The sequence below is a fragment of the Alteromonas sp. G4i35 genome (genome assembly GCF_054960375.1).
On record NZ_JBHNZD010000011.1, the window covers coordinates 1 to 57,671 of the forward strand.

Sequence of the window (57,671 nt, forward strand, 5' to 3'; positions counted from 1 at the left end):
AGAGAAGTTGGTCGGTGTGAGAGGATTTGAACCTCCGACCCCTGACACCCCATGACAGTGCGCTACCAGGCTGCGCTACACACCGACCGAAAGAGCCGACAAGTCTACTCAATTTCAACGACTTTGCAATGTAAAAAAACCAAATAACCGCCTAAACGATTATTTGGTAAACAAAACCCAACTAAAACGAAGCTTATTACAAGTCGTCTGCACTTACATCTTTGATTTCTGGCCATTCTTCATTCGCCTCATTTATATGAGTAGGAATGTTCCTAGCCCATGCTTTGTATACACTTTCGTCTTTATTCACATAAAGTACGCCATCAACAATTTCAAACGCTTTGCCGTTTATTTCAAATTTCTTACCAAACGTTGCGCCGTAGGCACAAAAGCCGCCGTAAGCTGGTGCGTATTTGTCTGGGTTGCTTACAAACATGTCTCTATTTTTCTGCGATGAAAATCGGTAAATAGCGTCGTTGTGGACAGCCGTTATAGTCGCTTTACCCAGCACTGGCTTACCTTCAGTAAAATAAGCTACAGCGTCGTGCCCGGCTAAAATAATTCCGTTTTCGTCGGTCTCTGTATCAACGCCAGCGAATACCGCGCCACTAGCAATTAGTGAAACTGCAAATAAACTACCTTTTAAGAATACTCTCATGCTATTTCTTCTCCACATTGGTGTTTCGAGTGTTTTCACACTATCTCTGTATAAGTTCGAAGAATATGGTACGTACTTCGGTCTTATACAAACATGCTCCAAACGCTTAAATACTTGTCCAAAACACCATGAAAAATTTAGAAAGCCTTTTTGACCAACTTCAAATAACCACCAATGTATTTCACAACGGACAATATTGCGGTAACTGGCAAATTGACACTTCTGGCACCGGCTTTATTAATTTTCACGCCGTAACTCACGGTCAATGCTACTTACACCGTAACGACGACGGCCCAGTTCTGTTAGAAAAAGGCGACATGGTTTTACTGCCTGTTGATAGCCCACACCTTTTAAGTCCTACAAAAACTCACACTTACAAAAATGTTAGCGCAAGCTCTATTCCTGTTAGCGAGAAACTAGGAGCTGAAGGCCCGGTGCTACTTTGCGGTTACTTCGAGTATCAGCACCCTTTAATGAGAGTAATAACAAAAGAACTGCCAGAATTTTGGATAATTAAAAAAACATCAAAAGAAAGTAGAGTGCTACATGAAAGTCTGCAGTTACTTATCAGCGCGTCGTTAGAAGTGTCGGACTCAACCTTCACTTCGTCGGTTCTGCTAAACAAAATCGCTGAGGTTGTATTCCTTTTGATTGTGAAGCATTTAATGAGCAAGTACTCATCAACCTTAGGGGCTCTACTGCATCCGGCCATAGCAAATAGCCTTCAAGCGCTGCATAACGCGCCTGAACAACATTGGAACGTAGAAATGCTGGCGAGTATTGCGAATATGTCTAAATCTAACTACGCAGCAAAGTTCAAAGCCTGTGCAGGCGTAACTCCAATTAAATACCTAACGCAATGGCGCCTGCGTTGTGCCTGCACAGAAATAATCCAAAGCAACAAGCCGTTAATTACCATTGCAAACCAATATGGTTACGAAACGGAAGCTTCTTTTTCAAAGGCTTTTAAAAGAGAGATTGGCGTATCTCCTTCACAAAAGCGCGTTCAAACTAGGCCAGCGTAACGTAACACACCCCAGTGACTACCAGTGCAACTAACACGTTTAGCACCACACCCTCTCTGGCCATAGTTTTAATGTCGAACTTTTCCGTTGAGTATGCAATGGCGTTAGGCGCTGTAGCTACTGGCAGCATAAAAGCGCAACTTGCGCTAATTGCCGCGGGGATCATCAACAACTTAGGATCTACGCCCACAGCCATACCTGCGGCCGCTAGAATTGGCATTAGTAGTGTAGATGTTGCCGTGTTAGAGGTAATTTCCGTCAAGAAGGTAACGAACAAGCAAATTCCAAGTACCAATAGAAGAACAGGAAGCGTAGAAAGTCCCGTTAGCCATGTTCCCATAAGAACACTTAAGCCTGATGACATAAATGCTTTGGCTATACAAATACCGCCGGCAAACAATAACAACATGCCCCACGGAATATCGTTTGCGGTTCTCCAATCAAGCAGTTTGTCGTTGGTTCCTTTTTCGTCTACTTCACCGTTATCGTTTCCGCTGTTTGTAAAGAACATAGCAGCAACACCCGCTACGGCAATAGTACTGTCACTTATTGTGCTTATGCCTATCCAAGCAGTCCAAAAAGGTCTGAAAATCCAAGCTAAAGCGACAGTGCCAAAAATAGCAAGAACACGCTTCTCGGCTTTTGTCCATGTGCCTGGGACAGGTAAATCGATGTTCCCCACTTGTTTAATACCGCGCGCTAACCATAAGGCCATAATAGGTACGCCTAGTATTACGATTGGTACGCCTGTTTTCATCCAGTCGATAAAGCTGTATTCAATACCTTGGGTTTCTTCATACACGCTCATAAAGATAATATTAGGTGGCGTCCCAATCGGTGTCCCTACCCCACCTAAGCTTGCCGAATAAGCGATACCAAGTATAAGCGCCACGCCAAATCGCGGATTGTCTACTGCGTTGATAATAGCGATAGCCATTGGCAACATCATTAGGATTGTTGCCGTGTTACTAATCCACATACTGAGTACTGCAGTTGTTAACATGAAGCCCAGTACCAGCTTGAGCGGGCTGCCGCTGCCCGTTATACGCAACATGTAAATGGCGAAACGCTTGTGTAAGTTAGCGCGCTCCAACCCTTTTGAAAGCATGAAAGCAGCCATTAATAGAATGATAACGTGGCTTCCGAGAGCAGAGGCAGCTTCGCTGTGAGACAACACACCAAATAGCGGGAATAGCGCGAAGGGTAAAAGTGAGGTAGCGGGAATGGGGAGCGCTTCAGTCACCCAGAGCACAGCGACAAATAGCGTAATTGCTGCGGTAAAAATGATCTCGCTGGGCTGAGCAATAGCCCACAATCCCAAGCCACATAGTACTGAAGCGATAAAGGCAAATAGAATTATACTGTTTTTACGTGTTGGCTTTCGTTGTAGAGTTTCTGAAGAAGGTTCAGAGTTTGTGTGCATTGCGCTTCCCGTTACTAATAGCTTTATTATAAGTGCTAGTTATTGCTCTTATATTTTCTATCAGTAATTAGCGGGAAACGCACTACGCTTTTGCGAAAAAAACGTGTTTTTAAGACGGTTTCTTTTATTTACTCTCGTCGTCTGACGAGATTCGGCTTGCAACTGCGCCTGCTTGGCCTTTGTATTTAGCGTCCACTCTTGCGTTGTACGGTTTTTCAGCTGGCGCTGACAACACTTCGAAGCTAAGCGCCCCTATTTTCATTTTAGGGCGAAGCGCCAGCGGTAACTTACCACTGTTGTAAAACTCAAGAACGATGTTGCCCGACCAGCCTGGATCTATTCGATGCGCGGTCACGTGAACCATTAAGCCCAAACGCGCAAGCGAAGAACGCCCGTCTAACCAACCTACGATGTTGTCAGGCAAGGTTACTGACTCGTGGGTAATGGCAAGCGCTAGCTCCCCAGGGTGTAGAAAGAAGGCTTTACCCTCTTCTAGTTCAATTTCATCGCTCATAACATGGTCAAGCGCTTCTTGAACCTGTGCTTTCGGCCCACTTAAATCGATAAACGGCGCTTGGTGATCTTCAAACACGCGAAATTTATTACCTAGGCGGATATCTACCGTTACACCACTTATTTGATCATAGCTGGGTGTAGGGTCAATTTTAATTTTTCCATCTTGCAGATGTTGGTAGATATCGCGGTCGCACAAGCGCATGGTGTATTCCTCATTTCGTTAGGCCGCTATTATGCGTATGTCGCCGCATGCATTCAACTGCTCAAAGGCTTGTTTTATCTGCTTTTGCGCAATTTTCGTATAGTTTTATCAAATTTTAAATTTAAGTAATCGAACCTGACTATAATTCACCTTTACTACACCTGTCTGAATTTACCTATCCGATGTGCATTCCTGATATTTGTTACCTAGATATTTCAAGCTAGTTACTCTTTACCAACAATGCCAATAGGGTTGCCCTTAATGTGTTTAACTACCCCTTTTCGTGGCGCAACAGTAAAAGCCAATTGCATAGACAGGGCGCGAGCAGCCTCGCGATAACTTTCACTCAATGCACTTTCAGGCGAGGTAATTAACAAAGGCGTGCCGGCATCGCCATGCTCGCGAATATGGATATCAAGCGGCAGCTGACCTAAAAGCGGCAAACCGTGACGTTCGGCCAGCGCCTCGCCACCGTCTTTTGAAAACACATAATCTTTGGTACCACAGGCTCTACACTGGTAGTAACTCATGTTTTCAATAAGCCCTAATACAGGTACGTTCACTTTTTCAAACATGCTTATGCCTTTTTGGGCGTCGGCTAGCGCTAAGTCTTGCGGCGTTGTAACTACTACAGAAGCAGTCAGCGGTACTTGTTGCGCCATTGTCAGTTGGATATCGCCTGTACCTGGTGGCATGTCTACAATCAAGTAGTCCAGCACAGGCCATAGGGTTTCATCTAATAATTGCTTTAACGCTCTGCTAGCCATGGGCCCTCGCCATACGGCCGCGTCTTCTTGAGGCACTAAGTAACCAATTGAGTTCGCCACTAGCCCATGTGCCATAAGGGGCTGCATGTGCTTATTATCTTCGCTTTCAGGGTGCGCATCGGGGTTGCCCAACATAATGGGAATAGACGGCCCATAAATATCGGCATCTAAAATCCCAACTTTCGCCCCTTCTTGCATAAGCGCAAACGCTAAATTAATACTGGTTGTCGACTTACCTACGCCGCCCTTGCCAGAGGCCACCGCTATGATGTTTTTAATGTTGGTGACCGGTGCTACTTCAGTTTCTCCACTCGCTACGTTTTGTTTAAACGTAAGCAGCTCATCGCCAAGCTTCCCTTTTAGCTGGTTAAGCACTTCTTGTTTGAGCGCGTCTAGCTGTGTAGCAATACAAAACGGCAAAGTAACTGTCACACCGGCATCTTCATTTTCTGGCTGGCTAAAAGCACACCATGGCAAGGTATCTTCAACATCTAACGAAAAATACTTGGCCAAAATTACAGCAACTTTTTGAGTTGCCGGCTCTGCTTTGCGAGAAAAGAACATAAAATGCCTTACTAGTAGTAGAATTGTGTGAATTACGTAATGCAAAAAACGCGGTTTTCCGCTAGTATTTGCAGCCATTTTGAAACGCAAAGAATCAATAACGTCATTATGTCAGAAAAACGCCGAATTCTGGTAACCAGTGCGTTGCCATACGCAAATGGCTCTATTCACTTAGGTCATTTGCTAGAACACATTCAAACCGACATCTGGACTCGTTTTCAGCGCCTTCGCGGAAACGAATGTTACAGTGTTTGCGCCGACGATGCACACGGTACTCCGGTTATGCTTAAAGCCCAAGAGCTTGGCATTACACCAGAAGAAATGGTGGCAAGAACGCGTGCTGAACATCACCAAGACCTTGTTGATTTTCACGTAGATTACGACAACTACTATGTAACCCATTCGCCAGAAAACAAGGCGCTGTGTGAAGAAATTTACACCCGTTTAGATAATGCGGGCTACATCAGCAAACGCACCATTAATCAGCTGTTCGACCCTGAAAAAGAAATGTTCTTGCCAGACCGTTTCGTTAAGGGTACCTGCCCTAGCTGTGGCGCAGAAGATCAAAACGGCGACAGCTGTGACGTATGTGGCGCAACGTATAGCCCAACAGAAGTGAAAAACCCTCGCAGCGTAGTATCGGGTGCTACACCAGTACTACGTGAGTCTGAGCACTTCTTCTTTGACCTGCCAAAATTTGAAGGCATGTTAAAAGAGTGGATCCGCTCAGGTGCCCTGCAGGAAGAAATGGCTAACAAGCTGCAAGAATGGTTTACTGAAGGTCTTCAACAGTGGGACATCAGCCGTGATGCGCCTTACTTTGGCTTTGAAATTCCAGGTGCGCCGAACAAGTTCTTCTACGTGTGGGTAGATGCGCCTGTTGGCTACATGGCAAGTTTCAAAAACTTCTGCGACCAAAACAATCTAGAGTTTGATGACTTCTGGAAAGCAGACTCAGAGGCTGAGCTTTATCACTTTATTGGTAAAGATATTACCTACTTCCACTGCCTGTTCTGGCCTGCGATGCTAGAAGGTGCGGGATACCGTAAGCCCACTGGTGTAAATATTCACGGTTTCGTCACCGTAAACGGCGCGAAAATGTCAAAGTCGCGCGGTACGTTTATTAAAGGCCGTACTTACCTTGACCATCTGAACCCAGAATATCTGCGTTACTACTTTGCGTCTAAGTTGGGCGACGGTGTTACCGACATCGACCTTAACTTTACTGACTTCGCACAAAAAGTGAATTCAGACTTGGTAGGTAAAGTGGTTAACATTGCAAGCCGCTGTGCAAGCTTTATCACTAAGCGTTTCGACGGCAAATTGTCTGACAATGTGATTGAGCCAGAGCTTATTGCAGAGTTCCAAAACGCGTCAGAGAGCATTGCTGCACTTTTCGAGAAGCGTAAGTACCACCAAGCCGTGCGCGAAATCATGGCCCTTGCTGACAAAGCGAACCAGTTCATTGATAACAATGCACCTTGGGTAACCATTAAAGACGAGACTAAGCAGCAGTTCACACACGATGTATGCTCGCTAGGTATTAACATGTTCCGTCTGTTGGTGATTTACTTAAAGCCTGTACTGCCAGTACTTGCAGAAAAAGCAGAAGAATTCTTAAACGATAAGTTCGACTGGAATTCACTGCAAACCCTATTGAAAGGCCACGCCATCAACAAATTTAAGCCGATGATGCAGCGTGTAGAAATGGAGAAAATCGACGCCATGGTTGAAGATTCAAAAGAAAGCCTAGCGCCAGCAGCACCGGCTATCGACCCAGACAGCCCGCTTGCTAAAGACCCTATTAGCGACACTATCTCGTTTGATGAGTTCGCCAAGGTAGATTTACGTATTGCACGTATTGCTAAAGCTGAACACGTAGAGAAAGCTGACAAACTTTTACGTTTAGAGCTAGATTTAGGTGGCGAAACTAAACAAGTTTTTGCAGGTATTAAGTCGGCCTACTCGCCTGAAGCCCTAATCGGTAAACATACGGTAATGGTAGCGAACCTCGCCCCTCGTAAAATGCGTTTTGGCATGAGTGAAGGCATGGTATTAGCCGCGGGCCCTGGTGGCGACGAGCTATACATTCTTGAGCCGCACGAAGGTGCAAAGCCGGGTATGCGTGTTAAGTAAGCTGTAAAGCGCCCCCTTAAAAGTAAGGTGACATTCAGCGCTATAACGCGACGGGATGTCACCTTTTTATTGGGCGGTCAAAGCGGCGCTTAGATTTATAAAGCAAAAATCATATAACCAGAATCAAGGTGCAAGCACGTAACTTGGTATGCTAATAAGCCTTATCATCCTACACTCCTCACTCACTAATTACTTACCCACTCACTAACCTTATCTGCATAAGGCAAATCGGCTAGAAAATTCTTGTCAAAAAACAGCGCAGTTCCGTTCGGTTTGAATCAAGGCGATCTAACCCTCTTTTTTTAACGTAATCAACGTGGTTAATTAATAAAAGAGGTATTTATGGAAGATTTCTTCGGGACTAATATCGATTTATCGGAATTAACCGAAAAAGCTATATCACTGGTGATGACTTACACCCCCAAATTGTTGTTGGCTATTCTTACTTTGGTGGTGGGTCTCTGGTTAGTGAATCGTTTTGTAAACCTATTAGATCATCGGCTAGGTAAAAAGGATCCCACGTTAAATAAGTTTCTGTGCGGACTTATCAGTGCGGTGCTAAAAGTAATGCTGTTGATTTCAGTTGCCTCAATGATAGGCATTGAAACCACCTCATTTATTGCCGTCGTAGGTGCAGCAGGTTTAGCTATTGGTCTGGCATTACAAGGCAGCCTGGCGAACTTTGCTGGCGGTGTGCTAATACTGATTTTTAAACCCTTTAAAGTGGGTGACACCATTGAAGCAGAGGGTCATTTAGGCTCAGTGTCAGAGATACAAATTCTTTATACTGTACTTAACACTTTTGACAATAAGCGCATAGTTATTCCCAATGGCAGCCTATCTAATGCCACGTTAATTAACGTTAGCGTATATGATAAACGCCGTTGCGACATGACATTTGGTATAGGCTACGATGACGATATCGATAAAGCAAAGAAGGTGTTGCAGCGTCTGTTTGAAGAAGATGAGCGCTCGTTAACCGACCCTGCACCAAGAATTTGTGTAGGCGGATTAGGCGATAACTCAGTCGATCTGATGTTTAGACCGTGGGTCGCCACAGATGACTTGTGGCCTTACTACTGGGATATGCAGGAAAAAGTTAAAAAAGCTTTTGACGAAGAAGGTATTAGCATCCCATATCCACAACGAGATGTGCACCTCTATAAAACGAGTAACGACTAACGTCTCAGTTAGGAGATAGCAGTCTATGCTATCTCCTATTCCCCTTTCAAACTTGCTAAAAAACGCGAAAGCCATCCGTTTTAATTACAACATCTTGGTAAATATAGAAGATGGTTAGCGTCTGTCGCTGCTTTCAAGTTAAGAGCTTGGCGTGCTCTCTCTGCACATGGCATACTCATTAACAATACTAGCGCAGCGTGCGATTCATCGTAGAGGTCCTTACACTGGCGCCCACCGCGGAAAAACGCGGCTTCAAATTGCGTTTGGGTTTTATTGCGGTCATGGGTATAACCCGCTTTTTCGCGAGTATTACGTACACCGCACTGCACCATGGCAAGTAAGATGCTAAATAGTCTTGAAGCTTAACCGCCCCTTTCCATTTTTGTTGAAAAAAGAGCGTTGAAAACATCACTTGACGTTGTTCAACAATTTCAAATCCCAGCAGCTGAAGCCAATCTTTAATGCGATAGGACGTAAAAAAGCGTGCATCGTGTAGGATATTTCCGCGCTTAACAGGTAGAAATTTGGCAATTCCGGCGAGGCTTAAGGGGTTAAAGCCACTTATGATCACATAACCGTTTTGTGTAATAACGCGGTCTACTTCTCTTAATATTTCGTGAGGGTCTTGCGCAAAATCTAATTCATTAGCAAGTAGAAAGCCATCAATGCTGTTTTCGGCGAAAGGTAAGCAGTGCGACTGCCCCACTACCGTGTTTTCTCTACTTATTTTCGGTTCGCGTTTATCACCGCCTAACGATATACCCGATGCATTGTGATTGGGAAAGCCCTCTTTCGCTTCATTGTGGTGTGGCTGCTCGCTAGCTAGGTCATTAAACGGAACGTGATTGATGTGGTGTCGAATTGGGCTGGTATCGAGATTTATATCGGCACTTAGCGAGCCTAGTTTGGCAAAGTGATACCCAAAAATTCGCTCAGCATAATCGCTACAAACTGCATTGACCGCATGTCGAATGTGCTCTCCGGCGGGGAAATCATTCCAACTTGTAGGGTAGCGTGGCGGTTTGGCTTTAAACGCCGATCTCATTAACACTGCGCGCTCTTAGGTTGCTCTGCTCTTCACAAGTCCCTATAGTAACGCATAATTCTACCTACACAAGCAGGTACTCTTATGACGGCAGAAACACTTCCTTCAGGCGTAGCCATTCATCCTATTCCCGCTTTTACCGACAATTACATTTGGTGTATTTATAACGAGAGTAGCGCTATTGTTGTCGACCCAGGTGATGCTGAGCCAGTGTTGGCCTTTATTAAAGCCAAAGGCTTAACGCTGAGCGCAGTTCTCATCACTCATCACCACAGAGACCACACAGGTGGTATTGCTAAATTAGTATCTGCAGTACCAGATTTGCCAGTTATTGGCCCAAGAGGCAATCACATAAGAGGAATAACTAAATCTGTTTCTCAAGGCGATACTGTCTCGCTACCTGTTTTTAAAATGGCGCTGCAAGTAATGGAAGTGCCAGGTCATACCCTTGATCACATTGCTTTCTTCGGGCATGGCGCATTGTTTTGCGGCGACACGTTATTTTCAGCAGGTTGCGGACGATTGTTTGAAGGTTCGCCAGAGCAAATGCATCATTCACTGAATAAGTTAAAGCGACTGCCCGACACCACGAAAGTGTTCTGTACACATGAGTACACTCAGGCTAATGTCCAGTTTGCTTTAGCCGTAGAGCCAGACAATAAAGCGCTGTGTGACTACGCACAGTGGGTGGCAGAAAAACGCGCTCAAGGTCAGCCTACACTACCAAGTAATCTCAAAGAGCAAAAAAACATAAACCCATTTTTACGGGCTCATGAACTTTCTGTGAAAACTGCTGCCGAAGCCTATTGCGAAAATAACCTGGCTGACGATGTAGCGGTATTTGCTGCAGTTCGCCGCTGGAAAGATGAGTTTTGATGCAAAAGTAAGCCGATTATCGTAAAATGGTCGGTTTGCAGTGCTCCACGAGGTTTCTTCATATATGCAGTTGAAGTTTTTCCCACTGTCGCCACTGATATTGGCGCTAGGTTTAACGGGTTGTCAGTTAACCGATAATAATAACGACAATGCACAATTAGAAAGTAACGAAACCGCTTCACTAGAAGCGTGCAGTGAAATTCATAACAACGAAGAAGCCATTTCTGATTGTGAAATTGCAAGAGACGGCGTTATTGATGTTGTTCACCCCAATGATGATACGCTAGAAGAAGGCGCTGAGCTTACCGATACACCGGATATGCATACGCAGGCGGTGGTTACTGACGTATGGGAACGTGCAAGTGCGAATTTCGCCTTACCTATCCCTGACGACAAACGCATTAGCGCACAGCGTAAATGGTACCTGAAGCACCCAGAGTATATGGCTCGCGTTGTAAAACGTGCCAAGCCTTTTCTTTATTACATTACCGAAGAAATTGAAAAGCGCGACATGCCGATGGAGCTTGTGCTTTTACCAATAGTAGAAAGTGCTTTCGATCCCTTTGCTTATTCCCATGGCCGAGCGGCTGGAATGTGGCAGTTTATTCCTGGCACAGGCAAGCGCTTTGGTATGCAACAGAATTGGTGGTATGACGGACGTCGAGACGTTGTTGCGTCTACTCAAGGTGCACTTGACTATCTAACCTATCTAAACGAAATGTTTGATGGTAATTGGCTGCACGCACTTGCCGCCTATAATAGTGGCGAAGGCCGCGTTCAAAGGGCTATTAAAGCTAACAAACGCGCGGGTAAACCTACCGACTTTTGGAACTTAAATTTACCCAAAGAGACACGTGCTTACGTGCCTAAATTGCTTGCGCTGGCTGATATTCTAAAAAATAAAGATGAATATGCGTATGCGTGGCCTGAAGTTGAGAATGTAGCGGTTATCGAAGTTGTTGATATCGGCTCACAGGTCGATTTAGCGTTTGCCGCCGAACTTGCTGGTATGTCTTTAAAAGAACTACACGGGTTAAACCCAGGGTTCAATCGTTGGGCAACGTCACCAGAAGGACCACATAGATTAATACTTCCCCTTGATAAGGCTGCTGCGTTCTCTCAAGCACTGGCTAAAATTGATCAAAAAGAGCGATTGAACTGGGTGCGCCACTCGGTGAAGCCCGGCGACAGTTTAGGTAAAATCGCAAAGCAGTATCACACCACCGTGAAAGTTCTTAAAAAAGTGAATGAGCTAGACTCGTCCATGATCCGCGTGGGTCAAGCGATAATGGTACCAGTAGCACTTCAAGAACTGGACAGCTACACATTATCTCAGGAACAGCGTCTAGCCAGCTTGCAGAACGGCAACACGTCTAAGCAAAAAGTACGTCATACCGTACAATCTGGTGATACGCTTTGGGATATTGCCCGTAAGTACAATATAGGCACTAAACAGTTAGCTAAATGGAACGGTATGGCCCCTGGCGATATGCTTCACCCTGGCAAAACCTTAGTTATCTGGCAGGAAGGTAAAGCGCAAGACGGTGTTACCAAAAAAGTGACCTACACAGTAAGAAATGGCGATTCGTTGTCTCGTATAGCCAGCAAGTTCAATGTTAGAGTAAGCGACATAGGCAAGTGGAATTCACTTAATACCAAGCGCTATTTACAACCTGGTCAGAAGCTAAAACTTTATGTAGACGTAACAAGGTTGAACGCATCAAGCTAACCTTTAATACTTAAAGTTCAATACTGTTCATGCCTAACTGCATTTACGTTACGCTTTAAGTCAGAATACAGGATAAGGAAATGCTAAGAATTAACCGAGAAAATTTGCGAAACAGTCATGAAACGCCTTGGTTAATCTTAGATTTAGTCATGTTAGGTATACTTTTTGTGAACCTAACATGGCTCATTTTCGACGCCTTATACGCCACCGACTTTGTCTATGGTCTATTGGGCACGTATTTTCCCGCTTTTCTTAGTGCTTACGATCCCGTTCACAACAACTTTTTGTTGGTCGATTTGGTGTTTATCGCCATTTTCTTCAGCGAATTTTGCTTCCGGTGGGTTGTAGCTATTGTGCGTAAAGAACACTTACGCTGGTACTTTTTTCCGTTTTTGCATTGGTACGACATCATAGGTCTAATCCCTACTGGACCTACCCGCCTATTTCGTTTCTTGCGCATATTTTCTATTTTGCACCGCCTGCACAAATTCGAAATCATCGACTTAAATCAAACCGCGGTCTTTCGCTTTTTTGCGTTTTACTACGATGTATTTGTTGAAGAGTTAAGCGACCGAATTGTTGTAAAAGTGCTCAGCGATGCGCAAAAAGACATCTCAGCAGGTTCGCCTTTATTAGACGATATCAACGCACAGGTACTGGCCCCCCGCCGTCCTGTCATTACCCAATGGATGGCTGGCGTTATAAACCATTTAGGTCAGTCAATTCAAAGCGAAGAGCACGGCGAGGTGATACGGGAGCACGTGCGCAAGAGCGTGGGTAAAGCGGTGAGAAGTAATGCACAAGTTTCTTCCCTGCATTACCTACCTGTTATCGGCAAAACCATTGAAAATACGTTGGAAGAGTCAGTCACCGATATCGTGACCACATCGCTAGTTAACCTGTTAAGCGACTTAGACGCAGAGCGCATCGACCATTTCATTTCAGTCGGCATGCACGACTATACCCCTACCGCCGATGCACTTGATAAAGAAGTACTTAACGTTGTAAACGAATGCTTAGAACTGGTGAAAGCGCACGTTGCACAGCAGCGTTGGAAGTCACATCTCACCGAAAAAGAATCGGCAATCCCCACTGGCAAGCCCGAAATTTAATTAATTTGCAAAGCGATAGAGTCAAGGTGAACGCTAGCAGTATTCTGTTCAGCCACTGTTTATACAAATAAGCTAATATAAAGTCCTTACGAATATAATTATAACGATTAGAGGGACTTATGATGAAAATTAAACGCTGCAGAATGTTCAGCCGCTCATTTAACCACGCAATACTTGCAAGTTGTATAACGGCGTTTGCTTCAGGCTGCATGGTGATCTTGCCGACCTCTTCTATTTCCACCAACCAAGAACCTGAAAAAATAGTTGAGCGCATTGAATACAATGCAAACCGATGCTGGTCCACACTGCATCAGCCAATCCATAGCGATATAGTCGTAAACACGTATACAATACAAAACGGCTACAAACTCACGGCCAGTCGTAAAGAAGGGAGCACCCCGCAATATCCTTTTTTACACGTCACCGTTACCCACTCAACCTACGGCAGCGAGGTATCTGTTCGAGAAGGTGAGTTTAACTTGGGCACAGACTTAAATTTAAGTGATGATGTAAATCGATGGATAAATGGCGACAATAGCTGCTAAGACTGATAAGGCGTACACACTATTTTTCAGTAGTAGACAGAATAATACTCGTCTCACTATTAAGCACGCCTTTAACGCCGCGCACTTCTTTTAAAATGCCATCTAAGTGCGCGAGACTTTCGGCGGTTATAACAATAAGTAAATCCCAATTTCCGTTTGTAGTATGAAACCGCTCAACACCATTCACCTGCCTAAGCTTACTAATAAGCTGTGTTGTACTAAGCCCTTCAAGCTCGACTGACATAAGAGCTTTTATTTTGTCTGGTTGCAGCTGCTCGTTAACACGAATAGTAAAACCGTCGATCACCCCCGAATTTACTAACCTGTCGATTCGTTTTTGCACCGTATTTCGCGATAACGAGAGGACTTCAGCTAGCACGGTTACAGGTGTTCGCGCATCGCGCTTCAATATATCGAGAAGCTCGCGATCTTTCGCATCTAAATCTACATACATGGTCGTTTCCCCAATAGATAAACAAATCGTCGAGTCATTAACGCATTATCCAAGACTAATTAGCGAAAAGCATAATGATAAAACAATTGAGCATTATGCTTAAACTAAATAACAACTTGCAACACCTTGAGCATGGTTAAGTGAATTCGCCAGAGAATAAAATACACGCTCTTTTCAGTGGAAATATTTCAGCTAAGGGCTGTAGGACGTTATATGCAAGCCAGTCACATCAAAAACTCACGATTAACTACACCAAATTCCGTTTTAATGGTACGCCCCTGTGCCTTTCGCCCCAACGAACAAACAGCCAAAGACAATAGTTTTCAGAAGCCCCTTGTATCGACGGGAAGAAATAGAGCGGAAATATCAAAAAATGCGTGTGCGGAATTTGATGAGATGGTTCGCACTTTACGTATGAACCACATAACGGTAGAGGTGTTTGAAACAGAAGGGGAAAACACGCCCGATGCCGTATTTCCAAATAATTGGTTAAGTACACATCCCAACGGTTTGCTTGTCACCTACCCTATGTACTGTGAAAACCGCCGAGCGGAGCGTCGTGACGATATTGTCAGTTATCTGCAGCAACACTATATCGTACAGCAAGCTAAAGATTTATCTTTCCTTGAAGAAGACGGAGATATTGTTGAAGGTACAGGGGCTATGGTGATCGACCATGTAAACGCGCTAGCCTATGTTTGCCTATCCCAACGAGCCAATAAGAGAGCTGTAATATCGGCGTGTAAAGCTATTGGTTTAACGCCTATATGTTTTAGCGCCTTTGATACTGCTGGTACGGCGATTTACCACACCAACGTAATGATGTGTGTGGGCAGTGATTTTGCCATTGTTGCTACTAGCATGATAGAAGAAAGCGACAAAAATGTGGTGCTTTCAACACTTAAGGAGACGGGTAAAAACGTCATCGAAATTAGCGAAGAACAAGTGAATAGTTTTGCCGGAAACTGCCTAGAGCTTTTGAATAGCAATGGAAAACGTTTATTACTTATATCAGACACTGCTTTTAGTTCAATGAACGAAGAGCAACTAGCTTTACTACCCAGCGATCTTACTTTACTTCCCATCGCAGTGCCTACTATTGAAATGGGAGGAGGCTCCGTTCGCTGCATGGTCGCGGGTATTCACCTTGAGTGTAAAACGATTGGCGCTGAACAAACTACGACTAATAACATCAGCTTTGACACCCGCGTGAGACTAGCAAAAGGTGATGACTTGGAAGGCTTGCTTGCGTTAGCTGAAGCTGCATCGCCAGGTATGACAACCTTCCCACCGGATAGAGCAACGCTTGATAACAAATTAAAGCGTTCAATTAGAGAAGAACAAAAACTTATGCGTCAAGAGCGTCCAGACTACCTTTTGTTTGTATTGGAGGACCTTCGAACTGGCAAGCTTATTGGTACATCTGCAATTTTTGGTGAATTAGGAAAAGAGGACAGTTTTTATAGTTACAAACGAGAAAAAGTCGCACAGCGAAATAAATCACTAGGCGCACACTACACCCATGACATACTGCACCTAAGTCACCATTTTGAGGGCTACGCGGAAGTGGCATCGCTCTACTTACTGCCTGAATACAGAAAACACTTCAACGGAAAACTACTTTCAAAAGTACGCTACCTTTTTATGGGTTTACATCAGCATGTATTTCCAAAGCAGGTCATGGCCGATCTACGAGGCTATGTAAATACGCATGGGGACTCGCCTTTCTGGAATGCCGTCGGACGTCACTTTTTTCCTATGACATACGCTGAAGCGGATTTATATGGCGCCGTAAATGGAAATCAATTTATTGCTGATTTAATGCCTAAACTTCCGCTGTATGTAAATATGTTACCCAAAGAGGCTCAGTTGGCTATTGGTAAACCACATAACGACGGCCAACCCGCTATGGCAATGCTTGAAAAAGAAGGGTTTAAATTCACGAACTACATCGATATTTTTGATGGTGCGCCAAGTATGGAAGCTGAAGTTTTAAGCCTAAAAACTGTCAAATCAACAAAGCAAGTAAGAATAAAAGTTTGCGAAGGTACAAGGCGCGGCACCGAGAGTAAAATGACGCTTGTCGCCACGTTAAGCCAGCCTTTTTATGCAATGATGGCAGAAACCGAAGAACAAGACGAAATAGCTGTTATTTCTCGCAAAACAGCACAAGCATTAAACGTTAGCTCGGGATATACCATTTTACTTTCAGATGTTTAGCCTCGTACGTATATCCAAAAACCGCCGTTCAATGACGAAAACTCGGTGTGCGCTTTGAGCTTAACTAAAAAGAAAGCCCGCAAATGCGGGCCTTCATTCTATTAAAAAGTATGGGCTGCTAATTACGCTTTACGCCACGTAGTACCGCTTGGGCCGTCTTCTAACACTACGCCTTTTGCGTTTAACGCATCGCGTGCGGCATCTGCCGCTGCCCAGTCTTTGGAAGCACGGGCATCGTTACGCTGTTTAATTAACGCTTCAATTTCAGCCGCTTCGTCGTCATTGCCTTCACCGCCTTTCAAGAAGGTGTCTGGATCACTTTGAAGCATACCCAAAATTGCGCCTAGGCCTTTAAGAACAGCAGCCAGTTTACCTGCTTCTTCTACGTTATCTTTTTGGCGGTTAAGCTCACGTGCCACATCGAACAACACCGAAAAGGCTTCAGGTACGTTTAAGTCGTCGTTCATTGCTGCTTCGAAACGCTTCAGATAGCCACCGTAGCTCAGATCAGTGCTTTCATCTACTTCAACACCACGAAGGGCTGTATACAAACGCTCTAGGGCGGCCTTCGCTTGAGTAATATTGTCTTGAGAGTAACTTAACTGGCTACGGTAATGCGCCGACATCAGGAAGAAACGCAATGTTTCTGAGTCGTGCTCTTTAAGCACATCGCGCAAGGTAAAAAAGTTACCCAATGACTTAGACATTTTTTCGTCATTAACCTGTACCATACCCGCGTGCATCCACACGTTTACGTAAGGTGTGTCATACGCACAGCACGACTGAGCCACTTCGTTTTCGTGATGTGGGAACGTTAAATCTGAGCCACCGCCGTGAATATCAAAGTGCGCACCAAGATGCTTATGATTCATTGCAGAACATTCAATGTGCCATCCCGGACGTCCCTCGCCCCATGGCGATTGCCATGCCGGCTCACCAGGCTTGGTGGTTTTCCACAGTACGAAGTCTAGCGGGTCGTCTTTTCCTGCCGCCACTTCAACACGAGCACCCGCTTTAAGCTGATCTAAGTCTTGTTTGCTTAACTTGCCATAATCTTCGTACTTGCTTACGTCGAATAGTACATCGCCGCTTTTGGCTTGATAGGCGTAGCCTTTGTCCATTAGTCGCTGGATAATTTCAATGATCTCATCCATATGTCCACTTACTGTCGGCTCGACGTCTGGCTCTAGTAAGTTAATCGCCGCAAAGTCTTCGTGCATCATGGCAATAGTGCGTGCAGTTAGCGCCTCAAAGCTTTCGCCATTTTCATTGGCGCGAGCAATAATCTTATCGTCGATATCGGTGATATTGCGCACGTACTTCACATCTAAACCAAGGTGGCGCATGTAGCGTACTAAGACATCGAAACTCAGGTAAGTACGGGCATGACCCATATGACTTAGGTCATAAACGGTAATACCACAAACATACAAACCCACTTTCCCTTCTTGAAGCGGTACAAACTTCGCTTTTTCACGGGTTCGGGTGTTGTAAAGATGTAGCATGTCTATATTTCCTATTTGTCATAATTTTTCGGCCGCAAAGTTTAGCACTGTCACGATTTAAATGGTACAGGCCTTTTGCAATGATATGGCTGGGTTTTGCGATAACTGTCTCTTTGCGCTAACGACTCGTTTTACGCTAAAATGCCGCTACTTTATATGTATGCTAACACACAGGACAAACCACAATGGTTACGTTAAAAACAAATTTCGGTGACATCACCCTAGAGCTTTTTGAAGATAAAGCACCTAAAACGGTAGCTAACTTCATTTCTTACGTTGAAAACGGTTTTTTTGATAACACTATTTTTCACCGTGTAATCAACAACTTTATGATCCAAGGTGGTGGTTTTACGCCAGATATGGATCAGAAAGACACAAAAGACCCTATTGAAAACGAAGCGGACAACGGCGTAGCAAACGAAGTGGGTACAATCGCGATGGCACGTACCCAAGATCCACACTCTGCGACGGCTCAGTTTTTTATTAATGTAAATAACAACGACTTCCTTAACCACTCTAGCAAGTCTGTCAATGGTTGGGGCTACTGTGCATTCGGTAAAGTAACTGAGGGTATGGATGTTGTTGAAAAAATTAAAGCGGTTAAAACCGGTAACAGCGGCTATCACCAAGATGTTCCTGTTGAGCCTGTTATCATTGAAAAGGCGATTATTTCTTAAATAGCTGTCTCAATAACGCCTTGGCCAATATGATTTTCAAGACATACTCAAGGCCTTGGGTTAAGAACAAGCCGCGTTACTTTAACGCGGCTTTTTAAACCACAATAAGAAGATTTATGTCGTTCACCTACTTCATTGCCGACTTGCACCTAAGTGCCGACCGCCCTGACATTACAGAATGCTTAATGCGCTTTTTAAAAGAAGACGCGATTAATGCTGATGCACTTTACGTTCTTGGTGACTTGTTTGAAGTTTGGATTGGCGACGACAACGTTACTCCATTTAACACTGCCATAGCATCAGCATTCAAGGCAGTGAGTCAGCATTGCCCTATATACTTCATTCACGGTAATCGCGATTTCGCCATACGTGAAAAGTGGCTATCAAAAGCCGGCATGACGTTATTAAACGAACAAGAAGTTGTAGACTTATACGGCACACCAACCCTGCTTACTCATGGTGACGAACTATGCACTCGCGATGTTGCCTATCAAAAGTTTCGCAAGAAATCCCGCGGTTGGTGGTGGCCACGTTTAATGCTTGCGCTTCCTTTATGGTATCGACAGCGTGTTGCCGATAACGGTCGCAAGGAAAGCAAAGCCAAGCAACAAAACCTTAAGCCAGATATTATGGATGTTACCCCAGAAGAGGTAGTGAAAGTGATGGAAAAGTGGGGTGTGCAGCGCATGATCCATGGTCATACACACAGACCAAACATTCACAGCCTTGAAGCTAATGGCAAACCTGCGACTCGAATCGTGCTCGGCGATTGGTATGATCAAGGTAGCGTTTTAAAGGTAACCCCTTCAGATGTTATGTTACAACATCACAACTTTTAGTAATAAAATCTGACACTTACAAATGGTCCTACCACTTTTTTTATTACCATTAATAATATTTTATATGTGTGCCCTTCTTTACCTCTAACTCACTATAAAACGTAAGCTTTATCAAATTTCAATCGACCGTAAAATTTCCCAGAGATACAGTTTTGTGACATTTATGACAGTTCAGCAATATAAATGTCAAAGAATTGTCACCTTCTCTCCATACACTCTCCGTGATTTAACAATTCACTCTCCATGCAAGGAATGATGATGGGTAGTGATTGGATGTCTAGACAAAACCACAACCAATACAAACAATACGTTTAGGAAAAAATCATGAATCGTAACTGGAAAGTGGCATGTACTGCTGTTGCTCTAGCGGTTTCTGCTAGTCTTCAAGCGGCAGTGTTACCCGAGCACCAAACTAACAGCGCTTGGTTTACCGACGCACAATCAAAACTAAATACAAAGTTACAAACCAATAATCAGTTCAAAGCAAAGAATGTTATTTTGTTTGTAGGTGATGGTATGGGTATTTCAACCCTCACCTCAGCGAGAATTCACAAAGGTCAATTAGCGGGAAACCCTGGTGAAGAAGGTTATTTGAGTTTTGAAAGCTTTCCACATACGGCCTTGGTTAAAACCTACAATGTAGATGCTCAAACCCCAGATTCAGCGGGCACCATGACCGCTATGATGTCGGGCCTAAAGACTGACGTGGGTGTAATTGGCGTTGACGAAGATATTGAACGCGGTGACTGCTCAACCGTTGCAGGCAATGAAGTTATTACTGCGCTAGAGCTTGCTGAAATAAAAGGCCTGTCTACAGGTATCGTTTCGACAGCCCGTATCACTCACGCTACCCCTGCGGCAACTTACGCAAAGTCAGCAGATCGCAACTGGGAAGATATTTCCGACATGCCAGAAGCCGCTGTAACCGATGGCTGCTTAGACATTGCTGACCAGCTAGTGAACTTTGAAAGCAATTTAGAAGCGCGTTACACCGGTGTTGACGTTGACGGTATTGAGGTTGCTATGGGCGGTGGTCGCCGTCATTTCTTGCCAAAAGACGCCGCATTCAATAGCCCTGATGCAGTGAGTGATGTCGAAGGTGATAGAACCGATGATCGCGACCTTACGGCTGAATGGCAGACCATGTACGAAAATGGTGTATATGTTTATGACCAAGCAGGTTTTGACGCGATAGACGCGGAGAGTGTTGAACGTGTATTCGGCCTTTTCAACGAGTCGCATATGCAATACGAAGCAGACCGTCGAAATGACATCGCAGGCGAACCATCAGTTGCAGAGATGACAGAAACGGCAATTAACATTCTTGATAACAACGAGAACGGCTTTTTCTTAATGGTTGAGTCAGGCCGTATTGACCACGCTCACCATGCGGGCAACGCGGCGGGTGCACTTACCGATACCCTAGCATTTGAAGAAGCAGTAATGACAGCGGTTGAAAATACCGATCCTTCTGAAACATTAATCCTCGTAACGGCTGACCACGGACACGTGTTCACTATCGCAGGCTATCCGAAGCGCGGTAATCCCATTCTAGGCAAAGTGGTTAACGTGGGTTCAGACGAACCTGCAACAGCGTCTGATGGCACGCCATACACCACACTCGGTTACACCAACGGTCTAGGTTTCCGCAACCTAGGTGATGAAACAAATTCTGATGCCACGTATGCATTAGAAAACGCAGCAGGTCGCGTTGATATTACCAATATCGACACAACAACGCCTGGATATCACCAAGAAGCACTTATTCCACTTAGTTCAGAAACACACTCTGGAGAAGACATTGCACTGCATGCCAAAGGACCTGGAAGCCAGCTTGCGCAAGGCGTAATAGAGCAAAACGTTGTTTTCCACTTGATTAATCAAGCGCTTGGCCTTGTAAACGAGTAAGTAGAGATAAGAATATGAACCTTTTTAAATTAAGTATAATTGCGGTAGCAGTAGCAGGTCTTTCAGCGTGTAGCTTGGAAGGCGACGATGGTAACGATGGCGCACCAGGTGCTGATGGCGCTGACGGTCAAAACGGTTTAACAAGCCTTACCGTGCAAACGGAATTAGCGGTTGGCGATGCTAACTGCCCTAACTCGGGTGTTCGCATTGACTCAGGCTTAGACGCCGATGCTGACGGCACACTTGGTGATAGTGAAATTACTTCGACAAGCTATGTTTGTGTTCCTGGCGTAAACAGCGTGAGCAATAGCGAACTACTCACTAGCCTCAATAATGAGTGGTTTGTGTCTGCTCAAAACGAAGTGGAAAACAATAAAGCGGTTTGGATGAACGCAACATCGGGTGAAAGTGCAGCGTCATCGAACGCGTCTTTTACTGTCACTGCAAATTCGCAAGAAGAATTAAAAGCCATGGTAGCGAGCCTGCGCGGTAAAGCGAAAAACGTTATCTTGTTTGTCGGTGACGGCATGGGCGTTTCTACCGTTACCGCAGCGCGTATTCTAGATGGTCAGATGAACGGCCTAGCAGGCGAAGAAAACCAGCTTAGCTTTGACAAATTTCCATTCTCCGGGCTTTCAAAAACTTATAACGTTGATGCCCAAACACCGGATTCTGCAGGCACAATGACCGCTATGATGAGCGGCATAAAAACTAACGTAGGTGTTATCGGCGTAGACGAAGATATTGAGCGCGGTGATTGTTCTACCGTTGCAGGTAACGAGTTAGTTACGGCGCTAGAACTCGCTGAAATTGCAGGTAAGTCTACCGGTATTATTTCTACTGCCCGTATTACGCACGCCACGCCAGCAGCAACCTATGCAAAGTCAGCAGATCGCAACTGGGAAGACATTTCAGATATGCCAGAAGATGCGGTTACAGCGGGTTGTTCTGACATTGCCGACCAGTTGGTTAATTTCGAAGCTAACTTAGAAGCGAACTTTGAAGGCCTGGACGTTGATGGTCTTGAAGTTGTAATGGGTGGCGGACGTCGCCACTTCTTGCCGCGTGACGAAGCATTTAACAGCCCCGACGCTGCGAGCAGTGTAGAAGGCGATCGTACAGATGGACGTGATTTAACGGCCGAGTGGCAAGCAATGTACGAAAACGGGGTTTATATCTATGATCAATCTGGTTTCGACGGCTTGGATACTGAAACCACTGAAAGAGTATTCGCGTTATTCAACGAATCACACATGCAATACGAAGCCGACCGCGGCAACGACATTGCTGGTGAACCTTCTATCGCTGAAATGACAAGTGCAGCAATTAAAGTGTTAGATAACAATGAAGAAGGTTTCTTCCTTATGGTTGAATCCGGTCGAATCGACCACGCTCACCACGCAGGTAATGCTTACGGGGCACTTCATGACACTATCGCTTTTGCTGAAGCTGTTGATGCTGCTGACAAGCTTACTGATGATGAAGATACACTTATTATTGTAACCGCTGACCACGGGCACGTCTTTACCATTGCTGGTTATCCAAAGCGCGGCAACCCCATTTTAGGCAAGGTAGTAAACGTAGGTTCAGATGAAGCTGCTACAGCTGCCGACGGTACGCCATACACCACACTTGGCTACACAAATGGCCTAGGTTTTAGAAATCTGGGAGACGTTACTAACTCAGACGCAGCTTATTTAGAAGGCCCTGATACAGGTCGTAAAGACATCACTGATGTCGACACTACAACACCTGGCTATCACCAAGAAGCCTTAATTCCACTGGGTTCGGAAACACACTCGGGTGAAGATGTAGGCATTTATGCTAAAGGCCCTGGCGCTTTCCTCGTCAACGGTACTAATGAGCAAAGCGTTATATTCCATGTTATGGATTTTGCAGGGGACTTTGTCTCTCAAGCAGAAAATGCAATGGAATAAGTTATTAAAAAAGTAATGCTAGGGCGGCCTTTGGTCGCCTTTTTCGCTTCGGTTAAGAACTTCATTTTCGGTAGGATAAATGAATGAAATTATTTAATGCATTTGCGCTTATTCTTTTTACAAGTGCGAGTACGTTTAGTTTAGCTCAAGTGGCTGAAACTTCGTCTGTAGTAAACGTAACTAATGAGCAGACGTGTAAAGAAGACAGCACCAGTCTGTTCGCTAAATATGAAATAAGCGTGACTAGCCCATCTAAAACTTTACAAACTACATCACTACATTTGTGGCGAAACGGCAATAAAGTCGCACATGAATACCCTGCCACCAATATTACTGAGTCATGGACACTTGTTAGAAACAAATTTATAAAGCCTACTCGCTTTTTCGATGCTCATGAGCGCGCTATCGAATACCAGCCAGGTGAAACCATTCACGGAAAAAAAGAGACGGACTTTTCATACCGCTACCAACTCATTAGTGACAAACTCATTGATGCCATGACCTTGGATAAAAAAGACGGAAAAGGTTGCAATGCCGTTGAACACTATTCACTAGACAACGAACAAGGGCACTTCAAGCTCACATGGATTCCTCACTTAAAATTAGTCAGATCTTTTAGCGTTGATAGAAATGGATATGTAAGAGATTGGGAGCTTACAAACGTAGATTTCGATGTGAACACGAGAGACTTCTTTGCAAAAAGACAAGACTATCAAAGTACAGATTACGCTGATATTGGCGATGATCACACGGATCCTTTTTTAACCAAAATGGTAACTCAAGGCTTTATTGAAGCTGGTGCCAGTGGCTACTACGATGAGCACGGTCACAGTATCGGTGAGGGTCACGCACACTAAACGTATAAAATCGCTCTCTAAATGGCTGTGTCTGCGGCTCAGCCATTTAGGCACTGTGAAAAGGTTTTGTTACAAACTAGCCCAAAGTACATGCGTTACGCGCTGGCTTAATTTTTGTTCTGTGGTATAAAGAATAAAAGCAAGTTAGTCATCATGGATGGTGTAAATGACAGATGTTCTTCTTTCCCCTACAAACTTCTGGTTTAGCATTTCGCTTATAGCCGTTTTCTTTATTTTCATACTAGAACTTGTTAGCACTATTTTTGGTATAAGCCTGTTGGGGTTAGGCGATGATTTTGCAGAGTTTGATGGCAATGGGTTTCTTAATACCTCGTTTGCCAACTGGCTTAATATCAATAAAGTTCCCTTTCTTATTTACCTGGTAGTACTTCTTACTCTATTCGGTTTAGTTGGCTTGATGGTTAACGGCTTAACAGCGAGTGCACTCGGCTATATCTTGCCAGCTTTCCTGTCCGTTCCCCTTGCATTTGTTATTGGCGCGTTCGTAACAGCTAAAACCGTAAAGGTAATTTCAGGCTTACTGCCTAGTGTAGAGTCTAGCGCGGTTAACAGCGATGACTTCATTGGGTCTGTGGCCGAAATCACGATTGGAAAAGCAAGCCGAGGCAACCCAGCTGAAGCAAAGTTCACCGACCATTATTCACAGCCTCATTTTGTGTTAGTAGAACCTTTCGAAGATGAAGAGTTGTTCGCACAGGGAGAGCGCGTCATTTTAGTTCAGAAAAAACAACACAGCTGGTTAGCAACCCGCTACCTATAACTTAAAAGAGATAAAAGTATGGATACAATTCAACCATCTAGCTTGCCGTCAATACTCTTTATTGCCGGTGCTATTGTTGTAGGGCTTATCGTTATTGGCCTTATTTTTGCCAAACTTTACACCCGCGCGACGAAAGAAACTGCGTTCGTAAGAACCGGTTTAGGCGGTGAAAAAGTCATTAAGGACGGTGGCGCTATCGTGCTTCCTGTCGTTCACGAAATAATTCCAGTAAATATGAACACCCTTCGTATAGAAGTGGAAAAAATTCAAAAAGACGCGCTTATTACCAAAGATCGCATGCGTGTTGATGTTAAGGCAGACTTCTATTTACGCGTGGCCCCCAATGCCAATGGCATATCAATGGCTGCGCAAACGCTAGGAACGCGCACCACTCGCGCTGAAGAAGTTAAAAAGCTAATGGAGTCTAAGTTTGTTGACGTACTACGTGCGGTAGCTGCTGAAATGAGCATGACCGAAATGCATGAGCAGCGTGCTGACTTTGTACAAAAAGTTCAGCAAAGCGTGGCTAACGACCTTGAAAAGAACGGTCTTGAGTTAGAATCGGTGAGCTTGACTGGTTTTGACCAAACCGACCTACAGTTTTTCAATGAAAACAACGCTTTCGATGCGGAGGGACGTGCACGCTTAACGAAGATCATTGAAGAAAAGCGCAAGGAAACCAACGATATTCAACAAGAAAACCGCATTTTCATTGAACAGCGTAATTTGGCTGCTGAGAAACAATCGCTAGAAGTGAAACGAGATGAAGAAGAAGCTCGCTTAGCCCAAGAGCAAATTCTTGCCTTTAAACGTCAGGAACAAAAAGCAGAAATTGCTAAGCAGCGCGAAATGAAAGAACGGGAAGAGCGCGAAGCAGAGATTGCTAAAAACCGTGCTATCGAGGCTGCGGAAATTGAAAAATCACGGGAAATTGAAACCCAAGAAATTGCTAAGCGTCAGGCACTAGAGCAAGCGCGCATTCGTCAGCAGCAAGAAGTTGAGGTTTCTGAGCAAATTAAACAAATTGCCGTTGCGACAAAATCTGAGGAAGAGTCGGCCGCACGTGCTAAAGCTGCTGAAGCGGAAAAGGCTAAAGTAGAAAAAGTGGAAGCAGTAACCACAGCGAAAATGGTGGCAGAAGCTGAGCGTAAGAAACAAATTGAAGTTATAGACGCGCGTAAAGAGGCAGAGCGTGAGGCTGTGGGCATTACCGTAGAAGCACAAGCTAAGAAAGAAGCAGCTGAAAACTCTGCTGCCGCCATTCTTACCGAAGCGAAGGCCGCTGCCGATGCAAAAATGCTTCAAGCTGAAGCTGATGAGAAAGTGCTTGCTGTTGAAGCACAAGGTAAACAAGCGCTTTATGAGGCTGAAAATACGCTTAAGACCGAGCAAATCGAGCTGCAAAAAGCCCTTGCCATGCTCAAAATATTGCCTGAGCTTGTGGCACATGCCGTTAAGCCACTTGAAAACATAGAAGGTATTAAAATTCTTCAAGGCTACGGCCAAGGCAGTGGCGTGAAAGGCGATCACACCGTTGCTACTGCTGGAAGTGGTTTAGCTGAACAAGTAACGCAAGCCGCACTAAGCTATCGTGCTAACGCCCCACTGGTAGACTCTATGTTGCGTGAAGTGGGCTTGGTCGATGCGGAAAAAGGCACATTAGATGATTTGGTAACAGGCAACAGCGACATACTGACCAAGGCCAATGCAGTAAAACCTAAACCTATTGTGGCAGCACCAGAAAACCTAAATGGTAATAAAGCGTCGGAAGAGCTTCCAGCTGATTAATGCTCATTGAGCTAGTATTTAGCTAGCTAACACGACACAACATCCAAAGCCCTGTAATTCAACAGGGCTTTTTGTTTTCACGTAATTTATCAACTAACCATTCCGAAAATACTTTTAACCGAAGTGGCATTTGTCTTCTAGAGGGGTACAGGAGATTTACCGGCATCGCTTGGGCCTCGAATTCAGGAAGCACACGAATTAGTTTTGCTTCTTTCAGCTCTGACTCAACCCCCACACTTGGGATTTGCGCAATACCTAATCCACTTGCGCACGCAGCGAAATAGGCCTGGGTACTGTTAACACTTAACAAGCTTTGCATTTCGACGCCATGGAGTTCTCCGCCTTTCATAAATTCAAATTCTGGTGTTTTGTGGCTTAGGGTATGGGAATAATCAATAAGTTTGTGATTAGCTAAATCTTCCAGCGACTGCGGTATGCCCCACTTCGTCGCATAATCAGGACTTACACAGTTATAAATTGGATAAGTTAAAAGGCGGCGGGCAACCAAACTGCTATCCGCTAATGCACCAACCCTAATCACACAGTCAAACCCTTCTTTAATAAGGTCAACTTTGCGATCGACACTGCTTACTCGCAACGTAATCTTGGGGTAAGTAGAGATAAACTCACCTAAAATGGGAAGCAGAATATTGGTTGCAAATCGGCTTGGCATATCGATACGAAGCTCGCCACTTACGCTGTCTGCTGACGTTATGAATTGTGATTGTAAGGCGTCCCATTCACTCAATAAGGCAATACTTTGCGGCAAAAACGTTTCTCCATCAGAGGTGAGAGAAACGCTTCGCGTGCTTCGGTTAAAAAGGCGTGTGCCCAACTGCTTTTCGAGACTTGTTACCGCTTGAGAAATACTCGATTTCGGTAAACCTAGAAGTGCAGCCGCCGCACTGAAGCTTCCCAATCTCGCGGTTTCTACAAACCGTGTAAGCATATCGAACCTGTCCATCTTTCGCCTATTGTTCACAAAATAAGAACAATGTTATCGCTTTAGGTAGGTTTTTCATACCAATTTTAGTCAATATAATCGTCTACGAATTAATCAACAAAGAGAGATAACAATGGCGATTGCATTAATAACAGGTGGAAGTCGAGGTCTTGGGCGCGCTGGCGCATTAGCACTGGCGAAAAAAGGGATAGACGTTGTTATCACGTATAACACTAATGAAGCAGCAGCCGATGAGGTTGTTAAAGAGATTCAGAGCATTGGAAGAAAAGCCTGTGCCCTGCCCCTTAACACCGCCGCCTCGCATTATTCGTTCCCGGAATTTCTAGTTACGCTTAAAGACGTGCTGAACAATCAATTTGGCAAACAGGCTATTACCTATCTGGTAAACAACGCCGGCGTTGGTCTAAATGCTTCTTTTAAAGAAACAAGTATAAAACAGTTCGATACGCTATTTGATATGCATGTGAAGGGACCTTATTTTTTAACCCAAACACTGTTACCTATTATTGAGGATGGCGGAGCAATACTGAATGTTTCCTCTGGTTTGGCAAGATTTTGCTTCCCGGGATACAGCGCCTACGGTATGGCTAAAGGAGCCATAGAGGTAATGAGTCGTTACCTGGCTGCAGAGTTAGGAGCCCGTAAAATTAGAGTAAACACCCTGGCTCCAGGTGCCATTGAGACTGACTTTAGCGGTGGCTATGTTCGCGATAACAGCGAAGTCAATAATGCTATAGCCTCTCAGACCGCTTTGGGCCGCGTTGGCCAACCCGAAGATATAGGTGGTGTTATTGCAGCGCTATTAAGTAACGATAGTTATTGGATTAACGGCCAAAGGATTGAGGCATCTGGTGGTATGAAGTTGTAACACCATTAGCATGATGGCGTTGATGTCAGCTTTCACTTATTAACGAAAATAGGTTAAACGCCTTTGTAACCTTTCAAGCTGCAAAGGCGTATCATAAGGAGTAACATACACAGGCAAAGTTGTATTCTCTGCGCTTAAACATTAGGTTTGGACGTGAGGATATTGTTAAGCCTTGAAAATATTATCTGAGATTTAGATATTTTTAAGGAAGAAAGTCGAGGATAAGTGCTATGAAGTCGCTACCCGAAGAACCAGAGAAACCATTAAGAGACGATTGTTGCGGCGGAGGTTCGTGTTGCCCATGTATTTGGGACGTATACTACGAAAAGCTTGCTAAGTGGAAAGAAGCAAAGCGAGAATTTGACGAGTTAGCGAATAATGAGTCATCAGACACAAGGTCTCCAGACTAGCGGTCCGTACTCGTATTTAAAAATGCCCTGTTCGCTATTTCCTACTATTGAACAGCCCTCGAACGAGCTATCCTGCCTTAGAACTTGCCTAATTTAAACCGCCGCATGAGCGTTCGACAGTTCCATTTTTTAAACTTCTCATTTACAAATTTCTATTCTACTGCTATTTTATCTTAATCGATTAAGATTTTGATTTTCTGTGAGTCTCAACCAAATTTGGTCAGTCAATAGCAGAAGATTAAGAATTAAGCTAAACCCGTTACATGGTTAATTTTGAATCTGCCAGACTGGTAGTGCTTAATTCGTAGTAATGTGTGCTCGCGATACGTAAGAGAAGTACGAGCAAGCGCATGCTGAATTTTGGAGAGTTATCATGTCTATACGCAATGGCGTTCAACTAATCACCTATGCAGACCGACTAGGCGATGGCAACATCGAGAGTCTAACAAGCATACTTCAGGGCCCGTTAGGTGGCCTGTTTACGGGTGTTCACATCCTTCCTTTTTACTACCCTTACGATGGTGAAGACGCGGGTTTCGATCCTATCGATCATACCTTGGTCGATGAGCGCTTGGGCGATTGGGACAACGTTAAAAAGCTTGGCGAATCGGTAGATATCATGGCCGACCTCATTGTTAACCATATGTCGGGGCAAAGTGAAGCGTTCAAAGACGTGCTGAAAAACGGGCGCGAATCGAGTTATTGGCCGCTGTTCTTAACCAAGGAAGATATTTTTAAGGGCAACGATCAAACGCAAATTGACGAACAAATAGCACAAGTGTTCCGCCCTCGACCCACACCGTTTTTCAGCGATTACGAGGTGGGCACAGAGACTGGTAACCCTGAAACCGTGCCGTTCTGGACAACTTTTACCTCTAATCAAATTGATATTGATGTGGAGTCACAGTTAGGCAAAGACTACCTATCTTCTATTCTTCAGTCGTTTACTGAAAGTAATGTTGATCTTATTCGCTTAGATGCGGCGGGCTATGCAATTAAACGCGCAGGTTCGAACTGCTTTATGCTTGAAGAAACCTTCGAATTTATCGAAGAATTATCAAACCGCGCACGTGGTATGGGCATGCAGTGTTTGGTCGAAATACACAGTCACTATCAAACTCAAATTGATATTGCTGCGCGTTGCGACAGTGTTTACGACTTCGCTTTACCTCCGCTTGTACTACACACCTTGTTCTCTAAAAATGCAGAGGCATTGGCATACTGGCTTTCAATTTCGCCACGTAACTGCTTTACCGTGCTAGATACTCACGATGGCATCGGCATTGTTGACGTGGGCGCGAATGGTGACAAACCAGGCCTGCTTACCGCAGATGCGATTAATTCGCTCGTTGACCAAATACATGAAAATTCCAATGGCGAGTCTAAAAAAGCCACCGGTGCCGCTGCAAATAATGTAGACCTTTACCAGGTAAACTGCACATATTACGATGCGTTAGGTAAAGATGACTTCGCTTATTTGGTTGCACGCGCCATTCAATTTTTTAGCCCGGGTATCCCTCAAGTTTATTACGGTGGCTTGCTTGCTGCGCACAATGACATGGCGTTACTTGCTAAAACCAATGTTGGCCGCGACATCAACCGCCCATACTTGTCTACTGCCATGGTAAAAGAAGCCGTTGAGAAGCCAGTGGTTAAAGGCCTGATGCAGCTTATTAGGCTAAGAAACGAAAGCGATGCTTTTAACGGTGTATTTGACGTGAGTTACGTCAACAACGTATTCGTGCTTTCGTGGAAAAACGGCAACCATGCGGCGTCACTAAACGTGAACTTCAGCACAATGGATGCAACTATTCATACGGTGGATAATGGTGAAGAAAGCGTATTGTCAATCAACACACTACTTGCTTAAAGCGCAATCTTTAGCGATAGTTTAGCTACTTAGCGCTCAGCTATTCAGGAATTAACACGTGTCGTCAATGCGCTTAAACGCATTAGCGGCACGTAAACCTTGGATTAGCCATTACGATTTAAGTATTACAAGCCCCACCAGAAGAACTGGTATTGTTGTGAATTAACTCAGTACTCGTTTACCTAAATGACGTATTAGTTTATGTTGGTGTTTTATCTGTAGTCGTTATACGCCCTACCCCAGTCACATAGCTGACGTAAAGTTGGCTCTAGTGTACGGCCTAAATCGGTCAGAGAATACTCTACACGAGGGGGCACTTCTGCATACACTTTCCGGTTTACCAACCCATCACGCTCTAACTCTCTTAACTGCTGTGTAAGCATTTTTTGGGTAACGCCTTGCAATCGTCTACGCAACTGACTGAAACGTAGCGTTTTATGGCAAAGGTGCCACAAAATAACCCCTTTCCATTTACCGCCTATTATCTCAAGGGATACTGCTACGCCACAAATGTATTGATTTGAGTCGTTCTTATTTTCTGCAGCATTGGGCTCATTATCTTGTTTCTGGCTTTTTAGGACGGCGTTATTATCAATGTCTGATGTCACATCACTTTCCTCTGCCACTACACTGTTCAAAGTTGCGGTCATACTACTCCCTCTTAGAGTAATTACGTTCATATTCACTACGTAAAAGGCTTTATTATTAGTGTCAGCATTGATGTCAGTGGTCTTTGTTAAATCGAGCAAAGGGTTTACATCACGCCAATAGTATCTTTTAGGGGACTACCCTACTAAAAAGTGCATACTTGCGCAAAGTTTATATATCGTCACAATGGGTAGCGTAATCATTCGACTAACGGAGACAGGTATGACATCGTTTAAAGCTTTGCTTGTAGAAAAGCAGGAAGATAAACCCTTTACGCGTAAAGTAACGCAGCGTTCACTTGATGACTTGCCTGAAGGCACGCTACTCATTAAGGTGCATTATTCATCGCTTAACTACAAAGATGCACTGTCAGCCACCGGCAATCCAGGTGTGAGCAGAAACTTTCCTCATACCCCAGGAATTGATGCAGCAGGCACGGTGGTATCGTGTGGTGACAATCGCTTTAAAGAAGGAGACGAAGTTATTGTCACCGGATTTGACCTCGGCATGAACACCGCTGGAGGCTTTGGCGAATACATCAGAATTCCAAGTGAATGGGCGGTAGCTAAGCCAAATGGACTTACGTTGAGAGAGTCAATGATCATTGGTACCGCAGGTTTTACTGCAGGACTATCGGTACAAGGCTTGGTTGAACACGGCGTGACTCCTGACAAAGGCGATATTCTAGTCACTGGCGCTACAGGAGGCGTGGGCTCTGTCGCTGTTGCCCTGTTGGCCAAAGCTGGCTTTTCGGTTGTGGCATGCACCGGAAAAAAAGAGCATGAGTCATTTTTAAAGACACTTGGCGCAAGCAAAGTGATAACTCGCGACGAACTATTAGAAAACAAAGAACGCCCCATGCTTAAGGAGCAATTCGCTGGCGCCGTTGATACAGTAGGCGGAGAGTATCTAGCACAGGCAATCAAAGCTACGCAATATGGCGGCGCAGTGACGTGCTGCGGTCTTACGGCTGCTGCAGATCTTAACGTGACTGTATTTCCATTTATCTTGCGAGGCGTGTCGCTTCTCGGTATCGACTCTGTGCAGTGCCCAATGCCTCCAAGATTGAGGTTGTGGGACAAGCTTGCTAGTGAATGGAAGCTAAACTGCCTTGATGACCTTACCGAGGAAGTGACCCTTGATGCGGTAAATGAAAAAATAGACGCAATCTTAAAAGGGCAGATTTCTGGCCGTACTTTGGTTAATGTTCAAGGTTAAGTACATAAAAAGAAGGCACCGCAAGATGGTGCCTTCTGTCTACCTGCTCAGACCCCTTCAAATTACTGGTTACCGTCGCTACTCATTTTTTTAGCCAAGTGAATGGTGCTGACCTGCTTTGCTCTTCGCGAGCGAACCTTAATATTCAGCATTTCTACAATAAACGAGAACGCCATCGCAAAATAAACATACCCCTTAGGTACATGAACATCAAAGCCTTCTGTTATTAAGGTAAAGCCCACTAAAATCAAAAACGATAAAGCCAGCATTTTGATGGTTGGGTTTGCATCCACAAAGTCGCCAATCGGCTTTGCAGCTACTAGCATCACTGCTACTGACGCAACAATAGCAATAACCATGATGCTCAAATGTTCAACTAACCCTACTGCTGTGATAACAGAGTCTAGAGAAAAGATAACATCCAGCACCGCAATTTGAACCAATATTGAGAAAAAACCAGAAGCTGCTACTGCCGTAGTTGATGCCTCGGTCACCTCGAAACTGGCATGTATTTCGTGGGTTGATTTTGCAATAAGAAAGAGACCGCCCAACACTAAAATAATGTCACGGCCAGATATTTCATTCCCAAAGAGGCTAAATAACGGATTAACTAAGCCCATTACCCAAGCCAAACTAAATAGCAATAACAGTCGCGAGCCCATGGCTAAACCAAGGCCTATTTGACGTGCTTTATTTCTTTGATGTTCAGGTAGCCTACCCACCAATATTGAAATAAAGATTATGTTATCAATACCAAGCACTATCTCTAATGCCATTAAGGTGCCTAATGCCACCCAAGCTTCTGGACTCGCAAGCCATTCAAACATTTGCGCTACAAACCTTAGCCAAAACCACCTAATTTAGCGCATAGTATTACGGAATATCATCTCAAGCACGCTTTCTTTAGAAGCCCTCTAGTACTAACTTACCTATAGCACGCCCTTCTTCTAAAATTTTGTGAGCCTCGATTAAGTTAGCCGCATTTATTTTACCTAAATGCTTGCCTACAGTAGTCTTAATTTTACCGTCGTCGATAAGCGATGCTACATGAGTAAGCAAGCGGCTTTGCTCTGCCATATCGTCGGTTTCAAACATTGAGCGCGTAAACATGAACTCCCAATGAAGTGACAAGCTCTTCTGCTTAAGCTTAGCTACGTCAAGACTTTCTGGGTCGTCAATTAGCGCTAGTTTGCCCTTCGGCTTCATAACTTCAACAAAGCTTTCAATGTACTGGTGCGTATTATTTAAGCTTGCGACATGAGTCACTTCACCAATGTTTAAGGCCTTGATTTGCTCAGCCATAGGCTTGCTGTGATCCACTACGTAGTCGGCACCTAACTCCTGAACCCAGCTTTTTGAGCTTTCGCGCGAGGCAGTGGCGATCACGGTAGCCCCCGTTAGTACTTTAAGCAATTGCAGCATAATAGAACCCACGCCACCAGCTGCGCCTACCACAAGCACAACCTCATCGCTCTTTTCACTTTGTTGCCTTAGAGCAAGATGATCAAACAACAATTCATATGCTGTGATTGTGGTTAGAGGAAGTGCCGCAGCATCGCTGTCTGACAGAGACTTAGGCGCTTTACCGACAATACGTTCATCAACTAATTGAAACTCTGCGTTTGAGCCGGCTCTGGTAAGGTCGCCAGCGTAGTAAACTCTGTCACCAACTGCGAACTCGGTAACATCAGCGCCTATATCAACGATTTCACCTACTGCATCCCACCCCAGAATTTTGGGATCACCTCCATTAGGATTAACGCGATGACGAATTTTATAATCGACCGGGTTGACTGCTATCGCACTTATTTTTACAAGTAAATCTCGACCCGACGCGCTGGGCGTTTCGATGTCAATATCCACCAGTGCATTAGGCTCATTAATACCAAGTGAGTGGGTATAACCAATAGCTTTCATCATTTGTCTCTCCTTTGAGTAATATCATCATCATACTCTTGATTAAATTTGGATAAACAGCACAATAAAAGAAACATTATCAAATAGTTTTTGAAAGCCATGTTACTCGACGACTTGAATGTAGTAATAAAAGTTGCTGAATTTAGAAACATTACTGCAGCAGCGACACATTTGAATATGCGTACAGCAACCGCAAGTGCTGCGGTAAAACGCGTAGAACAGGCCCTTGGTGCCGAATTATTTGTTCGTACTACACGCTCACTACGTCTGTCGTCTGCGGGTGAAAGGTTTTTGCCAACGTGCCAAGAAGCCATGTCAATGCTGGCTAATGCCAAGCAGAACTTAAAGGGCGATACAGGCGTGATTGAGGGCGAGCTTAGGTTAGGTTTATCGTCTGATTTAGGCCGAAATGTGATTGCGCCGTGGCTAGATGACTTTATGGATTTACATGACAAAATAACCGTAAAGCTCAACCTGAGTGACAGCAACATTGACTTTTATCGCGATCCCGTCGATTTAGCGCTAAGGTACGGTACTCCAACCGATGCGAATGTATACGGTTTCAAAATTTGTGATGTACCAAGTTTACTTGTTGCCTCCCCTTCTTATATCACCTCTCATGGTGCCCCTGAAAAATTTGAAGACTTGCAAACACACAACGGGCTTTTTTACCAACTACACGACAAGGTATATAACGAATGGGAGTTTTTTCACAAAGGGACACCGCTGAAGATAAAAATGCGAGGCAACAGAACCGCAAACGACGGAGAGATAGTAAAGCGTTGGGCCGTTGCGGGTAAAGGTATTGCTGTTAAATCTGGCTTAGATGCGTGCGACGACATTTTAAAGGGTAGACTTGTAACCTTGTTGCCCGAATATCAACCTAAACCGAAACAGCTTTGGCTGATTTGCCCTAGCCGCCAATCTATTACTCCAGCAGTAAGACTATTCAGAGATATGCTGAAAGAGCGCTGCGCTGAATGTTTAGCGCAGCTAGCCACATTCAGCGTGTCAAAATATCAAAAATAGACGAGTATCTGTGCATTTACTTTTGAATACCTTTATTTAGCTGTACGTAAGCTTCCTCAAAACCTGTCAATGATATGGGTAAGGTAACTTGCTGGTTTTCAGATTTTTGAAACGCTATTAGCATAGTCTGTCCATTGTGCATTTGTTTCAAAAGTTCATTGTCGATTTTCACTATACTTTGGCAAGACTTCTCGTCACAGCCTGAGAATGGCACTTGTATGGATGCAAAATCGTCGATTTTTACTCCTACACCATTTTTTGTGAGTGTATTTTTTGGAAGCTTTATTTTCAATACTGGAAAATCTTGCGAATAGGAGTAGTCAACGTTGACGCCCAATAGCACTTTTTTTGCTTCTTTGTCTTTGGCAACGAGCTGGCTAAGCGTACACACAGACGAATCATTACATAGCAAACTCCAACTACCAAAGTCACTTGTGGTTACAGCCCATGAAAAAAACGATGCAAGTACTAAACTAACTGCTACTAAATATTTCACTTTCACCTCTTAGCAAAACGGGGAGCGCACGCTCCCCCTCTTTTATGACAACTTTATTGCTTCCGCTTTCTTATAACAAGCGTAGCAAACATTGCACTTAGCATTAGAAATAGAGTATTGGGTGTTGGCACAGATACAGGATCAGGTACAAACACAGTAACGGCATTCTGGTTCATGTTAACAACGCCAGAACCATCGAAAGTGAGACCGGTTACAAATGCGTCCGGCGTAGGCTCGAGCATATTCGAAACATCAATTCCCATAATTCTGAAGCGGTCAACTGGGGTATTGAAGTCGTACTCCTCACCACCAGTGATATCTGTGCCTGTATCGAACCAATCCATCAGAACATTGTCCCAAAGAAATAGGTCAAACATGTTGTCGTCGTAACCTTCAGGCAAAAGTACTGACGCGATGTTTGGACCACTATTTACAATATAGTCATAGCCTACTGCTACATCTGGGTCGATGAATACAAGTTCATCTGGATCATCGATAGAGAATTCAAATTCATAGTCTGTCGGTGTTTCTGGATTAACAATTGGCAATATAGGGTTTTCTGGAGTATCACCCGGTAGTACGCCATCGCGAATAGCAAACTTCCAAATACCAGGCGTGCCCGTGTTGCTGTTACTTTCGTCTATATCAGCGATAGCGGCGGTTTGAGACCCCGGCACAGTGAAAAAGTTTTCCCCATCTCCCGCGTCATAACCCGCTTGTGCTGGAACGCCATCTGACGCACTACCTGAAGTCCAGCCGATATCTTCATATCTAAACTCAACGTCGAAATTTCCCGCACCTGTGTCTTCCCGATCAATTAACACTAATTGGAACGTGTTTGTGGGGTTACTGTTTTGACTGTAGTAACCAACATCGTTCCATGTCACTACCAGCGTGTTTTCATTCGGTGAACCGATAAACACGTCGCCACACTCTGCACAGCGCGTATCTACATCGCCCCAAAATGGCGCGATCATTGGCTGGTTGCTTATGGGGAAGGGTCTTGGCGTAAAGGAGCTCACGGTGCCATTGAAGGTAATATTACCGTTATTGTTAATGAAGAATCTATCGTATGAAGTACCAAAGAAATTTACGCCACTATCGAAGGCAAGCGATTCAAATGCGTCAAATACGATAGCGCCCGATGAACCGTCGTCGTTACCATTCATCGCTAAGTTGCCAAATCCACTTTCAGTAGAGCCTTCCCAGCCGGAAAGGAGCACTGAAGCATTGGCTGTGGTGCTTGAGATTGAGAATGCTAGCGCTGCGCTCGCCAACAGGGATAATGAAAAACGCGAAGACTTTTTCATGTATACGTCCTTGTAGTTTATGTTAATAAGAATTTCATTATTTAGCAGACCCGGTTTAGCAAAGTGTAAGCCAAATCTAAAATAGCTTTTAAATACAGAAGCTTAAAAAATAAATAATGAATTAGTTTAATATAATGTAAAAAAACCTGACATCCTTGTCTTTAGATTTTCAGACGTACTATCGCTTGTATTCAGCAGGTATGCCTTTGCCTGGTGTGCTCATTTTAATAAACTCGCGTAGGTCTTGGTTGGACTGTTTTAAGTCGTCGCGACGCAGATACATCATGTGGCCGCTGCGATATCCCTTAAAGCTCAAGCGGTCTTTTAAATTGCCACTTTGATCGAGCTGCCACATCGTATACTTGGCATCAAAGTAGTTCGTAGCGCCGTCGTAATAGCCAGCTTGAATCATCACATTCAGATACGGGTTTTGCGCCATGGCCAATCGCAAGTTCTCACCCGTTTGATTATTGCTTCTATCCCATGGGTGCACGTTCCCAAACATGTTGTACTTAATATCAGTTTTGTAGTTTAACTCTTCACGCAAATAGTAATTAATAGCGGGCGTGAACGAATGAAGCCATGATGTTAGCTCAGCCCAATAGTCAGGGCGGTCGCCGCTTTGCTTAGCATCTATACCCAAATAGCGGCTGTCTAAACGACCTAGCGTCTTCCCTTCGTCGCGCAGTAAGTCTTTCCAGAAAAATGCAGTGCTCACGTCTAAGTTGTTTTGCGCAATAGACGCTTCACTTAACCCAGAATAGCGCGCCATTTGCTTTAACACATCGCGCTTTTCCGTTTCACCAATGAAGCCACCTTTGGCCAGAGCAGGAATAAGCGTATTGATGGTGAAGTCTTCAACTTCAGGCAATAGCTCAGTAAGATCTTTGTTTTGCAACGCGGGTTCAAGCTTATTGTGATACCACGCCGCAGCAGCAAAATAAGGCAGTCGATTAGCGGCTTTTACCGGCCCGTTGCGCTCTATACCAATATCGGTTGGCGATACAAGCACAACGCCGTTTAAGTACATCCATTGGCGATTTTGAAGCTCTAATGCTAATCCTGACACACGCGTCGTGCCGTAACTTTCACCGATAAGATATTTAGGTGAACGCCAGCGATTATCACGCGTTACAAAAGTATTCACCCAGTCTGCCAAATAGCTAATATCGGCGTTTACACCAAAGAACATTTTCTGCTGTTCATCTTGCGATGGCATGCTGCCGTCAGCTTTAGGCAGCACACGGCTGTACCCTGTATTCACTGGGTTAACAAACACAATGTCTGCCACATCCAAAATGGAGTAAGGGTTGGTTTGAACACCATAGGGCTGAACTGGATAGCCTTCATCGTCAATATTAAGAATACGAGGGCCTGTGTAGGCTACATGCATCCACACTGACGCAGAGCCTGGACCACCGTTAAAAGAAATAATAAGCGGGCGCTCAGTATTCTCTTTTACGTCAGTGCGCTGATAGTAAGTGTAAAACAAAGTGGCAACCGCTTCGTCTTTACTGTTCCAAACCGGTTGAGTACCCGTGGTAGCACTGTACTTTACGCGCTTGCCTAGGATTTTAGTTTCGTGCTCTGTCACTACACTGCTATCAATTTTTATTGAACGAGCATGGGCAGATGCGCTTTCTTCTTGCGCTGAAGCACTGGTAGTTAAGCTTACAAAAGCAATTAAGGCTGCCGTTAACCATGCTAGGGTCGCGTGCGATTGCGCTTTGTGCTTATTTTTACCCAGACTTAATAATACGGGCGATGTATTTCTAACTAAGGATTGAATATTCATCATTATTATCTTTGAGTGTCGTTAATTTTATCTTTTTTGTGTTGTCTTTGTATTGCACGCTTTACTATATCGCTGTTCACATGACAGCTTAGCAATGAACGACAAAACGACCAATTTCTTCGATACATTTCTGTAACACGGTTAAGCCTTTCAAATATTCTCAGGGCCATTGATTTTTATGTGTGTAATGAGTTCAGGGAAAAACGTTAAGAATCTCGCTTCAATCTCGTCTCTGTTCGCATTAATATCATCCACAGCAAGATGAAACGTGTTGGGGAAACGAATACGTTTAGCAACCACAGCAATCGCCTTAGCAATGCCCTCTTCCTTAGCATAATCTTCAAACCAGTCATGGGTTATCATATGCCCAACACTGTGCTGCATCGTTCTTGGCATAGTGGGCAATCGCTGTTCTAACAATGCGAAACTCTGTTTTCTGAAGTCGTCAAAACCCTGTGCTGTAAACGACGCCCAATGTTTAATTAGCAGGTGATCGAAGTAGATATCCAGCGCCACAGGTGCAAAGCGCCGACGACTTTTATGAAATAACGCCTTTGCTGCTAAGACGCTGGTATGACTGTCGGTGAACCTATCCACTTCATAGTGGTTTTTGAGACCTAGCTGTACCGCTTGTCCAAACTCTTTAATATCAACACCCCGCCTGAAGTCTCCGAGTAAGTTACCGAATTGAGAATCGGCGGTTGGTCGGGCTAAGAAAAGATGGGCAAGATAATTCATTTTGTAATTTATTGGTCTCTATTTTAAGTTGTAAGGGCTTGTAGGTATCAAGTAAAATTGCGGTTCAATTCTGATACGCTGAATTTTGTACTTTTATAAACCGAAACTGCCGAGACTAGCGTTGGCAGCAACCAAATTCAAATGTAACTGAAAAACCGTAGCACTTAAAATTGAGTTTCAACATGTCTGTAATCTCCACTTCTGAAGTCACGTCTCTACTTTCACCAATCAATGCCTTTTTACATTGCGAGACGCCACAGTCGTGGATAGACGAAGCGCAGAAAGAGGAAAACCTTCGCGTTATCCTTACTGACCACCTAATTTGCGAGCTTAAAGCGGCTCAGTCGGCTATGTACCTACTTCGCCGCTATGTAGCCGATGAGGAAACCAGTAAGGTATTGCTGGGCTGGTTGAAACCTTACGAAGACTTCACTTACCGCCACGAAGGCGATTGGCAATCGCTTAATACTAAGCACCTTTCCAAAAATGTATTTAACACTGAAGGGCTAGACCCTTTTAAAAAAGACATGCTTGATAAAATGGTCATGCTAATTAAAGAAGAGCTTCATCATTTTTACCAAGTGCTAGAAATTATGCACGAGTTGGGGTTTGAATATAAGTCGGTAACATCCAGTCGTTACGCCAATGGCTTGTTGCGTCACGTACGCACTTACGAACCTGAAAAGCTTGTCGACAAGCTCATTTGTGGTGCCTACATTGAAGCGCGCTCCTGTGAACGCTTTGCCAAACTTGCGCCGTATGTTTCCGAAGATTTAGGCAAGTTCTATGTGTCGCTGTTGCGCTCTGAGGCCAGACACTTTGAAGACTACCTAACGCTGGCTGGGCAAATCGCTAAAACCGATATTTCAGAGCGCGTTGCCCACTTCGGAAGCGTTGAAAAATCGCTGATTGAAAGCGACGATGACGAATTGCGTTTCCACTCAGGTGCACCACGCTTAAGTTAACGCTTTGCATCCGTTTATAAATTAATCAATTTATATTGACGGTTTAGTAATTCTGCTGCACACTCAATTTGTAAACATATTGTTAACGGCAGTGTTTAGCGCTTTGCGCTATGTTTGTGTCTCCTTGGTTTTACGGTTAGTCCGTGTGTTCTCCCTGCCTCACAACAATATTTTTTAAAATAATAACGTTGGTGAACAAGGCAGGACTTTATGATTTTGAATCATCTAATTGGTATTTACACTCATCCAAAAGAAGAGTGGCAAACCATTGATACCAAACACGAAACCTATTTTTACGCGCTTACCCATATCGCTTTTATATCTCTCATTCCATCACTCGTGGCCTATTACTCCAGTGCCCATACTGGCTGGAGTATCGGCGCAGGTGACATAATTCGCCTTAGCGAAAATACCGCCATTATGATGGGTATAGGCATGTATTTTGGCTTAATTGCAGGCGTGGTCGCATTGGCTGTACTTATTCATGAGTTGGCTAAAGCGTTTGATGCGACGCCAACTTATACGCAGTCGCTGGAACTTGCGGCCTACACGGCTACACCGTTGTTTATGGTGGGCTTCGCAGGTCTTTACCCAGAACTCTGGGTAGTGATGACGGCGCTGTTAGTCGGTATTAGCTATTCGGTATACCTGCTCTACTCTGGCGTGCCAATTTTGATGCATATGCCAGAAGATAAAGGGTTCATTTACTCAAGCTCGGTAGTGACATGTGGGCTAGTATTGCTCGTTATTCTAATGACAGGTTCAGTTTTGGTGTGGGGACTGTCCGGCGGACCAGTATTTGTTCACTAGCCTCTTTCATTGAAATAAAGCATTAAAAAAGCCGCTTTAAAAAGCGGCTTTTTGTTATATCAAAGAGCGTCTTACATTAATCAGCGGCATCAATATTATGCACATCAAGATTGCTAAGCTCTGCTTGTACCACTGGCGCTTTTCTTGACGCTTCACCGCGCGACATATCAATTCGCTCAAGGTACTCTTGGTCGATATCCGCAGTAATATAGTTCCCATCAAAAACAGACGTTTCAAAACGCTGAATGGTTTCGTTCTCTTCGCGAACGGCATCTACCAAGTCAGAAATGTCTTGGAAGATAAGGCCATCTGCTTGGATAAGCTCTGCAATTTGATCGATTTCACGACCATAAGCAATCAACTCGTTTGCCGATGGCATATCAATACCATACACATTTGGGAAACGAATTTCTGGAGCAGCTGACGCAAAGTATACTTTCTTCGCACCTGACTCACGCGCCATCTCAATGATTTGACCCGATGTAGTACCGCGCACGATAGAGTCATCGACAAGTAGTACACTCTTACCTTTGAACTCAGATGAGATTGCGTTTAGCTTACGGCGTACTGATTTTTTACGCATGGTTTGGCCAGGCATAATGAAAGTACGGCCAATGTAGCGGTTTTTAACGAAGCCTTGGCGATATGGCAAATCCAGTGTGTTTGCGATTTGAAGCGCCACATCCATCGACGTTTCAGGAATAGGAATAACCACGTCGATATCCAGATCTGCCCATTCGCGCTTAATTTTTTCACCTAGCTTACGGCCCATGTTTACACGCGATGCATAAACTGAAATGCCATCTATAAAGCTATCTGGGCGAGCAAAGTAAACAAACTCAAAGATACACGGAGAGGTTACTGGATTCTCGGCGCACTGTCTGGTGTGCAGTTGACCCTCTTCGGTAATAAATACCGCTTCACCTGGCATTACATCGCGCACAAACTGGAAGCCAACAGCATCAAGCGCCACGCTTTCAGATGCCACCATCCATTCCTCACCCAGCTCGCTCATACGCTTACCGAGTGCTAGAGGACGAATACCGTGCGGGTCGCGAAACGCTACAATACCTTGGCCGATGATCGCCGCAACGACTGCGTAGGCACCACGAATTTTCTTATGAACTTTCGTTACCACTTCAAAAATGTGTTCGGCACTTACGCTTAAACCTGCTACCTGCTGCAGTTCATGCGCAAGAATGTTAAGCAATAATTCTGAATCTGAGGTGGTGTTGATGTGGCGGCGTGCAATGCGGAATACTTCTTCCTGTAGCTCATGGGCGTTGGTGAGGTTGCCGTTATGAGCAAAGGCAATACCAAACGGCGAGTTCACATAAAACGGTTGCGCCTCTGCAGAGCTTGATGTACCCGCGGTAGGATAGCGAACATGGCCAATACCCATGTTGCCAGACAGCCTCTTCATATGACGCGTATGGAAAACATCTCGAACCAAACCATTTGCCTTACGCAAATTAAACATATTTTGGTCGATAGTCATTATGCCTGCGGCATCCTGTCCACGGTGTTGAATAACCGTTAGACCGTCGTACAGTGACTGAGCTACGGGCGTTTTACCAACTATTCCGACTATACCACACATGTGCGTTACCTATTTCAAGCGGGATTTAAGAAACTGGAGGAGTCTTTCACATAGCTGAAAAACCACTCAATGATGACACCAAACTCTGGAATGAGTACCGATGCTTGCCACCAATCTGAGGAAGCTGCACCAGTAAAGGTATCCATAAAAAAGAGCAATGCGCTAACTATAAGCACGCCACGCAGTGCGCCAAAAACTATACCGAGGGCCCTATCTGTTCCAGACAGCCCTGTTGCCTGAACCAATTGGCTAATCACGTAATTGATCATGCCGCCAAGAATGAGCGTGGTGACAAACAATGCTGCAATTGCAGCACCGTTTTTTAAGTAAGGATCGTCAATGGCTGTGAAGTAAACGGCGAGGTCAGCGTAGAAATTGCTTGAAATAAAGAGTGCAGCAAACCATACCACTAACGAGATGGCTTCTTTAACAAACCCTCTGATCAGGCTTATTAAGGTAGATACCGCAATGATACCCAGTATGGAAAAGTCTACCCAGTTCATCGTCTCTTTATTGCGTTGATGTTGCTTTTTATCGTAAAGCAACGAGCCTTTGGCGAGATGGCGCGCATTCTAACAGAAGATAAAAATATTACTAGTCTGTAATACCAATCCCTGTTGCTCTGTCCGTGCTTAATTCGACTAGCACCAAGAACAATGCGCACTATTCAACTTTGAACGTAGTGACCTTACCTTTAAGACTCGTGAGTTCCTTTAAGTGAGGTAGTGCCGATTCCAGTTTTTTCTTGTCTAAATCTGGGCCAACGAAAACTTTATTAAGCGGGCCAGAACTGGTTTGAATTTTGCGACTAAACGCACGATACCCAGCCTTTTCCAGTTTCGTCAGCAGTGCCTTCACGTTTTTCTCGTGTCGGAAGCTGCCAAGTTGAATAACCCAACCAGCGTCATCATCTGCGGCACTTTTTGTATTAACCACCGTTTGGCTTACTAGATTGTCCTCTTCTTCAAAGGTTTTCACCGCTGGCGCTTTTGCGGTAGTGGCTTCACCTGCACTACCACTTTCCCCTGCGCCAGAAGAATCCAGATCATCATCTAATGCCGTTTCATCTTGAATTTCAACCGCTGGCACCGCAGCTTTCGCTACGCGCTCTGATGGAAAAGATTCTGGCTCTACGATGGGCTTTTTAGGCGGATTAGCAGGTACAGAGACAAAAGGTTCTCTGTTTGTTTGCTTTTTGCCATCAAGAAAGTCTGGTAAAAAGATTACCGCTAGGGCGACAACAATAATTGTCCCCACCAGTCTATTCTTTAATGCCGATGTCACTGTGCTCTCCTGCTTGAATACACGGTTTTACTCTACAATGCGCGTGTTAGTTTTGCTCAGCAAGCACGTCTGCTACGGTAACAAAAGAACCAAAAACGAGAATAAGCTCACCAGTTTGATAATCTGCAAGCGCGCGCTGATATGCCGAGGTCACGTCCTGAAACGTGTCTATATTCTCTATGGTTGTGCCGGCATTAACAAGTGCATTTTCAAGTACTTCTGCCTTGCAGCCCCGAGGACCACTCGTTGACGCTACGTACCACTTGGCATTAAGTGTCGCCAGTGGCGCTAAGGTCTCTGCAATAGACTTATCTTTTAGCATGCCCACCACAACGCGCATTTGGCTTACATCGTAACGGTTTAGCCAATCTTGCATAGCTGTCGTCGCTTGTGGATTATGGGCAACGTCTACAACTACTAACGGGGAATCACTGATAGTCTGCTGGCGCCCCGGCATGGTGGTGTTCTCAATAATATCTCTTACCACGCTTTCTTCGGGCAGCAAATCTAGTAGCTCCAGCGCGGCCAACGCTGTACTCGCATTTTGAAGTGGAATTTTAGGATAAGGTAGCGACGTATAACTATTGCTCTTCCCTTTCCAGCTCCACTCACTGTAATCACTTGCTACCACTGTTTCGAAATCTTGTGTAGCCCAACGTACGTTAGCTTGTAGCTCGTTAGCCACATCGTAAAGCGATGATGGAGGAAACAGTTCACCAACCACTGCATTGCCGTTTTTGCGCATAATGCCCGCTTTTTCCCGAGCAATTTTTTCGCGGGTATTACCAAGCCAATCTTGATGGTCAAGATCGATAGTCGTAATAACAGCTAGATTGGGATCAATAATGTTGGTGGCATCCAAACGCCCGCCTAGGCCTACTTCAAGAATGACCACATCAACAGCCCATGACTGCATCATTTTCATGGCAGCCAGTGTACCGAACTCAAAGTAAGTTAGAGTAATAGGTTCGCCACCCGTGTCTTTTCGCGCGCTTTCAACAAACTCAAATGCATTTACAAATTCATCGGCAGGCGGTAATTCGCCGTTGTAACGCACGCGTTCACGATAGTCGGTTAAATGGGGTGAACTGTATACCGCAACACTTTTGCCTTGCGAAAGCATGGCCTGCTCAAGTAAGCGGCACGTTGTGCCTTTACCGTTTGTGCCTGCTACAGTAATAACCAAAGACTGGCTGAGTGAAAGTGCCATGGCATTGGCCACTTCTTTCACTCTGTCTAGCCCCATATCGATGGCGCTAGGATGAATAGATTCTAGGTAGGATAACCACTGGCTCAGGCTTTTTTGCGAAGATGAAGACGCTGAAGCGTTTTCTGCGTGTGGCGCTGAGCCAGTATTTAGATTGTTTTCGTTATTCACTAATTCTTATAATGCAACTTAACCAACAGGCTGTGTAATCTATCACGCATATCTCTGCGGTCAACAATCATATCAATTGCACCTTTCTCAACAAGGAACTCACTGCGTTGGAAACCTTCAGGCAGCTTTTCTCTTACTGTTTGTTCGATTACGCGAGGACCCGCAAAGCCGATTAGCGCTTTTGGCTCGGCTACGTTTACGTCACCAAGCATCGCCAAACTTGCAGATACACCACCCATTGTAGGGTCTGTAAGTACACTAATATAAGGCAGGCCTTTCTTACTCATTTTAGCAAGCGCTGCAGATGTTTTAGCCATTTGCATTAGCGACATCAGTGCTTCTTGCATACGCGCACCGCCACTAGCACTAAAGCAAATAAGCGGCATATCGTTTTCTAAGCATGCATTAACAGCAGCAACGAAGCGAGCACCTACAACCGATGCCATTGAGCCGCCCATAAACGCAAACTCAAAACACGCAACTACTACAGGCATACCTTTTAGCTTGCCCTGCATTACCACTAGCGCGTCTTTCTCGTTCGTTGCCTTTTGTGCAGCAACGATACGGTCTTTATAGCGCTTAGAGTCTTTAAACTTAAGTACGTCTTGCGGCTCGTGCTCTGCACCTAACTCAACGCGATCGCCATCATCTAGGAACGCATCGATACGGCGGCGTGCCGTAATACGCATGTGATGGTCACATTTAGGGCAAACTTCCTGAAGTTTTTCCAGTTCGCTCTTATACAGTACTGCTTGGCATGAACCACACTTCGTCCAGATACCCTCTGGTACGTTACCTTTGGTTGATGTTTGCGTGCGAGGAAGAATTTTTTGAATCCAGCTCATGGAAATTGAATCCTTTGTTTTTTGTTTGCCGACCATGACGATTGATGTTTGTTCATACTTGTGGTCAACAACACATTAATTTTTTAAGTTTCATACTGTATTACAAAGAAAAAATACGTAACACAATAGAACAGCTACCTAATATAGCGCGCTATTAGACCACAATACAACGAAATGGAAAAAACAAAACTGGTCTTAGAAGTTGGCAGGGGATGATTTGAAGATACACGCTTCAATACAACCTGAGTTAACTGCTAGGCGATGTGCAGCTAACTTAGATTGAAAAATTTAAAGGCGAAGGTAGATAGATTAGGCTTCTGGAAGGAATAGTGGTCCTAAAGGCGGCTTAGGTAAACCGTGCTCGTCAGGGTAAGTGACGTCGACCAAGTACAACCCATTTGGCTTCGCCGTAGCTGCAGATTTACTTCTGTCTTTCAGGCTTAACAAGTGAGCTATCCAATTTACGTCTTGCTCCCCTGCCCCAATCTCAACAAGCGCGCCCGTGATATTGCGAACCATATGATGCAAGAAAGCATTGGCTCGAATATCAATTATAACGTATCGCCCTTGGCGATATACGCTTACATCAGTAACGTTGCGAAATGGCGTTTTACTTTGGCAAAGCGCTGCGCGGAACGAGGTAAAGTCTTGCTCGCCTAGCAAGGCTTGTGCGGCAACATGCATTTTTTTCTCATCTAATTCGCGGTGAATATGGGTAACACCGGAATGGAGGATAGCTGGGCGCATTTTCGCATTATGAATAACGTAACGATAGCGGCGATGGGTAGCAGAAAAACGTGCATGGAAGTCATCGCTGACGTTCTTTGCCCAGGTAACAGCAACAGAGTTAGGCAGATTCGCATTTACGCCGAGTGTCCAAGCGCGCTCTGAGCGTGGTGCATCACAGTTAAAGTGAACCACTTGCCCAGTAGCATGTACACCAGCATCGGTACGTCCAGCGCATTGCACTTCAATGGGTTCGTTGGCTACTGTCGATAGTGCCTTTTCAAGATGTTCTTGAACACTTGGTACTTCACGCTGGCGTTGCCATCCGTATACAGCAGCACCGTCGTATTCAATCCCTAAGGCAATTCGCCCCATATCTGTATTACCCCGTTTCTGAAAAGGCGCTAAGTGTAGTCATGTCGCTTGCAACATGCAATGGCGCTAATACGCAAAACTCTTTTAGGTCATAGAAAATAAATGTACATCACCTAAAACAAAAACGGCCTGTATATCTTGTAAATATACTGGCCGTCCAAAATCTCAAACGAGAGCGCGGTTATGCGCATAAGAGCAAACTACTTAAGCAATATTCGCTAAAATCGATGCGGCTTCCTGTTTTTGCTCTTCGCTACCCTCTTTCATCACTTCTTCAAGTAACTCTTTTGCAGCGTCCACATCGTCCATTTCAATATAGGCACGAGCCAAATCCAAGTTAGCGTTTTGCCCTGCGTCTTTATCTATATCAATCACCGTATCTTCATCAGATACACCTGTGAAGTCAGATAAACTTACATCAAGATCTAGCGCTTGGCTATCCGGGTCAATAGCGTCTGCATCATCGCCATCGTCCATTAAAGCCTCTACATCAAGGAAGTCTTCTGGTGGCGTTTGCGCGTCACTTTCACCATCGACATCACTAAGTAAGGCGGCAAGATCTAAATCAGGGTTATCGAGTTTAAGATCATCCTCTTGAGCCTTTTCAGTCTCAACGGATTGAGCCTCTTGTTCGTCCTCTTCAATTTCAGTTGGCGTGGCAATATCCAATTCCACATCATCTGGAATTTCAAGGTCGTCTAATGCAAGTTCCGAATCATCTTCTTCAAGGGCGAAAGTATCTTCGTCGTCTTCTTGCTCAGACTCAAAAGCACCATCTTCGTCTAGCTCAAAGGTTTCATCTTCTTCGTCTAGTTCAAACGTATCATCGCTTTCGTCGAATCCAAGGTTGTCGTCACTCCCTTCTAACTCGAATTTGGCTTCATCATCTTCCTGCTCAAGCTCGAAAGTATCTTCACTCTCTGCTGAAGATGCTTCTGGATCCTGACCGTCGTCATCACTTTCAATTTCACTGGTGTCGACATCACTTGTATCAACAATAGCGTCTGACTCAAGACTTTGAAGAAGCTCATCGAATTCCGCACTGTCAAGATCGTCAAGTATCTCGTTGTCGTCTACATGATCGTCGTCATCGGAAGCAGACAGCCAGTCGTCAAGGCCAGGAACATCGTCAAGTTCGTTAAAGTCTTCTTCGCTGTTCTTATCTGAATCGCTTTGGTTTAAATCAGTTTCTTCAGGTGAACTCGATTCTTCAGCAGCACTAGATTCTGATGATATTTCGTCACCTTCATCTTCACCGTCTACTACACCGTCAATTTCTTGCTCTAATTCAAAGCTTTCTACTTCGTCATACGCAGCGTGTAACAGGCTGTCGTCGTATTCATCACTGTCTTCTGCTGAAGCATCTTCCGCTGGCTCTGTTGGCGCTGAGGGCTTTTCCTGCGCTGATGGCTCTTCCGTATCCATCTGACTGAACGAAGGAATATCATCCATCATCTGTCTTTCAAACGCTTCAATAGCGTCATCTAGTGGATCGTCTGACGTTTCCTCCGCCTTTTCTTTGGCGTTTTCGTCGACAGCATCGAGCTCTGGCTCTACGCCTGTTTCTGGCTGTAGTTCTGCCTCGGCTTCCGTTTCTAGCTCTACTTCATCTTCCGAGTCGGTTTCAGGCTCAGCTTCGAATTCTAGCTCTGATTCTGGCTCTGGCTCAGATTCAAGTTCCGCCTCTAATTCAGGCTCAATCTCAGTGTCTTGTTCTGCATCTACTTCAGTGCCAAACTCTGGTTCACCTTCGGCTTCCGCCTCTAGCTCTACTTCATCTTCCAAGTCGGCTTCAGGTTCAGTTTCAGGTTCAACTTTTTCTTCTGGTTCCTGGTCTTGTTCTGTTTCAAAATCGATATCCTGTTCTAATTCAGATTCAAGCTCTGACTCCGTCGCTGGTTCAGACTCAAGTTCCGTTTCTAGTTCAGGCTCAATATCAGCGTCTTGTTCTGTTTCTACTTCAGTGCCAAACTCCGGCTCTGAATCTAGTTCTGACTCTGGTTCACCTTCGGCTTCCGCCTCTAGCTCTACTTCATCTTCCAAGTCGGCTTCAGGTTCAGCTTCAGTTTCAGGTTCAACTTTTTCTTCTGGTTCTTGGTCTTGTTCTGTTTCAGAATCGATATCCTGTTCTAATTCAGATTCAAGCTCAGGCTCAGCTTCAAATTCAAGCTCTGACTCCGTCGCTGGTTCAGACTCAAGTTCCGTTTCCAGTTCAGGCTCAATATCAGCGTCTTGTTCTGCTTCTACCTCAGTGCCAAACTCCGGCTCTGAATCTAGTTCTGACTCCGTTTTACCCTCGGCTTCCGTCTCTAACTCTACTGCATCTTCCGAGGCGGCTTCAGGCTCAGCTTTTTCTTCTGCTTCTTGGTCTAGTTCTGTTTCAGAATCGATATCCTGTTCGAATTCAGATTCAGACTCAGCTTCAAATTCTAGCTCTGATTCCGGCTCCGGCTCAGACTCAAGTTCCGCTTCTAGTTCAGGCGCAATCTCAGCGTCTTGCTCTGCTTCTACTTCAGTGCCAAGCTCTGATTCTAGTTCTGACTGCGGTTCACCTTCGGCTTCCGTCTCAAGCTCTACTTCATCTTCCGAGTCAGCTTCTCGCTCAGCTTCTGATTCTGACTCAAACTCGACTTCAGGTTCGAACTCTGCATCTGTTTCATCATCAGGTTCTATTTCAGACTCAAGCTCAGAAAGTAGCTCGTCTGTCAGCAAATCTACATCTTCACTGCTTTTAGATTCTTCAGCTTCTAGTTCAGCAAGCAACTCATCAGTTAGCGGGTCGCTAAAATCATCTTCGCTTGCATCTTCTTCATCGCCTTCAGGCGTTTCAAGATCTACGTCTTCTTCGTGAGCTTCAGGACTAACTTCAGGCTCGCCATCTAACTCTGCTTCAAGCTCTGCAAGTAGTTCATCAGTAAACGGATCGTCAAAATCACCTTCCTCATCGGACTGAGTAGGTAAATCGCTAGAAGCGCTTTCATCGAGCTCTTCATCAGCTGAAGGCTGTTGATCCGCTGAGGGCATTTGATCCGCTGAAGGCTCTTCAGCAAGCTCATCTTCCGCCTGTAGCTCAGCAATAAGCTCATCGGAAAGAGGGTCACTGAAGTCCGCGTTAGTTTCGATTTCGTCGGTGACTATTTCGTCTAAATCGTCGGTAATGGCATCAAGACTCTGAATAGACTGCGGCGACGGCGAAGAAGTTGTTATTTCTTCCTCAAGATCATCCTCGTCTTCGTCATCTTCTTCACCTAGGCCACCCATCATTTCGATTTGCTCAATTTCATTTAACAAATCGTCGGTGATTTTATCAATTTCTTTATTTTGCTGATTAATCTCGTCGTCGAGCTTGCTCAACATATCCTCATTGATAAGGTCGTCATTGCTGTCTAGCTCATCAGTAAGACCTGCATCGACGCCGTGCTCTTCTAGCAAATCGTCAATACTGATTTCAGGCTTATCGTCCTCATCTTCTACGGTTGGCAAAGAAGAAACACTTTCTGTTTCTTCGCCAGCGTCAGATAAATCATCAACCGAGCTGGCAAGCAACGCGTCGATATCGTCTTCATCTACATTGTCAGATTCAGCGGTACCGTTGACCTCAGCCAGTATGTCGTCAGGGTCTATGTCGCCCGACTCATCTAGCTCATCACTCTCAAGTTCTGCCGCGTCTTGGCTTTGTACATCATCAAGCAAGTCATCAATGTCAAAATCATCGTCATCTGTCGAGGCCGCCTCGTCAGCAACTTCCGTCTTTGGCTCGCTTTCATCGGCAGAATCTTCATCAAAGATGTCGTCATCCCCTGACAGGTCGAAGCCTTCAAGGTCGTCAGTGTCGTTTTCGTTTAATACTTTATCTGACAGGTCATCGTCATCAAACAGACTATCTAGTTCACTTTGATCAAGCTCATCATCGCCAGCTTCAAACAAGTCATCACTGCCATCGTCTGGCACCAACATGTCGTCTTCAAGGTCAGCGAAGGTTTCTAGTTCGTCATCTAGGCTTTCTTCTAAATCTGAGGTAAGTACGTCATCAAGTAGGTCGTCGTCATTGAACAAGTCATCATCTGACAACTCTGCTTTATCATCAAAGTCAGGGGCCAGTGCACTTGAAAGATCGCCAATGTCAGAATCAGGTACCGGCACTTCATCGTTATCGGCTGTAATCGTAGGTCCAGCCGCAGGCGCTTCGTCAGGCTTACTATTACGTTTTAGCAGCCACATGATAAGACCACCAACTAACAATAGTGACAGAATTGCAGAGCCTATGATTAGACTGAGTGGGCTGGTAAGTGCGCTTAAAAAAGAAGACTGCTTTTCTGCTTCGCGCTGCGCTTGCTCGGCCTTGATCATGTCGAGCAATTCTTGCTGAAGCGCCACTTGCATATCAAGTTGGCTCTTAACATCACCTTCCACTTGTCCACGCAAGGTTTCTAGCTCGCCATTAACGGCCTCAACACGCTCGTACAAGCGTCTGTTTTCGTTAAGAATAGCTTCAACATTTTCCAGTGAGGCTGCAAATTGCATACGCAGCTCGTCAAATTGTCGGGTTTGCTCCTGATCTAAGCGAGTGATTTTTTGTTCAATATCAGTTTGGGTTTGCGTTAAGTCTTGTTGATTGACTAAAGGCGATGCAGGCTTGATATTTCTTACGCTACTGCCGGGCTTATTAAGCATTTCAGCAAATGCTCTATCATCCTGCTCAGCGCGCATCTGGGCTTTTTGCTTATCAATTCTGGCGATATATCGCTCTGATGGTAACTTTAATACCGCACCATCAACTAATAAATTTAAATTGCCATTTTCGAATGCGTTTGGGTTGAGCTCGTAAATAGCGGTCATAACCTGATACACACTCAGGTTATTGTTTTGGCGGTAACGCTCGGCAATACGCCATAGAGTATCGTTGGCGTCGATAGGGCCATATTCTAGGCCCGAATACTGATCAGTTGCGTCTTTGGGACCTTTTAAGAAGGTAGCGCGTTCTTGTGCATCTACAGTGATAATAGGGCCAGACAAACAAAGTGTTAGTAAAAGTAAGCCCGTCAAATGCAATTTCATAGCAGTCCTATATGCCCTCAAGCGTCTTTACCACCCGAGACATATGGGCGGATTTTCTAGCCAATCAGTACGGAAGAAAATATTGGCTTTTATTTTTATTCTTAAGCCACCTTGAAACCATTAATAATCAAGCTAGCGTTTTACAGTCTTTATGAACTTAGCAGTAAGATTTATTTGCGCTTTTTAGAGTTCTTACCCTTCGCCTAAGTGTCTGACTGAGTATTGTTTTTAACGTTGTTCTATTCCTAACTTTACAAACTATAAACCAGTTATTAAGGGTGATCTAGTTAGACAGTAGTATTGAAGCGCTCTAATGCTCAAATTTTCGCTAAAAACCGTCATTCAGTAGCTTCGAGTGCTGTCTTTCTATCCCGTTGAACAGTGCTGCTTCATTGCAACAGGCATTGCCCTTTCATTGCGTATCGGCAAGCACAGAAAAATGTTTACCTTTTCCTGTGCTTATCCGATTAATCAGAGGCTGTGTCTCTGTAGAATACTTATAAGTAGTCGCGAATAAGTGTCTCAGCAATTTGAATGCTGTTTGTCGCTGCACCTTTGCGAATGTTGTCTGACACCACCCACAAATTTAAACCACAAGGGTGAGTAATATCATTCCTGATACGCCCTACATGCACAATGTCGTTGCCGCTAGCACTGCTTACTTGCGTTGGGAATTGCTCATTGCCGTCGTAAACTGTTACGCCTGGCGCATCGGCTAAAAGCTCTTTAACATGCTGCGCGTCTATTGGCGAACGCGTTTCAAGGTGAATGGCCTCAGCATGTCCGTAGAAAACCGGCACGCGCACAGCCGTCGCGTTTACCAAAATACTTTGATCGCCCATGATTTTTTGGGTTTCCCACAGCATTTTCATTTCTTCTTTGGTGTAGTCGTTGTCTTGGAATACGTCGATTTGAGGTATGACATTAAAGGCAATTTGGCGACTAAACGACTCTGGCTTTACTTCACGTGCGTTTAGCAAACCTGCGGTTTGTTTAGCCAGTTCTTCCATGGCTTCTTTACCTGCACCAGAAACTGACTGGTATGTGCACACGTTAATACGGTCAATACCAACAGCGTCTTGAATAGGTTTAAGTGCAACCAACATTTGAATGGTTGAGCAATTTGGGTTCGCAATAATGTTTCTATTGCGAAATTCTGCCAGTGCATGGGCGTTAACTTCTGGCACCACAAGTGGGATATCTGGCTCGTAACGAAACTCTGAAGTATTATCGATAACAATACAGCCTTCCTCTGCCGCTATCGGAGCAAATTTTGCAGAAATGCTGCCTCCAGCTGAGAAAAAGCCAAATTGCACTAATGACCAGTCGAAATCATCAGCATCTAATACTTCAATGTCTTCGCCTTTAAACGACACGGTACTACCTGCTGAACGTTTACTGGCAAGCGGATACAAACGGTTTACCGGAAAGTCTCGCTCTTCTAATAGTTCAATCATGGTTTGGCCCACTAGACCTGTGGCGCCAAGTACCGCTACGTCAAACGCTTGCGACATAATGCTTTATGCTCCTAATATTAAAATAACTAAACCAGACTTACGTGAAAGCCCAGTTTGGTGAATGTGTCTTGGATTTGCTTACTGGTGTTTTTTGGCAAGTGTAACGCATAGGCGCTACACTCGCGACGCACTCTGTATTGCTTACGCAATGTAGAGAACGTATTTGCTATGTGTGTCTCTGGCGTTTCATTATGGCCTGACGCAAACGCGTTTCGCGTTATCTCATCGTCAATAGCTACATCATACACATTGTGGAATACGGCAATGAGATCCTCAACCGACAACCGCACCGCCTCAGGCGAGTTTAACGCAACTTTGATCGGATTGGTTTTCTCTAAAAAGTCGCTAAGCACTTTGTCTGGGGCTTTGCCCACTACGTCACAAATTTGCTCGTAAATCATTTGCGTACCGCGCACTTTGCCTTCTACAGAGTGCCCCGCGATATGTGGTGTAACGAACCAAACATAGTCAAATAATGCTGTATTTATGGCAGGCTCATTATCGAATACGTCGAGTACCACCGTTGGCGCTTTTTCCCCTTGAAGTACGCTAAGTAGTGCCACTTCATCAATAACCTCACCCCGGCATGCATTTATAAGCAGCTGGTTTGACGTTAATCCTTCCAGAAACACTTCGTCTATCATCTGATATGTAGGATATTCGCCGCCTTTAATAAAAGGCACGTGAAGCGAGATAACATCGCACTTTGCTATTTGCGCTAAGTCTACAAATGACTGACCGTTATGCTCCTTCTTACCAGATTTTGCTAGCGCTTGCTGTAGCGGTGGGTCATACAGACAGTGTTTAACGCCAATTGCCATTAAAATTCTTGATAATGCAGTTCCCACATTACCAGCACCTACTATTCCCACTGTCGCATTATATAAATCGAGCTTTTGGGCTTTTTGCGCGTGCAGCAAAACACTCAACACGTACTCGGCAACCGCTACGGCATTACAGCCTGCTGCACTGCTATGCATAATACCCACGCTATCTAATTGCGTTTTATCTAGATGATTGGTCCCCGCCGTTGCCGTAGTAACAAACTTAAGCTTGTTAGCGCTGGTCAGCAGTTCAGGGGTAACCTTGGTGGTAGAACGTAGCGCAAGAATATCTACATCGCGCAGCATTTCAGGCACAAGAGATTGCCACGCATAGGTTTCAATCTCACCTACGCTATTAAGGTAATCGGTGCCAAACGGAATGGTATCTTCAAGAAGTATTTTCATGGCGCTAAGTGTACCTTAACTTAGGCTTTTAGTAACCCAGCGCCCTTGATTTATCTTATCGGTGATTCGTTTAATTTACGTCATTTTGATGCACGTTTGGCCGCAACATTAAAGAGACGGCCGAAGTTCATACAATCCTTTAAAACGGGAACGCTTAGAGCAAACCGCTTTAGCTCACGTTTTTTGTCCACTTCATCCTTTGCGAACGTGGTATTGGATAACGTTAACTTTAAATAGTTACTTGTCGTAACCAGGGAAACGGCGTTCAACGCGGCGTTTAATACCCGGCCATGCTAACGAACCACCAGCCTGCCGAGTGACTTGATCGGCTTGTATACGAATGCCATCTAGAATTGCCGAATGAATTGGAATAAGCGGCTTGCCTGTGGCCTGCGCTTTTAACTGAATTTCACAGGCGCGCTGCATGATAAACATAAACAAAAAGGCATCGGGAATATTGTCTGCACAGGTTAAAAGCCCGTGATTGCGCAAAATCATAAATTGGGTATCGCCAAGGTCGCGAACCAATCGCACTTTTTCTTCTGGATTCAACGCCACGCCTTCGTAGGCATGATAGGAAAGCGACGCCAGCGGAAAAAGCGATTGCTGCGAGTATGGCTGCAACCCTTCTTCTAAAATGGATACCGCCACACCTTCTGCTGTATGCAAATGCAACACGCACTTTGCATCGTCTCTAGCCTCATGAACGGCGCTATGAATAGTAAAACCTGCTGGGTTAATGTCGTATTCACTTTCCATTACCTTGTTACCGTGAAGATCAACTTTAACCAAGCTTGATGCAGTAACTTCATCAAACATTAAACCGTAAGGATTGATCAAGAAATGATGATCAGGCCCAGGAACACGGGCAGAAATATGGGTGAAAATAAGGTCGTCCCAACCATACATAGCAACTGCGCGATAACATGCGGCAAGGTCAACACGGGTTTGCCATTCTTCACTGCTAACTTTCGACTTTACTGAATCTGTCATAGCTTTACTCTTTTAACGTACAAATTAATTTCATTTGAGGCGGGAGCCCTAGGTGGAAGGCTCGATACCTTGAACGTTTCAATGAAACTTCCACTTACTTTCTCTTACCACCTACATTACGCGCAGTAATTGCTATACACTGTCGGATATACGACATTGTAAGAAATTTGTTAAATGGAAAAATTTAAACCTGTTCTCGTTAGCTCTACTTGGTTTGGCGCGCTCCCACCCTATTTGCAGGAAGCCATGTTCGACAAGATGCGCCTAAAACACCTAAAAGCCGGGCAGCAACTTCATGCCAAAGGTGAAGACGGTGTCGGTTTTTACGGCGTATGCGAAGGCCGTTTAAGAGTTGTCACTGTGGGCGTGGATGGTCGCGAAATGCTATTTGCGCTACTGGGCCCCGGCACCTGGTTTGGTGAGATATCGATGTTTGACGACCTCCCTCGTACTCACGACAACTTCTGCGAGACAAATTGCACGGTGGCGATTATTCAAAAGAACGCGTTTAAAGCACTGCTTGAGCAATATCCTGAACTCTACCCGCATTTTACTCGCCTTTTATGCACGCGAGTGCGCAGCGCTTTTCAGTTTATTGACTCAAGCGCAGGGCTTAGCCTTAAGCACCAGCTGGTAAAACGGCTTTTAATGCTTACCACCAGTTACGGTCAGCATTTGCCCAAACACAACGCGATTACACTTACGCTTTCGCAAGAGTCTTTAGCGCAAATGATAAATAGCAGTAGGCAAACGGTGAACCAGTTATTAGGTGAACTTCAACAAGAAGGTTTGGTTAAACGGCATTACGGGAAAATCACTATTCCCGAGCCAGATACCTTGTTTAGTCGTTATCAGTTTATTTGACTTGACGCTTCAGCCACA

At 44.7% G+C, this 57,671-nt stretch carries 48 protein-coding genes and 1 tRNA gene; 23 read left to right on the top strand and 26 right to left on the bottom strand.

What is annotated here, in order from left to right; translation table 11 throughout:
- Nucleotides 1-8: 8 nt before the first annotated feature.
- Both ACFI6L_RS08400 and ACFI6L_RS08405 read right to left on the bottom strand, forming a co-directional pair.
- Nucleotides 9-85, bottom strand: a tRNA-Pro gene (locus tag ACFI6L_RS08400).
- Nucleotides 86-196: 111 nt separating this feature from the next.
- Nucleotides 197-658 carry a YHS domain-containing (seleno)protein gene (locus ACFI6L_RS08405; RefSeq protein ID WP_462573776.1) on the bottom strand — a complete coding sequence of 154 codons (462 nt, stop codon included), beginning with the start codon at nucleotides 656-658 and terminating at the stop codon, nucleotides 197-199.
- Nucleotides 659-786: 128 nt separating this feature from the next.
- On the opposite strand from ACFI6L_RS08405, the gene ACFI6L_RS08410 reads away from it, so the two are divergent.
- A complete protein-coding gene (locus tag ACFI6L_RS08410; RefSeq protein ID WP_462573777.1) occupies nucleotides 787-1,683 on the top strand; it encodes an AraC family transcriptional regulator in 897 nt (298 codons plus the stop codon).
- Here ACFI6L_RS08410 and ACFI6L_RS08415 read toward each other — a convergent pair.
- The 3 genes from ACFI6L_RS08415 to apbC form a co-directional block, all read right to left on the bottom strand.
- Entirely contained in the window at nucleotides 1,670-3,106 is a 1,437-nt protein-coding gene (locus ACFI6L_RS08415; protein WP_462573778.1) for an SLC13 family permease, read from the bottom strand. The two genes, ACFI6L_RS08410 and ACFI6L_RS08415, sit on opposite strands and share 14 nt — an antisense overlap.
- Before the next feature lie 124 nt (nucleotides 3,107-3,230).
- Entirely contained in the window at nucleotides 3,231-3,824 is a 594-nt protein-coding gene (dcd, locus tag ACFI6L_RS08420; RefSeq protein ID WP_014976864.1) for a dCTP deaminase, read from the bottom strand.
- 224 nt (nucleotides 3,825-4,048) lie between these two features.
- A complete protein-coding gene (gene apbC / locus ACFI6L_RS08425; RefSeq protein ID WP_202285789.1) occupies nucleotides 4,049-5,155 on the bottom strand; it encodes an iron-sulfur cluster carrier protein ApbC in 1,107 nt (368 codons plus the stop codon).
- A 108-nt stretch (nucleotides 5,156-5,263) separates the two neighbouring features.
- Here apbC and metG point away from each other — a divergent pair, with 108 nt between their 5' ends.
- Entirely contained in the window at nucleotides 5,264-7,291 is a 2,028-nt protein-coding gene (gene metG, locus ACFI6L_RS08430; protein ID WP_014976866.1) for a methionine--tRNA ligase, read from the top strand.
- Nucleotides 7,292-7,633: 342 nt separating this feature from the next.
- Nucleotides 7,634-8,473, top strand: coding sequence for a mechanosensitive ion channel family protein (locus ACFI6L_RS08435; RefSeq protein WP_039225292.1), 840 nt, complete (start codon nucleotides 7,634-7,636; stop codon nucleotides 8,471-8,473).
- Nucleotides 8,474-8,660: 187 nt separating this feature from the next.
- Here ACFI6L_RS08435 and ACFI6L_RS08440 read toward each other — a convergent pair whose 3' ends face one another.
- Nucleotides 8,661-9,518 carry a class I SAM-dependent methyltransferase gene (locus ACFI6L_RS08440; protein WP_202285835.1) on the bottom strand — a complete coding sequence of 286 codons (858 nt, stop codon included), beginning with the start codon at nucleotides 9,516-9,518 and terminating at the stop codon, nucleotides 8,661-8,663.
- A gap of 84 nt (nucleotides 9,519-9,602) precedes the next feature.
- On the opposite strand from ACFI6L_RS08440, the gene gloB reads away from it, so the two are divergent.
- The 4 genes from gloB (at nucleotide 9,603) to ACFI6L_RS08460 (ending at nucleotide 13,780) form a co-directional block, all read left to right on the top strand.
- Nucleotides 9,603-10,394, top strand: coding sequence for a hydroxyacylglutathione hydrolase (gloB, locus tag ACFI6L_RS08445; RefSeq protein WP_039225290.1), 792 nt, complete (start codon nucleotides 9,603-9,605; stop codon nucleotides 10,392-10,394).
- Between the two features lie 64 nt (nucleotides 10,395-10,458).
- Nucleotides 10,459-12,123 (top strand): lytic transglycosylase, encoded by a 1,665-nt coding sequence (locus ACFI6L_RS08450; protein WP_014976869.1) that lies wholly within the window; start codon nucleotides 10,459-10,461, stop codon nucleotides 12,121-12,123.
- Nucleotides 12,124-12,203: 80 nt separating this feature from the next.
- Entirely contained in the window at nucleotides 12,204-13,235 is a 1,032-nt protein-coding gene (locus ACFI6L_RS08455) for a hypothetical protein (RefSeq protein ID WP_014976870.1), read from the top strand.
- Nucleotides 13,236-13,354: 119 nt separating this feature from the next.
- Nucleotides 13,355-13,780: a halomucin gene (locus tag ACFI6L_RS08460; RefSeq protein WP_231514300.1), complete on the top strand. Its 426-nt coding sequence runs from the start codon at nucleotides 13,355-13,357 to the stop codon at nucleotides 13,778-13,780.
- Nucleotides 13,781-13,799: 19 nt separating this feature from the next.
- Here the strand turns inward: ACFI6L_RS08460 and ACFI6L_RS08465 are convergent, their stop codons facing one another.
- The gene (locus tag ACFI6L_RS08465) at nucleotides 13,800-14,234 is read right to left on the bottom strand and encodes an Lrp/AsnC family transcriptional regulator (RefSeq protein WP_014949919.1); all 435 of its coding nucleotides are present in this window, start codon (nucleotides 14,232-14,234) and stop codon (nucleotides 13,800-13,802) included.
- A 213-nt stretch (nucleotides 14,235-14,447) separates the two neighbouring features.
- Between ACFI6L_RS08465 and ctlX the strand changes: the two genes are divergently transcribed.
- Entirely contained in the window at nucleotides 14,448-16,454 is a 2,007-nt protein-coding gene (gene ctlX / locus ACFI6L_RS08470; RefSeq protein ID WP_202285787.1) for a citrulline utilization hydrolase CtlX, read from the top strand.
- Nucleotides 16,455-16,576: 122 nt separating this feature from the next.
- Here the strand turns inward: ctlX and cysS are convergent, their stop codons facing one another.
- On the bottom strand, nucleotides 16,577-17,959 hold the full coding sequence (gene cysS / locus ACFI6L_RS08475) for a cysteine--tRNA ligase (protein WP_202285785.1): 1,383 nt from the start codon (nucleotides 17,957-17,959) through the stop codon (nucleotides 16,577-16,579).
- Between the two features lie 185 nt (nucleotides 17,960-18,144).
- On the opposite strand from cysS, the gene ACFI6L_RS08480 reads away from it, so the two are divergent.
- The 7 genes from ACFI6L_RS08480 (at nucleotide 18,145) to ACFI6L_RS08510 (ending at nucleotide 26,746) form a co-directional block, all read left to right on the top strand.
- A complete protein-coding gene (locus tag ACFI6L_RS08480) occupies nucleotides 18,145-18,636 on the top strand; it encodes a peptidylprolyl isomerase (RefSeq protein WP_278346826.1) in 492 nt (163 codons plus the stop codon).
- Nucleotides 18,637-18,752: 116 nt separating this feature from the next.
- Nucleotides 18,753-19,475: a UDP-2,3-diacylglucosamine diphosphatase gene (gene lpxH, locus ACFI6L_RS08485; RefSeq protein ID WP_462573779.1), complete on the top strand. Its 723-nt coding sequence runs from the start codon at nucleotides 18,753-18,755 to the stop codon at nucleotides 19,473-19,475.
- A 324-nt stretch (nucleotides 19,476-19,799) separates the two neighbouring features.
- On the top strand, nucleotides 19,800-21,383 hold the full coding sequence (locus tag ACFI6L_RS08490; RefSeq protein ID WP_462573780.1) for an alkaline phosphatase: 1,584 nt from the start codon (nucleotides 19,800-19,802) through the stop codon (nucleotides 21,381-21,383).
- A 14-nt stretch (nucleotides 21,384-21,397) separates the two neighbouring features.
- Nucleotides 21,398-23,320 (top strand): alkaline phosphatase, encoded by a 1,923-nt coding sequence (locus ACFI6L_RS08495; RefSeq protein WP_462573781.1) that lies wholly within the window; start codon nucleotides 21,398-21,400, stop codon nucleotides 23,318-23,320.
- Between the two features lie 83 nt (nucleotides 23,321-23,403).
- Entirely contained in the window at nucleotides 23,404-24,177 is a 774-nt protein-coding gene (locus ACFI6L_RS08500) for a hypothetical protein (protein WP_020743837.1), read from the top strand.
- A 166-nt stretch (nucleotides 24,178-24,343) separates the two neighbouring features.
- Nucleotides 24,344-24,958: an OB-fold-containig protein gene (locus tag ACFI6L_RS08505; RefSeq protein WP_342313576.1), complete on the top strand. Its 615-nt coding sequence runs from the start codon at nucleotides 24,344-24,346 to the stop codon at nucleotides 24,956-24,958.
- 18 nt (nucleotides 24,959-24,976) lie between these two features.
- A complete protein-coding gene (locus ACFI6L_RS08510) occupies nucleotides 24,977-26,746 on the top strand; it encodes a flotillin family protein (RefSeq protein WP_039236487.1) in 1,770 nt (589 codons plus the stop codon).
- Between the two features lie 58 nt (nucleotides 26,747-26,804).
- On the opposite strand, the gene ACFI6L_RS08515 is transcribed toward ACFI6L_RS08510, so the two are convergent.
- A complete protein-coding gene (locus tag ACFI6L_RS08515) occupies nucleotides 26,805-27,710 on the bottom strand; it encodes a LysR family transcriptional regulator (RefSeq protein ID WP_462573782.1) in 906 nt (301 codons plus the stop codon).
- Nucleotides 27,711-27,822: 112 nt separating this feature from the next.
- Here ACFI6L_RS08515 and ACFI6L_RS08520 point away from each other — a divergent pair, with 112 nt between their 5' ends.
- The 3 genes from ACFI6L_RS08520 (at nucleotide 27,823) to gtfA (ending at nucleotide 30,858) form a co-directional block, all read left to right on the top strand.
- Nucleotides 27,823-28,578, top strand: coding sequence for an SDR family NAD(P)-dependent oxidoreductase (locus tag ACFI6L_RS08520; RefSeq protein ID WP_039225284.1), 756 nt, complete (start codon nucleotides 27,823-27,825; stop codon nucleotides 28,576-28,578).
- 230 nt (nucleotides 28,579-28,808) lie between these two features.
- The gene (locus ACFI6L_RS08525; protein ID WP_014949928.1) at nucleotides 28,809-28,988 is read left to right on the top strand and encodes an oxidoreductase-like domain-containing protein; all 180 of its coding nucleotides are present in this window, start codon (nucleotides 28,809-28,811) and stop codon (nucleotides 28,986-28,988) included.
- 373 nt (nucleotides 28,989-29,361) lie between these two features.
- Complete coding sequence (gene gtfA / locus ACFI6L_RS08530; protein ID WP_427269978.1) at nucleotides 29,362-30,858, top strand: sucrose phosphorylase; 1,497 nt, start codon at nucleotides 29,362-29,364, stop codon at nucleotides 30,856-30,858.
- Between the two features lie 212 nt (nucleotides 30,859-31,070).
- Here gtfA and ACFI6L_RS08535 read toward each other — a convergent pair whose 3' ends face one another.
- Nucleotides 31,071-31,508, bottom strand: a complete 438-nt coding sequence (locus tag ACFI6L_RS08535; protein ID WP_462573783.1) for a winged helix-turn-helix transcriptional regulator — start codon at nucleotides 31,506-31,508, stop codon at nucleotides 31,071-31,073.
- A 220-nt stretch (nucleotides 31,509-31,728) separates the two neighbouring features.
- Here ACFI6L_RS08535 and ACFI6L_RS08540 point away from each other — a divergent pair, with 220 nt between their 5' ends.
- On the top strand, nucleotides 31,729-32,724 hold the full coding sequence (locus tag ACFI6L_RS08540) for a YhdH/YhfP family quinone oxidoreductase (protein WP_462573784.1): 996 nt from the start codon (nucleotides 31,729-31,731) through the stop codon (nucleotides 32,722-32,724).
- A gap of 62 nt (nucleotides 32,725-32,786) precedes the next feature.
- Here the strand turns inward: ACFI6L_RS08540 and ACFI6L_RS08545 are convergent, their stop codons facing one another.
- Together ACFI6L_RS08545 and ACFI6L_RS08550 are read right to left on the bottom strand one after the other, a co-directional pair.
- Entirely contained in the window at nucleotides 32,787-33,551 is a 765-nt protein-coding gene (locus ACFI6L_RS08545; RefSeq protein ID WP_462573785.1) for a TerC family protein, read from the bottom strand.
- 76 nt (nucleotides 33,552-33,627) lie between these two features.
- Entirely contained in the window at nucleotides 33,628-34,641 is a 1,014-nt protein-coding gene (locus ACFI6L_RS08550) for a zinc-binding alcohol dehydrogenase family protein (protein ID WP_462573834.1), read from the bottom strand.
- Nucleotides 34,642-34,740: 99 nt separating this feature from the next.
- Here ACFI6L_RS08550 and ACFI6L_RS08555 point away from each other — a divergent pair, with 99 nt between their 5' ends.
- Nucleotides 34,741-35,670, top strand: coding sequence for a LysR family transcriptional regulator (locus ACFI6L_RS08555; protein ID WP_462573835.1), 930 nt, complete (start codon nucleotides 34,741-34,743; stop codon nucleotides 35,668-35,670).
- Nucleotides 35,671-35,686: 16 nt separating this feature from the next.
- Here ACFI6L_RS08555 and ACFI6L_RS08560 read toward each other — a convergent pair whose 3' ends face one another.
- The 4 genes from ACFI6L_RS08560 to ACFI6L_RS08575 form a co-directional block, all read right to left on the bottom strand.
- Nucleotides 35,687-36,166, bottom strand: a complete 480-nt coding sequence (locus tag ACFI6L_RS08560; RefSeq protein WP_462573786.1) for an invasion associated locus B family protein — start codon at nucleotides 36,164-36,166, stop codon at nucleotides 35,687-35,689.
- 53 nt (nucleotides 36,167-36,219) lie between these two features.
- Nucleotides 36,220-37,476 (bottom strand): nidogen-like domain-containing protein, encoded by a 1,257-nt coding sequence (locus ACFI6L_RS08565; RefSeq protein WP_101565064.1) that lies wholly within the window; start codon nucleotides 37,474-37,476, stop codon nucleotides 36,220-36,222.
- 178 nt (nucleotides 37,477-37,654) lie between these two features.
- Nucleotides 37,655-39,271 (bottom strand): S10 family peptidase, encoded by a 1,617-nt coding sequence (locus ACFI6L_RS08570; RefSeq protein ID WP_462573787.1) that lies wholly within the window; start codon nucleotides 39,269-39,271, stop codon nucleotides 37,655-37,657.
- Nucleotides 39,272-39,421: 150 nt separating this feature from the next.
- Nucleotides 39,422-40,009 (bottom strand): acyl carrier protein phosphodiesterase, encoded by a 588-nt coding sequence (locus ACFI6L_RS08575; protein ID WP_110288639.1) that lies wholly within the window; start codon nucleotides 40,007-40,009, stop codon nucleotides 39,422-39,424.
- A gap of 182 nt (nucleotides 40,010-40,191) precedes the next feature.
- Here ACFI6L_RS08575 and miaE point away from each other — a divergent pair, with 182 nt between their 5' ends.
- Both miaE and ACFI6L_RS08585 read left to right on the top strand, forming a co-directional pair.
- Nucleotides 40,192-40,974 (top strand): tRNA isopentenyl-2-thiomethyl-A-37 hydroxylase MiaE, encoded by a 783-nt coding sequence (gene miaE / locus ACFI6L_RS08580; protein WP_377948332.1) that lies wholly within the window; start codon nucleotides 40,192-40,194, stop codon nucleotides 40,972-40,974.
- Between the two features lie 210 nt (nucleotides 40,975-41,184).
- Entirely contained in the window at nucleotides 41,185-41,784 is a 600-nt protein-coding gene (locus tag ACFI6L_RS08585; protein ID WP_014949940.1) for a Yip1 family protein, read from the top strand.
- Nucleotides 41,785-41,860: 76 nt separating this feature from the next.
- Here the strand turns inward: ACFI6L_RS08585 and purF are convergent, their stop codons facing one another.
- From purF to ACFI6L_RS08635, 10 genes are all read right to left on the bottom strand, one after another.
- Complete coding sequence (gene purF / locus ACFI6L_RS08590; protein ID WP_014949941.1) at nucleotides 41,861-43,384, bottom strand: amidophosphoribosyltransferase; 1,524 nt, start codon at nucleotides 43,382-43,384, stop codon at nucleotides 41,861-41,863.
- Nucleotides 43,385-43,398: 14 nt separating this feature from the next.
- The gene (locus ACFI6L_RS08595) at nucleotides 43,399-43,887 is read right to left on the bottom strand and encodes a CvpA family protein (protein WP_014949942.1); all 489 of its coding nucleotides are present in this window, start codon (nucleotides 43,885-43,887) and stop codon (nucleotides 43,399-43,401) included.
- A gap of 160 nt (nucleotides 43,888-44,047) precedes the next feature.
- Nucleotides 44,048-44,668, bottom strand: coding sequence for an SPOR domain-containing protein (locus tag ACFI6L_RS08600; protein WP_462573788.1), 621 nt, complete (start codon nucleotides 44,666-44,668; stop codon nucleotides 44,048-44,050).
- Between the two features lie 46 nt (nucleotides 44,669-44,714).
- Nucleotides 44,715-46,046, bottom strand: a complete 1,332-nt coding sequence (gene folC, locus ACFI6L_RS08605) for a bifunctional tetrahydrofolate synthase/dihydrofolate synthase (protein WP_283616364.1) — start codon at nucleotides 46,044-46,046, stop codon at nucleotides 44,715-44,717.
- Nucleotides 46,046-46,891 (bottom strand): acetyl-CoA carboxylase, carboxyltransferase subunit beta, encoded by an 846-nt coding sequence (gene accD, locus ACFI6L_RS08610; protein ID WP_014949945.1) that lies wholly within the window; start codon nucleotides 46,889-46,891, stop codon nucleotides 46,046-46,048. Before accD ends, folC begins: the two co-directional genes overlap by 1 nt.
- A 309-nt stretch (nucleotides 46,892-47,200) precedes the next feature.
- Entirely contained in the window at nucleotides 47,201-47,992 is a 792-nt protein-coding gene (gene truA, locus ACFI6L_RS08615) for a tRNA pseudouridine(38-40) synthase TruA (protein WP_014949946.1), read from the bottom strand.
- A 204-nt stretch (nucleotides 47,993-48,196) separates the two neighbouring features.
- A complete protein-coding gene (locus ACFI6L_RS08620) occupies nucleotides 48,197-53,050 on the bottom strand; it encodes a FimV/HubP family polar landmark protein (protein ID WP_462573789.1) in 4,854 nt (1,617 codons plus the stop codon).
- A 497-nt stretch (nucleotides 53,051-53,547) separates the two neighbouring features.
- Nucleotides 53,548-54,564 carry an aspartate-semialdehyde dehydrogenase gene (locus ACFI6L_RS08625; protein WP_014949948.1) on the bottom strand — a complete coding sequence of 339 codons (1,017 nt, stop codon included), beginning with the start codon at nucleotides 54,562-54,564 and terminating at the stop codon, nucleotides 53,548-53,550.
- 29 nt (nucleotides 54,565-54,593) lie between these two features.
- Nucleotides 54,594-55,796 (bottom strand): 4-phosphoerythronate dehydrogenase, encoded by a 1,203-nt coding sequence (locus tag ACFI6L_RS08630; RefSeq protein ID WP_462573790.1) that lies wholly within the window; start codon nucleotides 55,794-55,796, stop codon nucleotides 54,594-54,596.
- A gap of 237 nt (nucleotides 55,797-56,033) precedes the next feature.
- On the bottom strand, nucleotides 56,034-56,789 hold the full coding sequence (locus ACFI6L_RS08635; RefSeq protein WP_462573791.1) for a class II aldolase/adducin family protein: 756 nt from the start codon (nucleotides 56,787-56,789) through the stop codon (nucleotides 56,034-56,036).
- Between the two features lie 174 nt (nucleotides 56,790-56,963).
- On the opposite strand from ACFI6L_RS08635, the gene ACFI6L_RS08640 reads away from it, so the two are divergent.
- The gene (locus tag ACFI6L_RS08640; protein WP_462573792.1) at nucleotides 56,964-57,653 is read left to right on the top strand and encodes a Crp/Fnr family transcriptional regulator; all 690 of its coding nucleotides are present in this window, start codon (nucleotides 56,964-56,966) and stop codon (nucleotides 57,651-57,653) included.
- The last annotated feature ends 18 nt before the right edge of the window (nucleotides 57,654-57,671 follow it).

What these genes read in the sequence shown, in the direction of transcription:
- dcd (WP_014976864.1), bottom strand. Translation starts at nt 3,824, where the DNA reads ATGCGCTTGTGCGACCGCGATATCTACCAACATCTGCAAGATGGAAAA.
- ACFI6L_RS08440 (WP_202285835.1), bottom strand. Translation starts at nt 9,518, where the DNA reads ATGAGATCGGCGTTTAAAGCCAAACCGCCACGCTACCCTACAAGTTGG.
- ACFI6L_RS08460 (WP_231514300.1), top strand. Translation starts at nt 13,355, where the DNA reads ATGATGAAAATTAAACGCTGCAGAATGTTCAGCCGCTCATTTAACCAC.
- lpxH (WP_462573779.1), top strand. Translation starts at nt 18,753, where the DNA reads ATGTCGTTCACCTACTTCATTGCCGACTTGCACCTAAGTGCCGACCGC.
- miaE (WP_377948332.1), top strand. Translation starts at nt 40,192, where the DNA reads ATGTCTGTAATCTCCACTTCTGAAGTCACGTCTCTACTTTCACCAATC.
- ACFI6L_RS08535 (WP_462573783.1), bottom strand. Translation starts at nt 31,508, where the DNA reads ATGACCGCAACTTTGAACAGTGTAGTGGCAGAGGAAAGTGATGTGACA.
- ACFI6L_RS08630 (WP_462573790.1), bottom strand. Translation starts at nt 55,796, where the DNA reads ATGAAAATACTTCTTGAAGATACCATTCCGTTTGGCACCGATTACCTT.
- ACFI6L_RS08465 (WP_014949919.1), bottom strand. Translation starts at nt 14,234, where the DNA reads ATGTATGTAGATTTAGATGCGAAAGATCGCGAGCTTCTCGATATATTG.
- ACFI6L_RS08640 (WP_462573792.1), top strand. Translation starts at nt 56,964, where the DNA reads ATGGAAAAATTTAAACCTGTTCTCGTTAGCTCTACTTGGTTTGGCGCG.
- ACFI6L_RS08505 (WP_342313576.1), top strand. Translation starts at nt 24,344, where the DNA reads ATGACAGATGTTCTTCTTTCCCCTACAAACTTCTGGTTTAGCATTTCG.
- ACFI6L_RS08625 (WP_014949948.1), bottom strand. Translation starts at nt 54,564, where the DNA reads ATGTCGCAAGCGTTTGACGTAGCGGTACTTGGCGCCACAGGTCTAGTG.
- ACFI6L_RS08520 (WP_039225284.1), top strand. Translation starts at nt 27,823, where the DNA reads ATGGCGATTGCATTAATAACAGGTGGAAGTCGAGGTCTTGGGCGCGCT.
- ACFI6L_RS08575 (WP_110288639.1), bottom strand. Translation starts at nt 40,009, where the DNA reads ATGAATTATCTTGCCCATCTTTTCTTAGCCCGACCAACCGCCGATTCT.
- ACFI6L_RS08555 (WP_462573835.1), top strand. Translation starts at nt 34,741, where the DNA reads ATGTTACTCGACGACTTGAATGTAGTAATAAAAGTTGCTGAATTTAGA.
- ACFI6L_RS08495 (WP_462573781.1), top strand. Translation starts at nt 21,398, where the DNA reads ATGAACCTTTTTAAATTAAGTATAATTGCGGTAGCAGTAGCAGGTCTT.
- ACFI6L_RS08510 (WP_039236487.1), top strand. Translation starts at nt 24,977, where the DNA reads ATGGATACAATTCAACCATCTAGCTTGCCGTCAATACTCTTTATTGCC.
- ACFI6L_RS08545 (WP_462573785.1), bottom strand. Translation starts at nt 33,551, where the DNA reads ATGTTTGAATGGCTTGCGAGTCCAGAAGCTTGGGTGGCATTAGGCACC.
- gtfA (WP_427269978.1), top strand. Translation starts at nt 29,362, where the DNA reads ATGTCTATACGCAATGGCGTTCAACTAATCACCTATGCAGACCGACTA.
- ACFI6L_RS08480 (WP_278346826.1), top strand. Translation starts at nt 18,145, where the DNA reads ATGGTTACGTTAAAAACAAATTTCGGTGACATCACCCTAGAGCTTTTT.
- ACFI6L_RS08450 (WP_014976869.1), top strand. Translation starts at nt 10,459, where the DNA reads ATGCAGTTGAAGTTTTTCCCACTGTCGCCACTGATATTGGCGCTAGGT.
- ACFI6L_RS08455 (WP_014976870.1), top strand. Translation starts at nt 12,204, where the DNA reads ATGCTAAGAATTAACCGAGAAAATTTGCGAAACAGTCATGAAACGCCT.
- ACFI6L_RS08525 (WP_014949928.1), top strand. Translation starts at nt 28,809, where the DNA reads ATGAAGTCGCTACCCGAAGAACCAGAGAAACCATTAAGAGACGATTGT.
- ACFI6L_RS08620 (WP_462573789.1), bottom strand. Translation starts at nt 53,050, where the DNA reads ATGAAATTGCATTTGACGGGCTTACTTTTACTAACACTTTGTTTGTCT.
- ACFI6L_RS08405 (WP_462573776.1), bottom strand. Translation starts at nt 658, where the DNA reads ATGAGAGTATTCTTAAAAGGTAGTTTATTTGCAGTTTCACTAATTGCT.
- ACFI6L_RS08540 (WP_462573784.1), top strand. Translation starts at nt 31,729, where the DNA reads ATGACATCGTTTAAAGCTTTGCTTGTAGAAAAGCAGGAAGATAAACCC.
- ACFI6L_RS08585 (WP_014949940.1), top strand. Translation starts at nt 41,185, where the DNA reads ATGATTTTGAATCATCTAATTGGTATTTACACTCATCCAAAAGAAGAG.
- cysS (WP_202285785.1), bottom strand. Translation starts at nt 17,959, where the DNA reads ATGCTACATCTTTACAACACCCGAACCCGTGAAAAAGCGAAGTTTGTA.
- ACFI6L_RS08515 (WP_462573782.1), bottom strand. Translation starts at nt 27,710, where the DNA reads ATGGACAGGTTCGATATGCTTACACGGTTTGTAGAAACCGCGAGATTG.
- ctlX (WP_202285787.1), top strand. Translation starts at nt 14,448, where the DNA reads ATGCAAGCCAGTCACATCAAAAACTCACGATTAACTACACCAAATTCC.
- ACFI6L_RS08410 (WP_462573777.1), top strand. Translation starts at nt 787, where the DNA reads ATGAAAAATTTAGAAAGCCTTTTTGACCAACTTCAAATAACCACCAAT.
- ACFI6L_RS08635 (WP_462573791.1), bottom strand. Translation starts at nt 56,789, where the DNA reads ATGACAGATTCAGTAAAGTCGAAAGTTAGCAGTGAAGAATGGCAAACC.
- ACFI6L_RS08500 (WP_020743837.1), top strand. Translation starts at nt 23,404, where the DNA reads ATGAAATTATTTAATGCATTTGCGCTTATTCTTTTTACAAGTGCGAGT.
- apbC (WP_202285789.1), bottom strand. Translation starts at nt 5,155, where the DNA reads ATGTTCTTTTCTCGCAAAGCAGAGCCGGCAACTCAAAAAGTTGCTGTA.
- purF (WP_014949941.1), bottom strand. Translation starts at nt 43,384, where the DNA reads ATGTGTGGTATAGTCGGAATAGTTGGTAAAACGCCCGTAGCTCAGTCA.
- metG (WP_014976866.1), top strand. Translation starts at nt 5,264, where the DNA reads ATGTCAGAAAAACGCCGAATTCTGGTAACCAGTGCGTTGCCATACGCA.
- ACFI6L_RS08490 (WP_462573780.1), top strand. Translation starts at nt 19,800, where the DNA reads ATGAATCGTAACTGGAAAGTGGCATGTACTGCTGTTGCTCTAGCGGTT.
- gloB (WP_039225290.1), top strand. Translation starts at nt 9,603, where the DNA reads ATGACGGCAGAAACACTTCCTTCAGGCGTAGCCATTCATCCTATTCCC.
- ACFI6L_RS08595 (WP_014949942.1), bottom strand. Translation starts at nt 43,887, where the DNA reads ATGAACTGGGTAGACTTTTCCATACTGGGTATCATTGCGGTATCTACC.
- accD (WP_014949945.1), bottom strand. Translation starts at nt 46,891, where the DNA reads ATGAGCTGGATTCAAAAAATTCTTCCTCGCACGCAAACATCAACCAAA.
- truA (WP_014949946.1), bottom strand. Translation starts at nt 47,992, where the DNA reads ATGGGGCGAATTGCCTTAGGGATTGAATACGACGGTGCTGCTGTATAC.
- ACFI6L_RS08550 (WP_462573834.1), bottom strand. Translation starts at nt 34,641, where the DNA reads ATGAAAGCTATTGGTTATACCCACTCACTTGGTATTAATGAGCCTAAT.
- ACFI6L_RS08435 (WP_039225292.1), top strand. Translation starts at nt 7,634, where the DNA reads ATGGAAGATTTCTTCGGGACTAATATCGATTTATCGGAATTAACCGAA.
- ACFI6L_RS08415 (WP_462573778.1), bottom strand. Translation starts at nt 3,106, where the DNA reads ATGCACACAAACTCTGAACCTTCTTCAGAAACTCTACAACGAAAGCCA.
- ACFI6L_RS08565 (WP_101565064.1), bottom strand. Translation starts at nt 37,476, where the DNA reads ATGAAAAAGTCTTCGCGTTTTTCATTATCCCTGTTGGCGAGCGCAGCG.
- ACFI6L_RS08570 (WP_462573787.1), bottom strand. Translation starts at nt 39,271, where the DNA reads ATGAATATTCAATCCTTAGTTAGAAATACATCGCCCGTATTATTAAGT.